Source organism: Vibrio palustris (assembly GCF_024346995.1).
Classification (GTDB): domain Bacteria; phylum Pseudomonadota; class Gammaproteobacteria; order Enterobacterales; family Vibrionaceae; genus Vibrio; species Vibrio palustris.
In genome coordinates this window covers 2,420,648-2,478,318 of sequence record NZ_AP024887.1, presented here as the reverse complement: position 1 = coordinate 2,478,318, position 57,671 = coordinate 2,420,648, and the positions used below count along the sequence as shown (strand labels likewise).

53 protein-coding genes (1 of these 53 cut by a window edge) are annotated in these 57,671 nt (G+C 45.2%); 24 read left to right on the top strand and 29 right to left on the bottom strand.

Annotated elements, in window-relative coordinates:
* From OCU30_RS11600 to hslR, 4 genes are all read right to left on the bottom strand, one after another.
* On the bottom strand, positions 1-91 hold the beginning of the coding sequence (locus OCU30_RS11600) for an AsmA family protein (protein WP_077315191.1). 1,796 nt of this gene lie to the left of the window's left edge; 91 of the gene's 1,887 nt are visible here — the first part of the coding sequence; the start codon lies at positions 89-91; its stop codon lies off the left edge, out of view.
* 114 nt (positions 92-205) lie between these two features.
* Entirely contained in the window at positions 206-1,834 is a 1,629-nt protein-coding gene (pckA, locus tag OCU30_RS11595) for a phosphoenolpyruvate carboxykinase (ATP) (protein ID WP_077315190.1), read from the bottom strand.
* Positions 1,835-2,153: 319 nt separating this feature from the next.
* Complete coding sequence (gene hslO / locus OCU30_RS11590) at positions 2,154-3,032, bottom strand: Hsp33 family molecular chaperone HslO (RefSeq protein WP_077315189.1); 879 nt, start codon at positions 3,030-3,032, stop codon at positions 2,154-2,156.
* Positions 3,033-3,049: 17 nt separating this feature from the next.
* A complete protein-coding gene (gene hslR / locus OCU30_RS11585) occupies positions 3,050-3,439 on the bottom strand; it encodes a ribosome-associated heat shock protein Hsp15 (protein WP_077315188.1) in 390 nt (129 codons plus the stop codon).
* A 207-nt stretch (positions 3,440-3,646) separates the two neighbouring features.
* Between hslR and gspC the strand changes: the two genes are divergently transcribed.
* Genes gspC through OCU30_RS11525 form a run of 12 tightly spaced genes read left to right on the top strand, consistent with a single transcriptional unit; the run spans position 3,647 to position 15,022 of the window.
* Entirely contained in the window at positions 3,647-4,552 is a 906-nt protein-coding gene (gene gspC / locus OCU30_RS11580) for a type II secretion system protein GspC (RefSeq protein ID WP_077315187.1), read from the top strand.
* 29 nt (positions 4,553-4,581) lie between these two features.
* Positions 4,582-6,603, top strand: a complete 2,022-nt coding sequence (gene gspD, locus OCU30_RS11575) for a type II secretion system secretin GspD (protein WP_077315186.1) — start codon at positions 4,582-4,584, stop codon at positions 6,601-6,603.
* On the top strand, positions 6,603-8,114 hold the full coding sequence (gene gspE, locus OCU30_RS11570; protein WP_077315185.1) for a type II secretion system ATPase GspE: 1,512 nt from the start codon (positions 6,603-6,605) through the stop codon (positions 8,112-8,114). Before gspD ends, gspE begins: the two co-directional genes overlap by 1 nt.
* Positions 8,114-9,343 carry a type II secretion system inner membrane protein GspF gene (gene gspF / locus OCU30_RS11565; RefSeq protein ID WP_077315184.1) on the top strand — a complete coding sequence of 410 codons (1,230 nt, stop codon included), beginning with the start codon at positions 8,114-8,116 and terminating at the stop codon, positions 9,341-9,343. The genes gspE and gspF overlap by 1 nt, the downstream gene beginning before the upstream one ends.
* A 42-nt stretch (positions 9,344-9,385) precedes the next feature.
* Positions 9,386-9,832, top strand: a complete 447-nt coding sequence (gene gspG, locus OCU30_RS11560; protein WP_077315183.1) for a type II secretion system major pseudopilin GspG — start codon at positions 9,386-9,388, stop codon at positions 9,830-9,832.
* 37 nt (positions 9,833-9,869) lie between these two features.
* Entirely contained in the window at positions 9,870-10,460 is a 591-nt protein-coding gene (locus tag OCU30_RS11555; RefSeq protein ID WP_077315182.1) for a prepilin-type N-terminal cleavage/methylation domain-containing protein, read from the top strand.
* Positions 10,453-10,812 (top strand): type II secretion system minor pseudopilin GspI, encoded by a 360-nt coding sequence (gene gspI / locus OCU30_RS11550; RefSeq protein WP_077315181.1) that lies wholly within the window; start codon positions 10,453-10,455, stop codon positions 10,810-10,812. The genes OCU30_RS11555 and gspI overlap by 8 nt, the downstream gene beginning before the upstream one ends.
* Before the next feature lie 40 nt (positions 10,813-10,852).
* On the top strand, positions 10,853-11,515 hold the full coding sequence (gspJ, locus tag OCU30_RS11545; protein ID WP_077315180.1) for a type II secretion system minor pseudopilin GspJ: 663 nt from the start codon (positions 10,853-10,855) through the stop codon (positions 11,513-11,515).
* Complete coding sequence (gene gspK, locus OCU30_RS11540; protein ID WP_077315179.1) at positions 11,505-12,560, top strand: type II secretion system minor pseudopilin GspK; 1,056 nt, start codon at positions 11,505-11,507, stop codon at positions 12,558-12,560. Before gspJ ends, gspK begins: the two co-directional genes overlap by 11 nt.
* Complete coding sequence (gene gspL / locus OCU30_RS11535) at positions 12,529-13,743, top strand: type II secretion system protein GspL (protein ID WP_077315178.1); 1,215 nt, start codon at positions 12,529-12,531, stop codon at positions 13,741-13,743. The genes gspK and gspL overlap by 32 nt, the downstream gene beginning before the upstream one ends.
* A 9-nt stretch (positions 13,744-13,752) precedes the next feature.
* The gene (locus tag OCU30_RS11530; RefSeq protein WP_077315177.1) at positions 13,753-14,262 is read left to right on the top strand and encodes a type II secretion system protein M; all 510 of its coding nucleotides are present in this window, start codon (positions 13,753-13,755) and stop codon (positions 14,260-14,262) included.
* 1 nt (position 14,263) lies between these two features.
* Positions 14,264-15,022, top strand: a complete 759-nt coding sequence (locus tag OCU30_RS11525; RefSeq protein WP_077315176.1) for a type II secretion system protein N — start codon at positions 14,264-14,266, stop codon at positions 15,020-15,022.
* A 65-nt stretch (positions 15,023-15,087) separates the two neighbouring features.
* Here OCU30_RS11525 and cysQ read toward each other — a convergent pair whose 3' ends face one another.
* The 4 genes from cysQ to OCU30_RS11505 form a co-directional block, all read right to left on the bottom strand.
* Positions 15,088-15,915, bottom strand: coding sequence for a 3'(2'),5'-bisphosphate nucleotidase CysQ (gene cysQ / locus OCU30_RS11520; protein WP_077315175.1), 828 nt, complete (start codon positions 15,913-15,915; stop codon positions 15,088-15,090).
* Between the two features lie 27 nt (positions 15,916-15,942).
* Positions 15,943-16,500 (bottom strand): ADP compounds hydrolase NudE, encoded by a 558-nt coding sequence (gene nudE / locus OCU30_RS11515; protein WP_077315174.1) that lies wholly within the window; start codon positions 16,498-16,500, stop codon positions 15,943-15,945.
* An 82-nt stretch (positions 16,501-16,582) separates the two neighbouring features.
* Positions 16,583-17,170 carry a Fe-S biogenesis protein NfuA gene (nfuA, locus tag OCU30_RS11510; RefSeq protein ID WP_095532938.1) on the bottom strand — a complete coding sequence of 196 codons (588 nt, stop codon included), beginning with the start codon at positions 17,168-17,170 and terminating at the stop codon, positions 16,583-16,585.
* Positions 17,171-17,264: 94 nt separating this feature from the next.
* Positions 17,265-17,975, bottom strand: a complete 711-nt coding sequence (locus tag OCU30_RS11505) for a ComF family protein (protein ID WP_095532937.1) — start codon at positions 17,973-17,975, stop codon at positions 17,265-17,267.
* A gap of 84 nt (positions 17,976-18,059) precedes the next feature.
* Between OCU30_RS11505 and bioH the strand changes: the two genes are divergently transcribed.
* The gene (bioH, locus tag OCU30_RS11500) at positions 18,060-18,863 is read left to right on the top strand and encodes a pimeloyl-ACP methyl ester esterase BioH (RefSeq protein ID WP_077315172.1); all 804 of its coding nucleotides are present in this window, start codon (positions 18,060-18,062) and stop codon (positions 18,861-18,863) included.
* A gap of 117 nt (positions 18,864-18,980) precedes the next feature.
* Positions 18,981-19,454, top strand: coding sequence for an ATP-dependent Lon protease (locus tag OCU30_RS11495; RefSeq protein ID WP_077315171.1), 474 nt, complete (start codon positions 18,981-18,983; stop codon positions 19,452-19,454).
* Positions 19,455-19,535: 81 nt separating this feature from the next.
* Here OCU30_RS11495 and OCU30_RS11490 read toward each other — a convergent pair whose 3' ends face one another.
* Positions 19,536-21,857 (bottom strand): Tex family protein, encoded by a 2,322-nt coding sequence (locus OCU30_RS11490; RefSeq protein ID WP_077315170.1) that lies wholly within the window; start codon positions 21,855-21,857, stop codon positions 19,536-19,538.
* Positions 21,858-22,253: 396 nt separating this feature from the next.
* On the opposite strand from OCU30_RS11490, the gene greB reads away from it, so the two are divergent.
* The 3 genes from greB (at position 22,254) to envZ (ending at position 25,014) form a co-directional block, all read left to right on the top strand.
* Positions 22,254-22,739 carry a transcription elongation factor GreB gene (gene greB / locus OCU30_RS11485; protein WP_077315169.1) on the top strand — a complete coding sequence of 162 codons (486 nt, stop codon included), beginning with the start codon at positions 22,254-22,256 and terminating at the stop codon, positions 22,737-22,739.
* Between the two features lie 163 nt (positions 22,740-22,902).
* On the top strand, positions 22,903-23,622 hold the full coding sequence (gene ompR, locus OCU30_RS11480) for an osmolarity response regulator transcription factor OmpR (RefSeq protein ID WP_077315168.1): 720 nt from the start codon (positions 22,903-22,905) through the stop codon (positions 23,620-23,622).
* Positions 23,623-23,688: 66 nt separating this feature from the next.
* Positions 23,689-25,014, top strand: a complete 1,326-nt coding sequence (envZ, locus tag OCU30_RS11475) for a two-component system sensor histidine kinase EnvZ (RefSeq protein WP_420856668.1) — start codon at positions 23,689-23,691, stop codon at positions 25,012-25,014.
* A 74-nt stretch (positions 25,015-25,088) separates the two neighbouring features.
* Here envZ and OCU30_RS11470 read toward each other — a convergent pair whose 3' ends face one another.
* The 7 genes from OCU30_RS11470 to gmk all read right to left on the bottom strand — a co-directional run bounded on the left by OCU30_RS11470 (position 25,089) and on the right by gmk (position 33,524).
* Positions 25,089-26,459: a uracil-xanthine permease family protein gene (locus OCU30_RS11470; protein WP_077315167.1), complete on the bottom strand. Its 1,371-nt coding sequence runs from the start codon at positions 26,457-26,459 to the stop codon at positions 25,089-25,091.
* A gap of 276 nt (positions 26,460-26,735) precedes the next feature.
* Positions 26,736-27,302: a hypothetical protein gene (locus OCU30_RS11465; protein WP_077315166.1), complete on the bottom strand. Its 567-nt coding sequence runs from the start codon at positions 27,300-27,302 to the stop codon at positions 26,736-26,738.
* Positions 27,303-27,392: 90 nt separating this feature from the next.
* On the bottom strand, positions 27,393-29,471 hold the full coding sequence (gene recG / locus OCU30_RS11460; RefSeq protein ID WP_077315165.1) for an ATP-dependent DNA helicase RecG: 2,079 nt from the start codon (positions 29,469-29,471) through the stop codon (positions 27,393-27,395).
* A gap of 130 nt (positions 29,472-29,601) precedes the next feature.
* A complete protein-coding gene (gene trmH / locus OCU30_RS11455) occupies positions 29,602-30,288 on the bottom strand; it encodes a tRNA (guanosine(18)-2'-O)-methyltransferase TrmH (RefSeq protein WP_077315164.1) in 687 nt (228 codons plus the stop codon).
* Between the two features lie 58 nt (positions 30,289-30,346).
* Entirely contained in the window at positions 30,347-32,473 is a 2,127-nt protein-coding gene (gene spoT, locus OCU30_RS11450; RefSeq protein WP_077315163.1) for a bifunctional GTP diphosphokinase/guanosine-3',5'-bis pyrophosphate 3'-pyrophosphohydrolase, read from the bottom strand.
* A gap of 37 nt (positions 32,474-32,510) precedes the next feature.
* On the bottom strand, positions 32,511-32,783 hold the full coding sequence (rpoZ, locus tag OCU30_RS11445) for a DNA-directed RNA polymerase subunit omega (RefSeq protein WP_077315162.1): 273 nt from the start codon (positions 32,781-32,783) through the stop codon (positions 32,511-32,513).
* A gap of 117 nt (positions 32,784-32,900) precedes the next feature.
* Entirely contained in the window at positions 32,901-33,524 is a 624-nt protein-coding gene (gene gmk, locus OCU30_RS11440; RefSeq protein ID WP_077315200.1) for a guanylate kinase, read from the bottom strand.
* A 379-nt stretch (positions 33,525-33,903) separates the two neighbouring features.
* On the opposite strand from gmk, the gene OCU30_RS11435 reads away from it, so the two are divergent.
* Positions 33,904-34,575, top strand: a complete 672-nt coding sequence (locus tag OCU30_RS11435; protein WP_077315160.1) for a 7-cyano-7-deazaguanine/7-aminomethyl-7-deazaguanine transporter — start codon at positions 33,904-33,906, stop codon at positions 34,573-34,575.
* 18 nt (positions 34,576-34,593) lie between these two features.
* On the opposite strand, the gene OCU30_RS11430 is transcribed toward OCU30_RS11435, so the two are convergent.
* The 4 genes from OCU30_RS11430 to OCU30_RS11415 form a co-directional block, all read right to left on the bottom strand.
* A complete protein-coding gene (locus tag OCU30_RS11430) occupies positions 34,594-35,223 on the bottom strand; it encodes a response regulator transcription factor (RefSeq protein ID WP_077315159.1) in 630 nt (209 codons plus the stop codon).
* Positions 35,224-35,366: 143 nt separating this feature from the next.
* Entirely contained in the window at positions 35,367-37,139 is a 1,773-nt protein-coding gene (locus OCU30_RS11425; protein WP_077315158.1) for a protein-disulfide reductase DsbD, read from the bottom strand.
* 191 nt (positions 37,140-37,330) lie between these two features.
* Positions 37,331-38,782, bottom strand: coding sequence for an aspartate ammonia-lyase (gene aspA / locus OCU30_RS11420; RefSeq protein ID WP_077315157.1), 1,452 nt, complete (start codon positions 38,780-38,782; stop codon positions 37,331-37,333).
* A 188-nt stretch (positions 38,783-38,970) separates the two neighbouring features.
* Complete coding sequence (locus tag OCU30_RS11415) at positions 38,971-40,872, bottom strand: diguanylate cyclase (RefSeq protein WP_077315156.1); 1,902 nt, start codon at positions 40,870-40,872, stop codon at positions 38,971-38,973.
* A gap of 200 nt (positions 40,873-41,072) precedes the next feature.
* Between OCU30_RS11415 and OCU30_RS11410 the strand changes: the two genes are divergently transcribed.
* Positions 41,073-41,561, top strand: a complete 489-nt coding sequence (locus OCU30_RS11410; RefSeq protein WP_077315155.1) for an FxsA family protein — start codon at positions 41,073-41,075, stop codon at positions 41,559-41,561.
* A 33-nt stretch (positions 41,562-41,594) separates the two neighbouring features.
* Here OCU30_RS11410 and trmL read toward each other — a convergent pair whose 3' ends face one another.
* From trmL to OCU30_RS11390, 4 genes are all read right to left on the bottom strand, one after another.
* Entirely contained in the window at positions 41,595-42,071 is a 477-nt protein-coding gene (trmL, locus tag OCU30_RS11405) for a tRNA (uridine(34)/cytosine(34)/5-carboxymethylaminomethyluridine(34)-2'-O)-methyltransferase TrmL (RefSeq protein WP_077315154.1), read from the bottom strand.
* A gap of 108 nt (positions 42,072-42,179) precedes the next feature.
* A complete protein-coding gene (locus OCU30_RS11400; protein WP_077315153.1) occupies positions 42,180-42,785 on the bottom strand; it encodes a superoxide dismutase in 606 nt (201 codons plus the stop codon).
* A gap of 77 nt (positions 42,786-42,862) precedes the next feature.
* Complete coding sequence (cpxA, locus tag OCU30_RS11395) at positions 42,863-44,248, bottom strand: envelope stress sensor histidine kinase CpxA (RefSeq protein WP_077315152.1); 1,386 nt, start codon at positions 44,246-44,248, stop codon at positions 42,863-42,865.
* Positions 44,248-44,937 (bottom strand): response regulator, encoded by a 690-nt coding sequence (locus OCU30_RS11390; protein WP_077315151.1) that lies wholly within the window; start codon positions 44,935-44,937, stop codon positions 44,248-44,250. The genes cpxA and OCU30_RS11390 overlap by 1 nt, the downstream gene beginning before the upstream one ends.
* A gap of 178 nt (positions 44,938-45,115) precedes the next feature.
* On the opposite strand from OCU30_RS11390, the gene fieF reads away from it, so the two are divergent.
* On the top strand, positions 45,116-46,051 hold the full coding sequence (fieF, locus tag OCU30_RS11385; protein ID WP_077315150.1) for a CDF family cation-efflux transporter FieF: 936 nt from the start codon (positions 45,116-45,118) through the stop codon (positions 46,049-46,051).
* A 206-nt stretch (positions 46,052-46,257) separates the two neighbouring features.
* Positions 46,258-47,220 carry a 6-phosphofructokinase gene (pfkA, locus tag OCU30_RS11380; RefSeq protein WP_077315149.1) on the top strand — a complete coding sequence of 321 codons (963 nt, stop codon included), beginning with the start codon at positions 46,258-46,260 and terminating at the stop codon, positions 47,218-47,220.
* Between the two features lie 54 nt (positions 47,221-47,274).
* On the opposite strand, the gene glpX is transcribed toward pfkA, so the two are convergent.
* Positions 47,275-48,282, bottom strand: coding sequence for a class II fructose-bisphosphatase (glpX, locus tag OCU30_RS11375; protein ID WP_077315148.1), 1,008 nt, complete (start codon positions 48,280-48,282; stop codon positions 47,275-47,277).
* Between the two features lie 316 nt (positions 48,283-48,598).
* Here glpX and zapB point away from each other — a divergent pair, with 316 nt between their 5' ends.
* Positions 48,599-48,841, top strand: a complete 243-nt coding sequence (gene zapB, locus OCU30_RS11370; RefSeq protein WP_077315147.1) for a cell division protein ZapB — start codon at positions 48,599-48,601, stop codon at positions 48,839-48,841.
* Positions 48,842-48,936: 95 nt separating this feature from the next.
* Here zapB and OCU30_RS11365 read toward each other — a convergent pair whose 3' ends face one another.
* Both OCU30_RS11365 and OCU30_RS11360 read right to left on the bottom strand, forming a co-directional pair.
* Complete coding sequence (locus OCU30_RS11365) at positions 48,937-51,348, bottom strand: bifunctional aspartate kinase/homoserine dehydrogenase II (RefSeq protein ID WP_077315146.1); 2,412 nt, start codon at positions 51,346-51,348, stop codon at positions 48,937-48,939.
* Complete coding sequence (locus tag OCU30_RS11360; RefSeq protein WP_077315145.1) at positions 51,349-52,515, bottom strand: O-succinylhomoserine (thiol)-lyase; 1,167 nt, start codon at positions 52,513-52,515, stop codon at positions 51,349-51,351.
* Between the two features lie 199 nt (positions 52,516-52,714).
* Between OCU30_RS11360 and metJ the strand changes: the two genes are divergently transcribed.
* Complete coding sequence (metJ, locus tag OCU30_RS11355) at positions 52,715-53,032, top strand: met regulon transcriptional regulator MetJ (RefSeq protein WP_077315144.1); 318 nt, start codon at positions 52,715-52,717, stop codon at positions 53,030-53,032.
* Between the two features lie 98 nt (positions 53,033-53,130).
* Here the strand turns inward: metJ and OCU30_RS11350 are convergent, their stop codons facing one another.
* Both OCU30_RS11350 and rpmE read right to left on the bottom strand, forming a co-directional pair.
* Positions 53,131-54,399, bottom strand: coding sequence for a malic enzyme-like NAD(P)-binding protein (locus OCU30_RS11350; RefSeq protein ID WP_077315143.1), 1,269 nt, complete (start codon positions 54,397-54,399; stop codon positions 53,131-53,133).
* Between the two features lie 285 nt (positions 54,400-54,684).
* Positions 54,685-54,900, bottom strand: coding sequence for a 50S ribosomal protein L31 (rpmE, locus tag OCU30_RS11345; protein WP_077315142.1), 216 nt, complete (start codon positions 54,898-54,900; stop codon positions 54,685-54,687).
* Positions 54,901-55,203: 303 nt separating this feature from the next.
* On the opposite strand from rpmE, the gene priA reads away from it, so the two are divergent.
* Complete coding sequence (priA, locus tag OCU30_RS11340) at positions 55,204-57,408, top strand: primosomal protein N' (RefSeq protein ID WP_077315141.1); 2,205 nt, start codon at positions 55,204-55,206, stop codon at positions 57,406-57,408.
* Positions 57,409-57,671: the final 263 nt, after the last annotated feature.

The following is a 57,671-nucleotide window of genomic DNA, read 5'->3' as shown; positions in this document are numbered from 1 at the left end:
CGTAGGATGTATTTAATAAACCAAATAGAGTCGCGATGATGATTACCAGCAGTAACAACAACGAGATAATAACAGTAAGTAGCTTTTTCATAGGGAATTAAGAACCGTAGTCAACCTGATAACAGATTGTAGTAAATCTGAGTTCTATTCAACCTAAATACAAGAAAAAGCCCCTAAAATTAGAGGCTTTTTGAATCTGCTTTGATTATTTAAGTTGTGGGCCAGCGCTCAGGAGTGATTGACCTTCTGCGGTATCCGTATACTTGGCAAAATTATCAATAAATCGTGCCGCGAGATCGTGCGCTTTGCTTTCCCATTGTAGTGGGTCGACATAGGTATCACGAGGATCCAAGATCTCACTATCGACATCGTGTAGGTGAGTCGGAATTTCAAAGTTAAATATCGGCACGGTTTTGGTTGGGGCTTGTTCAATTGAGCCATCTAAGATCGCGTCGATAATCGCGCGAGTATCCTGAATCGAAATTCTTTTACCAGTTCCGTTCCACCCGGTATTCACAAGGTAGGCTTGCGCTCCAGCTGCCTCCATGCGTTTGACTAAAACTTCAGCATATTGTGTTGGGTGCAGCGTTAAAAAAGCGGCGCCAAAACACGCGGAGAAGGTGGGAGTCGGCTCGGTAATACCACGTTCAGTTCCCGCTAATTTGGCGGTAAAACCGGATAAGAAATGGTATTTGGTTTGCTCTGGCGTTAATTTTGAGACAGGAGGTAATACGCCAAACGCATCCGCAGAGAGAAAAATAACTTTTTGTGCATGGCCACCCTTAGAGATTGGTTTGACGATATTATCGATATGATGAATTGGATAAGAGACACGGGTGTTTTCTGTTTTGGAACTGTCATCGAAATCAATTACGCCATGGGCATTGACGACCACGTTCTCGAGTAGTGCATCCCGACGAATCGCGTGATAAATATCCGGCTCGGCCTCTTTCGATAACTTGATGGTTTTGGCATAGCAGCCACCTTCAAAGTTAAACACCCCTTCGTTGTCCCAACCATGCTCATCGTCACCAATTAACGCACGTTTAGGATCGGTTGATAACGTCGTTTTCCCTGTGCCGGATAAACCGAAGAACACCGCCACATCGCCATTTTTTCCTTGATTGGCCGAGCAATGCATTGCCGCAATACCCTGCAAAGGCAAGAAATAATTCATCATGGCGAAAATGCCTTTTTTCATTTCACCGCCGTACCATGTTCCACCAATGAGCTGCATTTTTTCAGTAAGGTGAAATGCAGTGAAATTTTCAGAATTTAGCCCATGTTGCTGCCACTGAGAATTGGTGCATTTGGCGGCATTCATTACGACAAAGTCAGGGGTGAATTGCTGTAATTCTTCAGCCGATGGACGAATGAACATATTTTTTACAAAGTGGGCTTGCCAAGCGACTTCGGTAATAAAGCGGACGCACAGACGAGTATCAGGATTCGCTCCACAATACCCATCGATGACAAATAAGCGTTTATGGGATAACTGCTTGGCAACCGTGGCTTTGAGATCATCCCAAACGGATTGGGACATGGGTTTATTGTCGTTTTTAGCCTGAGAAGATGTCCACCACAGCGTGTCTCGAGTTGTATCATCTTCAACTATGTATTTATCTTTTGGGGAGCGACCTGTAAAAATTCCTGTATCGACCGCTACGGCACCAAGGTTGGTGACAATCCCTTTTTCACACCCCGCTAAATTTGGCGCGGTTTCTTCGATAAAGAGCTGTTCGTAGCTGGGGTTATGAAGAATTTCAGCAACGTCAGAAATGCCGTATTCAGTCAGATCTAGGTTTGCAACCTTGGCATGGTTTTCAGTGGTCATAGGTGCTCCTTGTAGAATATTGTAGGGTTTTTTATCAAGATGTTAGTTATTTTTATAATATTCATGGTAGCAACGTAATAAAAATAAAACAGAGTGCTTCTTCAAAAAACCAGAAAGAAATTAAGGACAATAGACATATGTCATCATTTCTGTTCAGCCCTAGTCGAATCGGTAGGATGCTTAATGTGGTGCGTTAGTCGGAGTCGTTGCGGTATGGCCATCGGCAAAGGTTACGACAGCGTGTTTGAGTTTTTGATGAGACAATAAAAAAGCCAGCATACTATATTATGCTGGCTTTGCGATTTATAACACACTGAGATTAATGTGTGTGTTGACTGCCTTGTTGAGAAGATTCAACGAACATTTCCGCTACTTGCATTGGATCAAAGGTGTAGTTTGAGCCGCAATAATCGCAATGTAGAGATATATGTCCTTCTTCTGCCAAGATGTTGTCTACTTCTTGGCGATCAACCGTCATGATGGCCGCTGCGCTGCGTTCCCGAGAGCAGCTACAGAAAAACGTAACAGGCTTTGGTTCGTACAGGTTGACGGTTTCTTGATTGTATAAACGGTAGAGCAATTCATTGGCTTCTAGCGTGAATAGTTCTTCGTCTTTAATGGTATCGGTGAGTTGTTCTAAGCGTTCAAAATCTTCTGGTGTGCCAGTCCCATCCGGCATGACCTGAATCAGCATACCTGCGGCATGAGGATGACCGTCTTGCTCACCCACACGTAACCACATGCGTGTTTTCAGTTGTTCAGAACGATCGAAGTAGTTTTCAATGATTTCTGCGAGATCTTTACCTTCCAGTCCGACCACACCCTGATAGCGTTCGCCATCTTTTGGCTCGACGGTAATCACAATATGCCCTTTGCCTAGCATGTCATGAATAGTGGCATCGTCGGCTATATCATCGCTACAACGAGCAACCCCACGAACATTATGGTGATTATCACCATTAATCACCGCAAGAGTCAGTGGGCCATCCCCTTGCAGTTGCACGGTGATAGAGCCTTCAAACTTCAATGTGGCTGTTAACAATGTAGTGGCAACAACCAATTCGCCAAGTAGGCGTTGTACGGCAGCTGGGTATTCCTTACTGGTAATAATTTTCTGGTACGTTTCATCCAGTTGTACCAGCTCGCCACGCACTGATAAGTTCTCGAATAGGTAGCGATTAAGCATGTTATTTGCCATGGAGGACATTCCGCCTTTTAATTTTGGTTTTTGAATCTAATGATATCTCGTCGCTGCTTTTTATCGGGGCGACGATCTGGGCTAGGGTTGTGCGCATTTAACTTACGCTCTAGCGCGCGCCGCTCACGTTTTGCAATGCTCTCGGACGTTTCATTGTATAGTGCTTGAGCTTCAGGCGCGCCACGTCGTTGTGAAGTAATGCTTTCAATCACAACCGTTTTTTCTTCGTGCCCTTGGCGAAGTGTAATATGTGCGCCCAGTTCTACCACTTTACTGGGTTTACTGCGCTGGCCATTATAATGGACTTTGCCCCCGTCGACCATATTCCTAGCAACGGAACGGGTTTTATAAAACCTCGCGGCCCACAGCCATTTATCGAGCCTTATAGCCTCAGAATTGGAACTCATGTCGGCAAATTTCCTCTAACATTTGTTTTGTTACGTATATTAATGTTAACAATGGAGTCTGACACACATGTTTTCAAGCAGTGTTGATGAATTAATCACCTTACATGAATATGTCATGAGGCTATGTTATATTATTGCGCCTTGTAACATTTCAAGTTGCTTTGGTTTCCTTTTTATTAACCTTCCCTCATAAGGATATTTTTGTTCGTGGAGCGGATAGATTTGAATTTAGCATCATCGACTCGTCTAACCTCGGCGATCACATACCTCAAAGGACAGCGTTGGCATCGGCCTGCGAGTTTAGGATGTAGTGTGGCGTTTATTGCCAGCTGTGCATGGCTATTAGGGGAAACTGTATGGTTAATTCCAGAGCAAGAGCATAGTATTCCAGCGTGGACGGCAGCGCATGTCACCGTCAGCAGTAAGCCGTCTAACTTAGATATTACCGATCTGAAAAAAGCCGATTTATTTGGTCATTACACCGCACAACCGGTGAAGGAGCCTTCTCGTTCGGTGGCGGTTGATGCACCTAAAACTCGCTTAAACTTACTCTTAGTTGGTGTGGTGTCTAGTTCTAACTCTCATTCAAGTCTTGCTGTAATTTCACATCAAGGTTCTCAAGATACGTATGGTATTGACGAAACCATCGATGGGACTTCCGTCAAGCTGAAAGCTGTTCTGCCAGATAGAGTAATTATCAATAATGGCGGGCGTGATGAAACTGTGATGCTAAATGGTTTAGATTATACTAAGCCAACAATCAATAAGACGAGCAATACGTTGACACAGTCAACCCAAGCAACTCAGCAACAATTACGCGCGATTCGTAACGAGATTCAGAAAAGCCCGAGTGCGATTCTGAAATATGTTCATATGTCGCAATTGAAGCAGGGCCCCGTCATTATGGGGTATCGGCTTAAACCAGGGGCAAACAAAGCCTTATTTGAATCGGTAGGCCTGCAGGCTGGAGACGTCGCCACGAAAATTAATGGCATAGACTTAACGGCACAGGATGCACTGACGAAAGTCATGAGTGCATTATCGAATACCAAAGAAATTAACCTTACCGTCGAACGTGATAATCAAGTACGTACTATTGAGTTCGCATTATAAATCTGATGCATCAAGTTTAGGAGTATTCAGTGAAGCATTGGCTTAAGAAAAGCACGTGGCTACTAGTCGCGGCCACTTTGTTTGCACCTGCCGTTTCGGCAAGTGAATTTAGTGCCAGTTTTAAAGGAACAGACATTCAAGAGTTCATCAATATTGTCGGCCGTAACTTGGACAAAACGATCATTGTTGATCCATCGGTGCGTGGCAAGATCGATGTACGTAGTTACGATACGTTAGACGATAAGCAATATTACAGCTTCTTTCTCAATGTCTTACAGGTATACGGCTTTGCTGTCGTACCTATGGATAACGGAGTGCTCAAAGTTATTAAGTCTAAGGATGCGAAAACTGCCGCGATTCCTGTTCTTGGTGATGGCCAGCATGCCACTGGAGACAACGTGATTACTCAAGTGGTCTCGGTGAAAAATGTCTCAGTACGTGAACTGTCTCCACTGCTACGCCAACTGATTGATAATGCTGGAGCTGGTAACGTGGTGCACTACGACCCAGCCAATATCATCCTACTGACTGGGCGTGCGGCGGTTGTTAACCGTTTAGCCGAGATTGTCCATCGTGTTGATCAAGTCGGTGATAAAGACGTCGATGTGGTTGAACTGAAGAACGCGTCTGCGTCTGAAATGGTTCGTATTGTTCAGTCATTGAGTAAAAACAATGATCGTAAAAATACCCCAGAATACTTACAGCCTAAGTTTGTAGCCGATGAACGTACCAACTCCATTTTGATCTCCGGTGACCCTAAAGTGCGTCAACGCATGAAAAAGCTGATCACTAAGCTTGATGTCGAAATGGCCGTAAAAGGTAATAGCCGCGTCGTCTACTTAAAGTACGCTAAAGCTAAAGACTTAGTCGATGTGCTTAAAGGCGTGTCTGATAGCATGATGAAGAGCAAAGGCGATGGTAAAAACTCGTCAAGCTCTCGCAATGATGTCGTGATTGCGGCACATAAAGAGACCAACTCGCTCGTCATCAGTGCGCCGAAAGACATCATGAAATCGTTATTGAATATTATCGATCAGCTAGATATTCGCCGAGCACAGGTACTTATTGAAGCGTTAATCGTCGAAATGTCGGAAAGTGATGGTATTAAACTCGGTGTTCAGTGGGGCTCGCTAGAAAGTGGTTCAGCGATTCAATATAACAATACCGGTGCATCCATTGGTAATGTGATGGTTGGCCTAGAAGAAGCCAAAGATAAAGAAAATACCACGTATTATAACGATGCCAACGGCGTACGCCGTGCACAAACCAATAAAGAATCGGGAGATTATGGCACGCTTGCCAACGCGCTTTCTGGTATTAATGGCGCCGCTGTCAGTATCATGAAAGGCGATTGGACTGCATTAATCAATGCGGTCGCCAGTGACTCGAGTACGAATATTCTATCTTCACCGAGTATTACGGTGATGGATAACGGTGAAGCCTCATTCATTGTGGGTGAAGAAGTGCCGGTAATTACAGGCTCTACTGCGGGCTCAAATAACGACAACCCGTTCCAAACGGTTGATCGTAAAGAAGTGGGTATCAAACTTAAAGTCGTGCCACAAATCAATGAAGGCGACTCTGTTCAACTGCATATTGAACAAGAAGTGTCGAATGTGCTCGGTGCAGATGGCGCGGTTGATGTGCGTTTTGCGAAACGTCAGCTTAATACCTCAGTCATGGTAAAAGATGGGCAAATGCTTGTGCTCGGTGGTTTGATTGATAACCGTACTGCGGAAAGTGAATCGAAAGTGCCACTGCTGGGCGATATTCCTATTCTTGGACAGCTTTTCCGTTCAACCAGCTCTCAGTCTGAAAAGAAAAACTTGATGGTGTTCATCAAGCCTACGATTTTACGTGAGGGAATGACCGCCGATGGTGTGACGCAACGTAAGTACAACTATATTCGTGCTGAGCAATTGTATAAGTCACAGAAAGGCATGAAGTTAATGGATGATGCCAACATCCCTGTATTGCCTAAATTTGGTGATGATCGCCAGCATGCTGCGGAGCTACAAGCCTTTATTGATCAAATGGAAGAGAACAAATAATGAGTGAGATTGTGTCGGACGACGTCGCTCAACCGACGCTGCGTCGTTTACCATTCAGTTTTGCCAATCGCTTTAACGTGGTTTTAGAGTGGAACGAAGACTTCTCGCAATGCCATTTATATTATGTGCCGCCTATTCCGATAGCGGCACTGATGGAAGTCAAGCGAGTGGCGAAAACCGAGTTTGTATTGCATGCGCTGTCGAGTGAGGAGTTTGAGAGCAAACTCACCGTGGTGTATCAGCGAGATTCGTCAGAAGCCCGCCAGTTAATGGAAACCATTGGTATCGAGAGTGATGATTTCTTCTCTTTAGCGGAAGAGTTACCACAAAACGAAGATTTGCTTGAATCCGAAGATGATGCTCCGATCATTAAATTGATTAATGCGATGTTAGGCGAAGCCATTAAAGAAGGGGCGTCTGATATTCATATTGAGACCTTCGAAAAAGTGTTATCAATTCGTTTTCGGGTCGATGGTGTGTTACGTGAGGTACTGGAGCCAAGCCGTAAGCTTGCGCCGCTGCTGGTTTCTCGGGTGAAAGTCATGTCGAAAATGGATATTGCTGAAAAACGTGTGCCGCAAGATGGACGAATCTCCTTGCGTATTGGTGGTCGTGCGGTGGACGTACGTGTGTCGACGATGCCGTCATCTCATGGCGAACGAGTCGTGATGCGTTTGTTGGATAAAAACGCGACCCAGCTCGATTTATTTAGCTTGGGAATGAATGAGGTTGTGCATAAACGCTTCCAAAGGCTGATTGAACGTCCACATGGCGTATTGCTCGTTACCGGTCCGACAGGGTCTGGTAAATCAACGACGTTATACGCTGGCCTACAAGAGCTGAATAGTTCAGAGCGTAATATTCTGACGGTTGAAGACCCGATTGAATTTGATATTGCGGGGATCGGCCAAACTCAAGTTAATCCGAAAGTAGATATGACGTTTGCTCGCGGTTTGCGGGCCATTTTGCGTCAAGATCCCGATGTGGTCATGGTCGGTGAGATTCGTGATTTAGAAACGGCGCAAATTGCAGTGCAGGCTTCTTTAACGGGTCACTTAGTCATGTCGACGCTCCATACCAACACGGCGGTCGGTGCAGTAACACGGATGCGTGACATGGGGATAGAACCTTTCTTGATTTCCTCTTCATTGCTTGGTGTTTTAGCGCAGCGTTTGGTGCGTACTTTATGCGCTCACTGCCGAGAGCCTTATGAAGCGAATGTAGAACAGAAAAAATTCTTTGGCCTTGCCGCACACGAACCTTGTACGTTGTATCGCCCATCTGGTTGTGAACACTGTAGCCATAAAGGCTACCAAGGCCGAACAGGGATTCATGAACTGCTTATTGTCGATGAAAGCGTTCAGGCCTTGATTCACCGAGAAGCTGGCGAACAAGAGATTGAAGATGCCATTCGAGCTCATACGCCCAGCATTCGTCAAGATGGTCTCGACAAAGTGCAGCAAGGTATCACCTCGTTAGAAGAAGTCATGCGAGTGACCAAGGAGTCCTAATGGCGGCATTTGATTATAAAGCACTGGATAAATCAGGTCGCCAAAAGAAAGGGGTGATAGAAGGAGACAATGCTCGCCAAGTACGCCAGCGCTTGAAAGAACAAGATTTGATACCGATTGATGTGATTGAGAATCGAGGCAAGCAGAAAGGCAAGCCGGGCACGACACAACCGGCGTTTACGTTACAGCGCGGTATTAGCACACCGGATTTAGCATTAATAACGCGTCAGCTCTCGACACTCGTGCAATCGGGAATGCCATTGGAAGAATGTTTGCGAGCTGTTTCTGAACAATCAGAGAAGCCGCGTATTCGCTCGATGATGGCGGCGGTCCGCTCGAAAGTGACCGAAGGCTATACCTTATCGGATAGCTTTGGAGATTACCCTCATATTTTCGATGAACTGTTTCGCTCTATGGTGGCGGCAGGAGAAAAATCCGGTCATCTTGATGCTGTATTAGAACGTTTGGCTGATTATGCGGAAAACCGCCAAAAAATGCGCTCGAAATTACTGCAAGCTATGATTTATCCAATTGTTCTCGTGGTATTCGCAGTCGCTATCGTGTCATTTTTGTTGGCCGCCGTTGTCCCGAAAATTGTTGGGCAATTTGTGCAGATGGGGCAAAAGCTACCGCAATCAACCGAAATTCTTTTGGCGGCAAGCGCCTTTATCCAGCAATGGGGGTTAGTCATTCTCGTTTGTCTGGTGGTGAGTATATTTGTGGTGCAACGTTTACTGAGTAACCCGAATTTACGGATGAAGTGGGATGAGAAAGTCATTTATATGCCGGTCGTGGGCAAAATTGCTCGCGGTTTAAATACCTCACGTTTTGCACGAACATTAGCAATCTGTACCTCAAGTGCTATCCCTATTTTAGATGGTATGCATGTCGCGGTGGATGTAATGAGCAACCGATTTGTAAAACAAAAAGTACGGGAAGCCGCTGAGAATATTCGTGAAGGGGCAAGCCTGCGCAAATCTCTTGATCAAACTAAACTATTCCCACCGATGATGCTGCATATGATCGCCAGTGGTGAACAAAGTGGTGAGTTAGAAGCAATGTTAACGCGGGCGGCGGATAATCAAGATGCTAACTTTGAGTCGGCAATCAATATTGCATTGGGGATTTTCACCCCCGTACTCATTGCTTTAATGGCAGGTTTGGTGTTGTTTATTGTGATGGCAACGTTAATGCCAATTTTAGAAATGAATAATTTAGTAAGTCAGTAAGTGCGCTTGAATCGTTCAAGAACCAAATAAAATGGAGTAAGTATGAAACAGAGAACAGCAGCGAAACAATCCGGTTTTACCCTTTTAGAAGTTATGGTTGTTGTCGTTATTTTGGGGATTTTGGCGAGTGTCGTTGTTCCTAACTTGCTAGGGAATAAAGAGAAAGCTGACCAACAAAAAGCGATTACTGATATTGTGGCCTTAGAGAATGCGTTGGATATGTACAAACTTGATAACAGCGTGTACCCAACCACGGATCAAGGCTTAGATGCGCTGGTAAAAAAACCAAGCAGTCCTGAGCCACGTAACTACCGTAACGGCGGTTATATCAAACGTCTACCGCAAGACCCTTGGGGTAACGATTACCAGTACTTAAGCCCTGGCGATAAAGGCACCATTGACGTCTTTACACTGGGTGCGGATGGCCAAGAAGGTGGCGACGGTATTAATGCCGACATCGGTAACTGGAATATTCAAGATTATCAATAAACAGCAAGGGCGAGACTCTCTCGCCCGATTGGTTCCTATGCAGTCAGCGCGCGGTTTTACTCTTATCGAAATCATGCTAGTTCTTGTGCTTTTAGCGCTTGGCTCGGTCGCTGTGATTTCGACGTTACCGAGTAGTAAAAATGATTTGGCGGAAAAAACTGCGCGTAGTTTCTATCAGCGCGTGCAACTGATGGATGAAGAGTCGGTACTCTCTGGTGTTGACTATGGATTGCGAGTGGATGCGAAAGCATCACCTCCAACGTTAACCTTTTTGCAGTTAACCGCCGAAGGCTGGCAAGAAGTTAAGCGTGCGCAGTTTAAATCGAAACTAAAAATAGATGAACGTTTAAGTGTTGATTTTCAAATTGGTAGTAGTGTTTGGCATCAAGATGATGATCGGCTGTTTGATGAAAAACCGCTGTTTGATAAAAACATGTTCGCGAAAAAAGAACAAAAGAAAAAACAAACGTTACCTCCACAAGTCGATATTCTCTCCAGTGGTGAAACCACACCGTTTACCGTGAATTTTTATTTAAGCGATCAAAATGCCGAGCAAGCTTGGAGTGTGACAGCGAAAGAGAATGGGCAGATCGTATTGCATCAACCGGGAGAGGAAGAGAATGACTAAACGACGCTCTTGCGGATTTACTTTATTAGAGGTCTTAGTCGCACTCGCTATTTTTGCCATTGCCGCGATCAGTGTGATGCGCTCGGTCACACAGCACATTAATACGCTTAATTACCTAGAAGAAAAAATGTTTGCCTCGATGGTGGCAGACAATCAAATGGCGAGCACCATGTTGCTTGACCAACCATTAACGGCTCGTACTGGCACGACAAAAATGGCACATCAAGAGTGGTATTGGCAAGTGAAGCCAGTAAAAACCAGCAATGATACGTTGCAAGCATTTGATGTGATGGTTGCGAAAGATAAAAAAGCCAGCCCAATAGTGACGGTGCGTAGTTATGTTGCCAACTAAACCGAGGGACTCAAATCGAGTGATGTCTTATCGCAGGCCGATGCAGAGAAATGTCTGTCGTCAACTAGGCTTCACATTGATTGAAGTGTTGGTAGCTATGGCCATTTTTGCCAGCATGAGTATTGCCGCTTACCAAGTTTTAAATCAAGTGCAGCGCAGTAATGAGGCGTCGCAAGAGCGTACCGCGCGGATCAGTGAGCTACAACGTGCGCTGGTCATTATGGACTCGGATTTTCGCCAAATGGCGACGCGACGTTTTCGTACTAATGGTCAAGCGCCACAGCGCGGTTCATTGATCTATAAAAATTACCTGCTAGATTCCGACGGCTTTGGCGTGATGTTCACTCGGCTGGGCTGGGCCAATCCACAAGAGCGCTTTCCGCGTGGGAATGTGGCAAAAATTGGCTATCGTATTAAAGATAAGGTGCTTGAGCGAGTATGGTGGCGCTATCCTGATACTACTCGTGCTGATTCGGGGGTGTCTCAACCATTACTCACTGATGTTACTGATTGGTCGTTACGTTTTTATACCAATAAAAAGTGGACAGATGAATGGGAAAAACAGGCCGGTTTACCACAAGCCGTTAAAGTGATGGTGACGCTAAAGGACTACGGCAAGATCTCTCGGACCTATCTCATTGCCCACGAAACATCCAAAAAAGATCCTGAAATGGTCGTGCCGGGAGTAAAAAATGAAAACTAAACGCTCTCAGCAAGGTGTTGCTTTAATTGTGATTTTGCTGATTGTTGCTGTCATGGTTTCATTAGCTGCCGCAATGTCTGAACGAATGTTTACGCAATTCCAGCGCGCTACACACCAAATCAATTATCAGCAAGCGTATTGGTATAGTGTTGGTGTGGAAGGGTTAGCCACATCGTTATTAAAACAGACTCGCCAAGAAGACAGTAAAACGATTAATTTAAGTCAAGTTTGGGCCGCTAAGAAGCGTACCTTTCCGTTAGATTATGGCAGTGTGTCAGGGCAGATAAATGACAAACAAGCGTGTTTTAATTTGAATGTTTTTGCAGGCCTTGTTAGTGCGCCAGGTGTTTCGATATCGCCTTATTCAGCGCAAGTGTTAACGGATTTATTGCAGTATTTGAATGTCGATAGCAATAAGGCGAATGTGATAAGAGATTCGCTGTGGGAGTATGTCGATACTAACAATACAGTGAATACCAATTATGGCGTCGAAGACAGTTACTATGACTCTTTATCTCCTGCCTATTTACCCCCCAACGGTATGATGGCGGATGCGAGCGAACTACGCGCCGTACAAGGGGTGAGTGGTAAAGTTATGCAGCAACTTAAACCCTATGTGTGCGCACTTCCAACCGCGGAGTGGAAGCTGAATATTAATACGATTACACAGCAACAAGCCTTGCTGCTGGTGGCGATGTTTAGCCCTAATTTGAGTGAAGATGGAGCCAAAGCTCTGATCAAAAATCGTCCTAAACAAGGGTGGAGCAGTGTGGCTGATTTTATGAGTGAGCCACAAATGGCACAAAGCCGCCAAGCTCAGCAGCAAGCTGGAACGCAATCAGCATCGGTTGGTACGGCGAACAATGCCCGCCAGCATTTAACGGTCAATAGTCACTACTTTGAATTAGATGCGCAAGTGCTCGTGGATAAATCGCGAATAAGAGTGCGCAGTTTGATCCACAACGAAGATAAAAGTAATGCTGCGGTCATTCGCCGCCGCTATGGAGGAATCAGTGAACGAATTTCTGACCGTTCGACTGAGTAGTCAATTAGATGCACCGATCGAATGGTTGGTGTGGTCTACGGAACAACACGATATTATTGCCAGTGGTGAATTGGCGTCTCGCAGTGAATTAAGTGAGCTGGCTGCTTATGCCGATCAGCGCACCACGATCGTTTTATTATCGGCGAGTGATTTAGTGCTGACTCAAGTAGAGATCCCCGCTGGTGGGTCTCGCCAGTTTGAATCAATGCTGCCTTATTTATTGGAAGATGAAATCGCCCAAGATGTGGATGATCTGCATTTTACGGTACTGAATAAACGTGATGGTATTGCCCATGTTGCCGGTATTGACCGTCAATGGTTTAGACAATGCTTAGCGGATTTTCACGATGCAGGCATTGAGATTAAACGTGTTATGCCTGATGTGCTTGCACTACCCACGAGTGACACCCCATTGGTTGCTGCGCAACTGGGCGCGCGTTGGTTAGTTCGTAAAGGTACGTGGAGCGGTATGGTGATGGAAGCTGACTGGCTGCCATTATTAGTCGAGTCAGATTGGGTGCGTGATGATCAAGAATTTTTAGCATTAACCTCTTATACGCCTCTACCTGCTTTAAGCTTGCATGACAACCAGCCATGGCATGTGCAGCCATCTGATATGATAATGCAGTTACTCGCTCAAGGGGCGATAGCGTCACGTTTGAATTTATTAACAGGGGCCTTTAAACCGAGCTCGTCTTGGCATAAATATTGGCAAGTATGGCGTTTACCTGTTTACTCGGCCGTGGCTCTGCTCGTACTTTCCTTGGCCTATAGCGCCATACAAGCCAATAAGTATGAGGAACAAGCACAGGCTTATCGCCAAGAGAGTAAACATATTTTTAGAACTGTTTTCCCTGCTAAGCACCGAGTGCCGACCGTGAGTTATCTCAAGCGCCAATTTACCAGTGAGATAAATGTTCTCTCTGGATCGAGTACTCAAGAAGGGGTGCTTGAATGGATACGCCAACTGCCAACAACCATTGGTTCTGTCGAGGATATGACGGTAATCAGCCTTAAATATGATGCTGATAAAGGACAGCTAAGAGTGGATGCAACCAGCAAAGATTTCCAAAGCTTTGAGAAAGCACGGGTTAAATTAGAGCAGGCATTTAGCGTCGAGCAAGGTCAATTGAATAAAGACGGAGATACGGTTCTCGGCTCTTTTGTACTGAAGGCGAAGTAGGAGCAAATGATGGCAAACATAACCGGGCCGTTACAGGTACAACTTAAGCAGTGGTGGAGTAGCATCACGCAACGCGAACAGCGACTCGTGATTATCGCCGCTGTATGTTTGGTCGTAGGTATCGTGTATTGGGGATTCTATCAACCGCTGAACCAAAGAATTAGCATGGCGAAAACACGCGTACATTCAGAAAAACAGCTGTTAAATTGGGTCTCTGATAAAGCTGATCATATTGTTGCTCTGCGCAAACAAGGCGGGCAAACAGCTGCGTTAGAACCGTTAAACCGCGTTATTGCGAACTCATCGAACGATTTTAATATTGGCTTAATACGTGTACAGCCGCGAGGCGATAACAAAATGCAAGTGTGGGTACAGCCATTGCCGTTTTCTCATTTACTAGATTGGATTGCGTTCTTAAAAGAAAAGCAAGGTATTGACGTTGAGTATCTCGATATTGATAAAGGCGCAAAACCAGGTTTGGTCGACGTTAAACGCCTGCAATTAAAGCGAGGCGCTTAGTATGAAATTGAAGATAAGCTTCATCGCCTTATTTGTCAGTGTGTTCCTAGTTAGCGCCATTGTGCATTTACCTGCCGCATTGGTGTTGAAGTTTGTATCCATACCACCCCAACTGCAAATCGCAGGGGTTAGTGGTAGTGTATGGAATGGCCACGCCTCACAAGTTCATTGGCAAAACCAAGGCTTAGGTGCGCTCGATTGGGATATAAGCCTAGCGGCCTTGTTTGCTGGCAACATTGAGGCGACGACACGATTTGGTCGTGGTAGTGCAGTGCAACTGCATGGTCGTGGGGTTGTTGGTTATGGTTTCAACGGCGCTTATGCCAAAAATTTGATTGTGTCATTGCCAGCGCGCCATGTCCTACAATACAGCCCGCAACCCCTCCCAGTATCTGTGAAAGGTCAACTGGAATTATCTCTAAAAGAGTTTTATTACGCTAAGCCGTGGTGTAAAAGTGCCACTGGTAGCCTAGTCTGGTCGGGGGCTTCAATGACGACGCCAGTGAGTCCGCTTAAGCTTGGACAAGTGGTAGCGAAGCTAAGCTGTGAGGAGAATCGCGTTGCGGTACAAGGGACTCAAAAGACGGCGCAAGTTAGCAGCTCATTTTCGGTAACCCTTAATCAGCCATCCAACTATAAAGTGACGTCATGGTTTAAGCCAGAAGCTGAATTTCCAGCCGAGTTAGCGAAATGGCTCAAGCGCCTACCCGATCCCGATGGGCAAGGGCGTTACCACTTTAATCGGTCAGGACAGTTCTAGTCAGTCAATGCCTGATACATAAAAAAAGGAAAGCATCATGGCTTTCCTTTTTTATTACACCAAGCTTAACAAGCGCGATCTAATATTTGATTCCACGGCAAGGAGTGATCGCCAAGGACAATGAAATTAGGATTTTCAAGCGTGTCACGTTCGTTGTAAGACAATGGGTCGAGTCGCGTATTTAAAATTCGACCGCCAGCTTCTTCTACAATGCATTGTGTGGCTGCAGTATCCCATTCACCCGTAGGCCCTAGGCGTAGATAACAATCGACAGCTCCCTCGGCGACTAAGCACGCTTTGAGAGCCGCTGAGCCAAGTGGCACCAAATCGTAATTCCAATTAATACTGAGCTTATCGGTAATACGGTTAATGTTTTGACGACGGCTAATCGCAATCGCAATCGACTGGTTGGGGGTTTCATGCTGGTGGGTTTGAATGCGGATATTATCTGACATATCCGGAATTTTCCAAGCGCCTTTACCTGAGTAAGCATAATAAGTGACACCAGACACCGGGCCATAAACTACGCCCATTACGGGATGATTATATTCAACCAAGGCAATGACAGTAGCAAAATCACCACTGCGTGCAATAAATTCTTGTGTACCATCAAGCGGATCGACGAGCCAATAGCGATCCCATTGTTCACGCGTTGCTAAATCGATATTCGCGGCTTCTTCTGACAAAATAGGAATATCAGGCGTCAGTTCTTGAAGTTTCTCGACAATGAGCTTATGAGCGGCATAATCGGCGCTCGTTACTGGGGTGTCGTCGCTTTTAATAAACGCTTCATAGTCGTGATTTTCATAAATATCGAGAATGATCTGCCCCGCACTGCGCGCTATCGCGATAATATCAGGAAGCAAATGAGAAAGATCTTTTGCTGTCGGCATAGACGATATTCCTATTTTTATTAGAAATTAAGCCTGAGAAGTATTTAACACTTTCAAGGCAAGCAGTAAGGCCGTGATACAGCGAGCTTCACTAAAATCAAGGTGAGTGAGCAGCTCTTCCGCTTGGCTTATGGGCCAGCGCACAATGTCTAAAGGCTCTGGTTCATCGCCTTCTAGCTTTTCTGAGTATAGATCTTCTGCAATAAAAAGTGTCATACGGCTGGAAAAATACGACGGCGCAAGAATCACTTCTTTAAGTGTTGTCAGCTTATTCGCGCCAAAGCCAATTTCTTCTTTTAGCTCACGCACGGCCGCCACTTCAGGGGTTTCGCCTGGATCTATCAACCCTTTAGGAAAGCCGAGTTCATAGTTTTCTGTGCCAGCCCCGTATTCACGAATCAATAATAAATCGCCGTCTTTAGTCACTGGTACCATCATCACAGCGTTACGACCCGTCGGTTTCATACGCTCATAAGTGCGTTCAACACCATTAGAAAACCGTAAATCGAGTGATTCAATGGCGAATAGCTTTGAGCGTGCGACGGTGTCTTTTGCGAGAATTTGAGGAGGTTGTTTCACGGCCATAGCGGGATCCTAATCGAATGAATATTTGAAAGCAGCGATGAAGAAAAAAGCTGATGACAAGTCATCAGCTTTTTTAGCGATCTTAGAAGTAAGAGTGATCGCCACGCGCATGTTCTGTTGAGTCTTTAATGCCGTTAAGTTCACCAGAGAACTGTTCTAACAGTTGTTTTTCGATACCATCTTTTAGTGTGATATCCACCTGAGAGCAACCATTACAACCGCCACCGAATTGAATGATAGCAATGCCATCTTCAGTGATTTCAAGCAAACTAATGTGTCCACCATGGCTTGCCAACTGAGGATTCACTTGCGTTTGGATGGCATATTCTAAACGCTCTAATAGCGGAGCATCATCTGACACTTTGCGCATTTTTGCATTAGGCGCTTTCAGTGTAAGCTGCGATCCTAGCTTATCGGTAACGAAGTCAATGACGGCTTCATCAAGGAATGGCAAGCTAAGCTCATCAACATAGGCAGAGAACTGTTCGAGCGGGATCTCTGTGTCAGAGGCTTCGACAGCTTCTGGTGGACAGTAAGAGACACCGCACTCAGCATTTTGTGTTCCTGGGTTAACCACAAACACACGAATGTTCGTTCCTTCTGGCTGTTGTCCCAGTAGTTTTCCAAAGTGTTTTTGGGCTTCTTCTGTAATAGTAATAATTTCTGACACGACGAATACCTGAGTAAATTTGTAGGCTATTTGTCGATATTGTACTCTTGTCTTACGCATGATCCAGTCCTTTTTATCGCACTTTTGTACGTGATCAAGGTTCGCTGGGTTCTGGCGTTCTGCATAGGCAATAGACATCAATCTGAGTCACTCCAACCTTGGTAAGTAGCTGGCAAAGTGGCTTTAGAGTGCTGCCAGTCGTGACAACATCATCAATAATTGCAACATGAGACCCTAAGGCATAAATCGGTGTGGTAAAGCCAAACGCGCCATACAAATTGTGTCGCCTTTGCTTTCGATGTAAGCCTTTTTGCGGTGCGGTAGCCCGCTGGCGATGAAATAAATGCGGCCAATATTGTACTTGTAAATGTTGCGCTAATTGCTTGGCGAGTTGATCGCTTTGATTAAATCCGCGCCAAAGGTAACGCCGCCAATGCATAGGAACGGCGCATAAAACAGGAGCGGGTTCAGTAATCACAGTGGAGAGTTGCTGAGCGAGCGGCTTGGCTAACCAAAATTGCCGCTGATATTTGAGTTGATGAATGTACTGAGTGAGCGGGTAGCGGTAGTCACCGATGCAATACAGCGCCTGCCACCATGGTGGCTCTTTTAGGCAGCGTCCGCATTGTTTAGTTGGTATGGCGGTCGTTAAGCCGCAGCGTTGACAGCGGGGAGTGGGCTGTAAGGCTAATCGACACGCAGAGCACAGTGATAGCGCGTGAGGACTGTCGAGAGATAAACCGCATAAATGACAGCATTGCGGTATCTGTCTTTTAATGTTTTTTTGTAACCAATTCGCTAACATAAGCATCACGTTTATCATCGCATCGCCAAAGTATGGATGCATATCTCTTGTAAAAGGGATGAAAAAAGTCGTAGAGGTAGTGATATGTCTTCACCATTATATTGGCAAACCAGCGGAAGTGGGCCCGATGTTGTATTACTGCATGGCTGGGGAATGAATGGCGCTATTTGGCAGCAAACGGTAGAGCAATTGAGTCAGTATTGCTGTGTCCACGTGGTCGATTTACCCGGTTATGGACATAGCCGGGATACTCACGCTGACGATTTAGCGGCAATGGCAGAATTGTTGATGGCTCAAGCTCCGCAGACAGCGGTGTGGATTGGCTGGTCTATGGGAGGCTTGATTGCTTCGCATTTAGCGCTTTATTATCCGCAACGTGTGAGCCAATTAATCACGGTAGCTTCATCGCCTAAATTTTCTGCGGAGAACATGGTCGGCGGCCGCCCGTGGCGCGGTATTCAGTCTAAGGTGCTTGCGGAGTTTACCCAGCAGCTAAAAAAGGATTTCAATAACACTATCGAGCAATTTATGGCGCTTCAGGTTATGGGGAGTCCCTCCGCTCGCGAGGATGTTCAGGCATTAAAGCAGGCGGTATTATCGCGTCCTACGCCCAATTCAGATGCGCTGCACTATGGGCTGAACTTATTAGCGCAGTGCGATTTAAGACAAGATTTAATCGCTATAGAACAACCTTTTCTGCGCATTTATGGTCGCTTAGATGGTCTGGTGCCGGTGAAAGTTGCCGCAGATCTTGATCGCCACTTGCCTCATAGCTCTAGCGTTATTATGACGCACTCCTCTCACGCTCCTTTCATTACCGAGCCTCAGTTATTTGTTAAAGAAGTGATTGAGTTCATTGAGCATAACCGGCATGCCCGCACGGTTTGACGAACTAATTTATCGTAATCACTTATATTTTTAACGATTTGGCCGATACAAATACTGTCCCAATAAACGCTTAATTTAGGCATCTATTGGGTTGGGCGAAACGGGGAGGATATTGCCATGGTTGTGTCACCGACCAATGTCAGTGTACCACTGATCGCCCCATCGGTGAATGTGCATACAGAGCAAGTTACACGAGATAATCGTGTTAAGGAGCCTGTGGCTGCCACTGAGCAAATGGCAAAAGCAGCAGCAGATCGTAAGCTAAAAGAAGATGATAAACGGCGTCAACAATCAGCTTGGGATCCGGCTGAGCATCCGAGTTACGAGGATCCTCATGAGGAACTTGCGCATGAGGAGCGTAATGAAGAAGCTCCGCTGAGTGACTTAGAAAAGTTGTTCGAGTTGTTATCTTTGGCGTCTTACAGTGAAAGTCAGGGGAAAGGGTATGCTATGCGTTATCGTCTCCCTCGGCGCATTATTGATGCGGTGATCTCAGAAGGGCAAATGGCGCAAAGAAGGACTGTGATTAAATTTCATTATGGTCAATCTATTGCTCCTAACACCCCCTCTGAAGTGATAGCCATCTTGTAGCAGTCTTAAGAGGTGCAAGCTTCCCTAGATAAAGACGGCGATATAAAAATCCCCACAGCGATGTGGGGATTTTTTTATCGTTTAACGTTTTGCTTTAGCAAACGCGGCGGCGAACGCACCACCCATGGCTCCATTGGAATCATCGGTTTTTTTCGGTGAGTTTTTCGCTTTTGGTTTAACGCTCGCTTTACTTGGCGCGTTATGGCGGCTAGTGCGATTATCTTGGCCCGGCTCATCAGTCAAACGCATCGACAAAGCAATACGTTTACGCTGCACATCCACTTCCATAACTTTAATCTTCACAATATCACCCGCTTTAACGACTTCTCGTGGGTCAGAGACAAAGCTATCAGATAGGGCAGAAATATGAACTAACCCATCTTGGTGTACGCCGATATCGACGAAGGCACCAAAGTTGGCGACGTTAGAGACCACCCCTTCTAGTACCATGCCCGGCTCAAGATCTGACACCTCGGTAATGCCGTCGGCAAACGTCGCTGTTTTAAACTCAGGACGGGGATCGCGCCCCGGTTTATCCAGCTCTTTGATGATGTCAGTTACCGTTGGGACACCAAAGTTGTCATCTGTATATTCAGAAGCTTTCAAGCCACGCAAAAATTCGGTGTTGCCAATTAGGTGTTGAATATTTTGTTGGTTTTTCTCGGCAATCGTTTTCACTACCGGATAAGCCTCAGGGTGAACGGCAGAAGCATCTAATGGATTTTTCCCTTCCATGATGCGTAGGAAACCCGCACATTGCTCAAATGCCTTCGGACCTAATCGCGCTACTTTTTTGAGTTCAGTACGTGCATTAAAACGGCCATTCTCATCGCGGTATTTGACGATGTTATCGGCGAGCGTGGTCGATAAACCGGCGACTCGCGTCAACAGCGCTGCTGATGCCATATTTAAATCAACGCCGACGGCGTTTACACAGTCTTCGACCACTGCATCAAGACGTTTAGAGAGCAATGATTGACTGACGTCGTGCTGGTATTGGCCCACTCCAATCGACTTAGGGTCAATTTTGACTAATTCAGCCAGTGGATCTTGTAGGCGTCGAGCAATAGAGACTGCGCCGCGCAAAGATACATCCATGTTTGGGAATTCATTCGCCGCCAATTCAGATGCAGAGTACACCGACGCACCTGCTTCACTGACGGTGATTTTTTGTACTTTAAGATTGGCACGCTTTAATAAATCAGCAGCGAACGCATCGGTTTCTCGTGAAGCCGTGCCGTTACCAATGGCAATTAAATCCACATTATGACGTTGGATTAATTGCGTGACAGAATGCATCGCTTTATCGTATTGCTTTTGCGGTTGGTGTGGATAAATGGTATCTGTGGCAAGTACTTTGCCCGTTGCGTCGACAACCGCGACTTTACAGCCCGTACGCAAGCCTGGGTCCAAACCTAACGTGGCTTTTGGACCTGCTGGGGCCGCCATAAGCAAATCTTTGAGGTTGGTAGCAAAGACATCAATCGCGTCGATCTCAGCACGCTCTTTCATCGCGCCCATCAACTCGGTTTCCATGTGCATCGCAATCTTAATACGCCATGCCCAGCTAATCACTTGCTTACGCCACGCATCGGCTGGCGCATTATTGAGGTGAATAGCGTAGTGTTCGGTAATCAGGTTTTCACAATGAGATTGGCGTACGGAGTCCTCTTGCCCAGGATCGGCATTCATGCTCAAGGACAAGAAACCTTCATTGCGGCCACGTAACATCGCCAGTGCACGGTGTGAAGGCACCTTGGCAATTGCTTCATTATGCTCGAAGTAGTCTTTAAATTTTTCACCAGCGACTTCTTTACCACCAATCACGCGTGACACTATTTCGGCATGACGATTGAGGTAATGGCGAATTTTCTCCAGTAAATCGGCATCTTCTGCAATGCGTTCCATCATGATAGAACGGGCACCATCCAACGCTGCTTTGGTATCGTCAATTTTATGGTCAGGATTAAGATAGCGGTGCGCTTCGTTTTCAGGATCGGTTTCTGGATGATTCCATAGCGTCACGGCTAACGGCTCTAAGCCAGCTTCGATAGCAATCTGCCCTTTAGTTCGACGCTTAGGTTTATAGGGTAAGTAAAGATCTTCGAGGCGCGTTTTGCTATCTGCTTTTTGAATGGCTTCAGTTAATTCTGGCGTCAATTTTCCTTGGTCATCAATCGATTTGACAATGGTTTGACGACGTTCTTCCAGTTCCCGTAAATAGGTGAGTCGACTATCCAAGGTACGCAGTTGCGTATCGTCGAGTCCTCCGGTTACTTCTTTACGGTAACGTGCGATAAAAGGAACGGTATTTCCGTCATCAATTAAGGTTACGGCTGCATTGACTTGCTCTGTACGAACATTCAGTTCTTGGGCAATCAATTGACAGATAGCTTTGCTCATCCGTGTCACTCTTTGTTTTTTAAATTCAGCTCTATTTATGGGGGGTATAAGTGCAATTTTCTAGAGCAGAGCTCATACTTTCTGTGATTTTGTGTTGTTAAACCCAAATTTTCATGGTTTTGCCGCACGTTAACCAAAAGGCGGCAGTAATATGGTGAAAAAGCACGGTACAAGATGGCACATGATAGGCTTTTTATAACGCCGACAGTCACAGGATGGTGAGCGCATGGTTGGAGCAAAGTGTCTGGTAGGTGGTTTTAATAACACTCTGATAAGCTACAATAAACTGCCGCTCGGTCTGAGTACGTATTTGGTTTTATTATGGACTAGAAAATACGCTGGAAAAACGCTATTTTCGCCACTGAATAATAGGGTAAACAAGCGTGGGGTATTGCAGTGAAAACGAAGCTGATTACGCGAGAAGGCTATCAACAGCTCAAAGAAGAACATGATTATCTTTGGCATGAACGTCGCCCAGAAGTCACTAAAATTGTCACTTGGGCGGCGAGTCTTGGTGACCGTTCAGAAAATGCAGATTACACATTTAATAAACGCCTGTTGAGACAAATCGATCGCCGCGTGCGGTTTTTACGTAAGTTACTGCCAGACTTAACCATTGTGGATTATTCCCCTCAACAAGATGGTAAAGTTTTCTTTGGGGCGTGGGTTGAAATTGAAAATGAAGAAGGGGAAATCAAACGATTTCGCATTGTTGGCCCGGAAGAAATTTACGGCGATAAAAAAGACTACATTTCGATTGATTCACCAATGGCGAGGGCGCTACTCAAACGTGAGGTGGATGATGATGTTGAAGTCGTCACGCCACAAGGCAAAAAAACGTGGTTCATTAATCGCATTGACTATACGCCAAGTAAGCTTTAAATCGGCATATATGACCGGTGTTGAGTAGGGTATACCTGAGACTATCACCGAGGTTTTAATGTAAAGACACAAACGTTAACAATTGTTTATTACCCTGCATGGCGCTTGGTGATACATTGATAACAATAGAAAAATAAATTGGCGTGAGTCAATGAGGGATCCCATGCAAGAAAGTTATAAAGTTCTGGTTGTTGATGATGACGCCCGTCTACGCTCTTTGCTCGAGCGTTATCTCTCCGAGCAAGGTTTTCAAGTCCGTAGTGTCGCTAATAGTGAGCAAATGGATCGATTGCTTACGCGTGAAACTTTCCATCTTATGGTCTTGGATTTGATGTTACCGGGAGAAGATGGGCTATCGATTTGTCGCCGCTTACGCAATGCCAATAATATGTTGCCAATATTGATGCTGACCGCCAAAGGCGATGAAATTGATCGCATTGTTGGGCTTGAAGTCGGAGCGGATGACTATTTGCCTAAGCCATTTAATCCTCGTGAACTACTGGCACGAATTAAAGCGGTATTGCGTCGTCAAGTGATTGAGGCGCCGGGCGCGCCGAGTGCAGAAGAGTCGATGGTCGAATTTGGTGAGTTTCGCCTCAACTTAGGTACCCGTGAAATGTACCGTAATGATGAGCCGATGCCGCTTACCTCTGGCGAGTTCGCGGTGTTGAAGGCGTTAGTCTTAAATGCGCGTGAGCCACTGTCTCGTGACAAGTTAATGAACATGGCACGCGGTCGTGAGTATTCAGCAATGGAACGTTCGATTGATGTGCAAATCTCGCGTTTACGCCGCATGTTAGAAGAAGATCCAAGCAAACCTCGGTACATTCAAACCGTTTGGGGTTTGGGTTATGTATTTGTCCCTGATGGCCAATTAAAATAATGTGTTACGACGAGCAGTGCTCTGCCACTGCTCGTGTTCTTCCTTATCTGCAACTAAAGAGTGCTTATGCGCATTAAAATTCGCAGTTCCTTCACTCAGTCTATCCTGTTATTTCTCTCGTTATTGATTGCCAGCCAACTGTACTCGTTTTACGCGGTGTTTAATTACGCTTTAATGCCGAGCTTACAGCAGTTTAATAAAATTCTTGGTCATGAAATTAACCTGATGTTGGATGACTCGATCCGCAATAATCATATTGCATTAGATGCCCCGCAGCGCCAAAGAGTGCTAGAGCAGTTGGGAGTGACGATTCATTCTCAGCATAGCCCAGCAGCACAAGAGTTTAAGCGCGGTGTGAGTATTGATCTAATGAGTGACGAAATGACCCAAGATTTGGGTTCACCAACCGAAGTACGCATGGCTCTGGGCAAAGAAAGCTATGTATTGTGGATTCGTATTGAAGAGCTTCCTGGGCAGCTCATTCGTATTCCGTTATCAGAGCTACGTGAGAAAGATTTTGCTCCGCTCTTTCGTAACAGCATCATCATGGCTTTTTTGATTGTGGCTGGTGGTTGGTTATTCATTCGATTGCAAAATAGGCCATTACTGGCGTTAGAGAAAGCGGCTAAGCAAGTCGGTAAGGGTGAGTTTCCTGAGGCTCTTCCTGAGAAGGGAGCGACTGAAATTCGGTCAGTCACTCGCTCCTTTAACCAAATGTCGAAAGGTATTCAGGCTTTGGAAGAAGATCGCGCGCTGTTGATGGCAGGGATTAGTCATGATTTGCGCACGCCGTTAACACGGATTCGTTTAGCGACGGAAATGATGTCTCCACAAGACAGTTATTTAGCTGAAGGCATTATCAGCGATACTGAAGAGTGTAATGAGATCATTAGCCAGTTCATGGACTACTTGAAACCGATTAATGTGGACTCTTTTGAAGCGGTGAATTTGAACGATATTGCGAATGAAATTGCCACTGCTGAGACATTCGCAGGAGAAAACACCGTAGGGTGGGAGCTGAATGACTCGATATTAAATGCGCGGGGTAACCCTATTGGTATTAAGCGCGCCGTGACCAATTTAGTTGTCAATGCCTACCGCTATGGCAATGGTTGGGTACGTTTGTCATCCGGTATGACTGCTGATCGTAAAATGGTATGGCTGACGGTTGAAGATGATGGGCCAGGGATCCCTGAAGAGCAAGTGGCGACGCTATTTGAACCTTTTACCCGTGGTGACCGCGCGCGCGGCAGTGAAGGTACGGGGCTAGGCTTAGCGATCGTTAAACGCATTGTTGGTCAGCATCAGGGGCGTGTACTGATGAGTAATCGTTCCTCAGGCGGATTAAAAGTGCAGATTAGCTTTCCTGCCGATACAAAAACGGGAAGCTAAGCTTCCCGTTAGTGACATGTTTACTGACGTTTATCTATGCTGTGACGTGATTAACGTCAGTAAGGCGTATAAGCTTAAGCCTCTTCGTCATCATTATGAGCAGGTAAAATAAGGTTCATAATGATGGCGGTAATGCCACCTGCCGCAATTCCCGTGGAGAATAGGTTTTTCACAAATTCAGGCATAAATTGCAGAATTTCAGGTTTTTGTGCAATGCCTAATCCCATTGAAAAGGACAGTGCCATAATGAGTACGGCACGGCGATCCAAGTCTACGCGAGAAATAATACGTACTCCCGCTGCGGCGATCGTACCGAACATAACAATAGTTGCGCCGCCCAAAACAGGCTCTGGAATCATTTGTACAAAATTGGCGACGCCTGGAAATAAGCCAAGTAAAACCAGCATACCAGCAATAAAATAACCGACGTAGCGGCTTGCCACACCGGTGAGCAAGATTATGCCGTTGTTTTGGCTGAATGTTGAGTTTGGAAAGCTATTAAGTACCGCGGCTAATGCTGAATTAATACCATCGGCTAAAACACCGCCTTTAATACGTTTCATGTACACCGGCCCTTTGACTGGCTCACCAGACACTTCAGATGTAGCCGTAATATCACCAATGGCTTCTAGTGCAGTAATGAAGAAAATCAGAACCAGTGGGATAAAGAGCGACCAATCAAAACTTAAACCAAATTGCATTGGAATCGGCAAGGCAACCCAGTCACTGTTCGATGTTGCTGATGTATCTACCATGCCCATCATGTACGCCATTACGTACCCGACTAGCATAGCAATGACAATGGAAGAGACACGGATGTATGGGTTACGTGAGCGGTTTAGTAAGACAATGAGCCCAAGTACGACGCCGGCGAGCGCCAAGTTTGAGAGGCTACCAAAGGTATGATTATCCATCGCTGCGTATCCGCCGCCCATTGAAATCAACCCGACTTGGATAAGCGTGAGACCAATCAGTGTCACCACAATACCAGAAACGAGTGGCGTAATGACTTTCTGTGCATATTGCAGCACGCGAGATAATAAAATTTCCGCCGATGACGCGACTAAAATGGTTCCAAAGATTGCTGCCATCATGGTTGGTACATCAGCCCCGCCTGCTTTTAACGACATACCAGCCCCAATAATCGGACCTAAAAAGTTAAAGCTAGTGCCTTGAATCGATAGCAGACCTGAGCCAATTGGGCCGATTGTCCGAATTTGAATAAAAGAAGACACTCCGGAAGCAAACAAAGACATACTGATGATGGTGTTGGTTTCTGCAGCGGGAACTCCCAAAGACTGACAGATGATTAATGCTGGTGTGATAACGGCGACAAACATTGCCAATAAATGCTGGATAGCAGCAAAGATGGTTTGTGGAATCGGCGGCTTATCATTCAATTGATACACCAACTCAGTTTTGCGTGGGGTGGTTTTGGTCGTCATAATCTTCTGTTGTGTCCTGCTAGTTATCATAATTCCTTTGCTTACGCTGAATGGGTAAACAAAGTCGAACAGACACAGTCTCTGTGATTGCTGTTAGTCAGAGTCTGTTCGAGATTGGTATGGGTGGACGTGCCACCAAATTAAGGGCGAAATTATAGAGTCTTTAGCAACAAAAGCAAACGTTTGCTAATTGAGTTAAAAATAACTTTCTCAAAAAAAGGAAAAGAAGAGATGAAAAATATTAATAAATTCAATTATTAATATTTTTCATAATGGTTAATCGAAGCGATATTTGCCGTTGACTGATTTTTTGACAGAACCAGTTAAAGATACGCTAGGGTAAAGGAGTGAACGTACATAGACACAGTAAGTCAGTAATGCGATGGCGGCGAGAAGACCAGCGACAATCCCCAGCGACAGTGAGATAGCATGCTGTTGCATCGTGATCACTGTCATGACAATGAACAAGAAACCAAAAGTTAAAAAGTTGGTGAAGGCGTGCAAGCGTAATCGCCACATACCAAAACCATTAATGACAGGAAATAATAAGCCAATACAGGCGGTGAAAAACCATTCTAGTGGGCCACCTTGTTGTTGAATTTCCGTCACAAAGTAATGGGCTAGCCACATCATCGGTAAAGTTAGCAAGAATACCAAGCTGACTAAAGTTAGATGGGATTTACGATGTTCTGCAACGCGCTCAGGAGAGGCAACGGAAGCAATCAGAAACGCTAATCGGCTTTCTTTATCTACGTTCGAGCGATACTTTGAAAAAATTTTCTCTTTGCTCTCGCCCTCAGCGATACGTTGTTTGATCTCATTAATCAGTGTGGCGGTATTCATAGCATCCTCAAATAATGTATTTCATGTTCATTGTACGCATTTCACCGTCCAGCCCCATCAGAATTTCGCTAAGATTATTCAATATGCATACTAAGCATGTGAATAATGTTCTCGGCTTCCTAACCAACGCTCGATAATTGCATGAGCATTTTGAGGGTATTGATCGTGAATATAGCGAGCTATGCGTTGAACCTCGGGAATTAGTGGTTGATCTCGTAACAAATCGGCAATCTTAAAGTCGGCGATGCCGGTTTGTTTAGTCCCGAGTAATTCGCCCGGACCACGAATGTCTAAATCACGCTGCGCAATCACGAAACCATCGTTACTTTCACGTAATACCGCTAAGCGTTTTTGCGCCGTCTTGGACAATGGGGCGTGATAGAGCAGAACACAGTGGCTAGCCACGGAACCACGACCGACACGACCACGCAACTGATGTAACTGCGCAAGACCTAAGCGCTCAGGGTTTTCGATTATCATTAAACTGGCATTAGGAACATCTACCCCAACTTCAATGACCGTTGTGGCGACCAATAAGTTGAGTTCGTTATTTTTAAAGGCTTGCATGACGGCTTGTTTTTCAGCGGCTTTCATGCGGCCGTGAACTAAACCTATTTTGACATCAGGCAGGGCTGTTTGTAGTTCCTCGGCAATATCAGCGGCGGCTTGGGCTTCTAAAACTTCAGATTCATCAATTAAAGTGCAAACCCAGTAGGCTTGCTTCCCTTCCGTAAGGCAGGCGTGGCGAACTCGCTCAATAATCGTATCCCGCTTGGTATCAGGAATAGCCACGGTTTGTATGGGTGTTCGCCCTGGTGGCAGTTCATCGATGATGGAGGTTTCGAGATCTGCATACGCTGTCATGGCTAATGTCCGTGGAATCGGGGTGGCAGTCATGATCAACTGGTGGGGAAAAGCACCTTGCTGAATGCCTTTTTCACGTAGTTCTAAGCGCTGGTGGACGCCAAAGCGGTGTTGCTCATCAATAATCACTAATGCGAGATTATTAAATGTCACATGCTCTTGAAACAGAGCGTGAGTACCAACGACCATTTGCGCTTCACCACTGGCAATGCGCGCTAATTCAGTGTCTCTCGCTTTGCCTTTTAACTTACCGGCAAGCCACCCCACTTGGATGTTCATGGAAGCAAACCAGCCAGAAAAATTCAGCGCATGTTGCTCGGCCAGTAATTCGGTTGGGGCCATAAGGGCAACTTGATAGCCACTCGCGATCGCATGTACGGCCGCCAATGCAGCAACTAAGGTTTTACCTGATCCGACATCGCCTTGTACTAAGCGCATCATAGGGTAAGGCTGGACTAAATCGGCTTCAATTTCTTTCACCACGCGATCTTGCGCGTTAGTGGGGGTAAAAGGTAACTGATTTAATAGTGCTGCTTTCCACTCCAAAGACGTGGGAATAGGTAATGCTTTATCTTGTTGCCCTTGGCTACGTACTGCGAGCATGGAAAGGTTTTGCGCTAACAATTCTTCCATGATTAAGCGTAGTTGCGCTGGATGTCGACCATCATCAAAGAGCGAAATATCAATATCAGTCGCGGGACGATGGATAATATGCAGAGCTTGTCCCAAGGTCATTTGATGATCATATAACCCTGAGGGCAGTAATTCTTGTACTGCTGCTTTGTCTAGTAGAGCTAGAGCTTGGTCTGTTAAATTACGCAGTGTGGCTTGGCGTAAACCATCAGTGGTAGGGTAAACAGGTGTGAGGTTTGGTTCGACATCGGGCTGCGTTGCCGGAGTGAAAAACTTATAGTCAGGATGCACCATTTCGAGGCCATACTGCCCGCGTTTGATCTCTCCATAGGCATACACCATTCGCTCATCAGTAAAGGTGTTTTTCATGCCAGCGTTGAAGTTAAAAAAGCGCAGCGTGATCGAGCCGTTACCATCGCTCAGTTTGACCGTTAACATTTTGCGGCGACCAAAAGTGGTATCGACACTCGTTACTTTCCCCTGCACAGCCACCCAGATACCAGGGTGCAACTTTGCGACCGGATAGATACGGGTTCTATCTTCGTAACGCAGTGGTAAGTGAAAAAGTAAATCTTGCACGGTCACTAAGCCGACTTTTTCTAGCTTTTCAGCGACTTTAGCGCCAACACCAGATAAAGAGGTTAGGGGAACAGCAGAAAGTAATTGAGACATATTATCGAGCTCTTTACGCACTATACTGCTATTTATTCAAACACCAGACTGTGTTTTTGTACAGCAAAAAACCGCGCTATTCGCGATAAATAGTGCGGTTTAGACGCTTTTCTCGAATTTTGCGTAACGATTAAGCACGTTGCATCTCTTGCCACCATGCTGGATCCGCGAGAATTTGCCCTTCATCATCTAAAGGTGGGTAAGGCAATCCTTTACGTTTGGCGACTTTGGCAAGTACCGGATGGCCGCGTTCAAATAGAATACGCTGAATGGTTTCTGGTGACAGTCGGCTTTCACTTCTGTCATACATTCCAGCAATTTGACGTTGACGTTGTGCTTCATACAAAATGAGCGCACTCGCAACCGACACATTGAGCGACTGTACCATGCCAACCATAGGAATAACGATGTCCTGATCGGCAAGCGCAAGTGCTTCTGGAGTGATCCCCGTTTTTTCACTACCGAGGATAATCGCAGTGGGCTGAGTGTAATCAACATCGCGAAAATCGACAGCGGTATCGGAAAGGTTGGTAATTAACACTTGCATGCCTTGGTTCTTTAGCTCACTCACGGCGGCTTGAATGGTATCGTGAGTATCGACTTCCACCCAGTTGCGTGCGCCTGCCGAAGTGTGGGCGAGGGTTTTCATCTGCTGATTTGGCCATACAGCATGAATACGATGTAAGCCTGTGGCATCGGCACTGCGGATGATCGCCGAGACATTGTTGGGCTTATGCACTTCTTCTAAGCACAGAGTGAGATCAGTTTGACGTGCGCGCAGTACATCTTGAATTCGGGCATAACGTTCTGGATTCATAACACGGATGTTCCTGAGAAAGGGTGTTCCCTGCTATGAGCAGGGAACCAGACACAGATTAATGCTTTTTACGTCTTACTTTGAGGGCATTAGGCATTAAACGAATACGACGCATAATATTCGCTAAATGTACGCGATGCTGCGTCGTAAGAAGAATGGTGACAGTATAAAGTCTACCGTCGCGCTCTTCGGTCGATAAGCCTTGAATGTTAGAGCCGGTCTGAGAAATGACGTTAGTCAACTCAGCCAATACCCCTTGACGATTAAGAATATCGACGGTTAATTCGGCAATAAACTCCTGCTCATAATCATCACTCCATTCCACCGCCATGTATTTTTCAGGCTCACGTTGATAGCCACGAATATTTGGACAGGTTTCCCGGTGTACCACAAGACCACGCCCTGGTGACACGTGAGCAATGATGGAATCATCGGGGATAGGGTGACAACATTTCGCAAAGGTGAGCAAAATACCTTCCGCGCCGCGGATTGGCATTTTATGTTTTGACGTCGCCACCATTTTTTCGGTGCCGTTATGCGCCAATTCTTCGACATCACCCAGTAAGCGACGAGCAATCACAATGCTCATTAACTCACCGAGTCCTATCGATGCCAGCATTTCATCAATCGAATGAACTTTTAATCCAGTCAGTACTTGTTGAATACTGTCTTCGCTGATGTCACTTAACGTGTATTCACCCAAAGCATGATTTAAGAGGCGACGACCCAGCATGACTGAATCTTCACGACGCATGGTTTTTAGTACTTGACGAATTTTGGTGCGCGCACGTGACGTCACGACATAGTTAAGCCATGCCGCATTCGGACGAGCGCCCGGTGCGTTGATGACTTCAACCGCTTGGCCACTTTTCAGCGGCTTGCTCAGTGGATACGGCAGGCGATCAACACGCGCGCCAACACAAGAGTTACCAATATCGGTGTGTACTGCGTACGCAAAATCGACGGCAGTGGCACCCGCGGGGAGCTCAACAATACGACCTTTTGGTGTGAAGACAAAAATTTCGTCAGGGAATAAATCCGATTTAACATTTTCGATGAATTCAAACGAGTTGCCAGCACTTTGTTGTAACTCAAGTAAGCTTTGCATCCAGCGCTGTGCTTTGATTTGTGCTGTCGTTCCGCCACGCTCACCATCGGACTTATAAGCCCAGTGAGCGGCGACACCTTTGTCGGCCATTTGATCCATGTCTTCAGTACGAATTTGTACTTCAACTGGCACGCCATGCGGCCCCACCATAGAGGTATGAATCGATTGGTAGCCGTTCGCTTTTGGCACGGCGATGTAATCTTTCATACGGCCAGGACGTGGCTTATATAGACTATGAACTTGACCGAGCGCGCGATAGCAAGTATCGGCGGTATCCACTATAACTCGGAAAGCGTAGATATCCATGATGGTATGGAAGCGCTGCTCTTTCGTCTTCATCTTGTTATAGATGGAGTACAAATTCTTTTCACGACCCACGACACGTGCTGGTAAGCCTGCTTCTTCGATGCGACCTTCAATTTCGTCATGGATGCGTTGAATCATTTCCTTGCGGTTACCGCGAGCGGTTTTTACCACGCGTTTAAGAACGCGATAACGATTAGGGTATAAGGCTTCGAAACCAAGCTCTTCGAGTTCGGTTTTAATGTTGTGAATACCTAAGCGGTGAGCAAGGGGAGCGTAAATTTCCAGCGTTTCTCGGGCAATACGACGACGTTTATCTGGGCGTAAAGCGCCTAAAGTACGCATGTTATGGGTACGATCGGACAGTTTGATAAGAATGACGCGGATATCTTGAACCATCGCGAGGATCATTTTACGAAAGTTTTCTGCCTGCGCCTCTTTGCGATCGCGAAACTTCAACTTATCGAGTTTTGATACTCCATCGACGAGTTCAGCCACAGCATGTCCAAACTCACCTTCGAGTTCTTCTTTACTGACGTCAGTATCTTCGATGACATCATGCAACAACGCCGCTTGCAATGTTTCTAAATCCAAACGCATTTCCGCGAGGATCCTAGCAACAGCAACAGGGTGGATGATGTACGGTTCTCCGCTTGAGCGGTTTTGCCCTTCATGGGCATCTCTTGCTACCTGATAAGAGCGACGTAGAGCCTCAACTTGAGGCTCTGTCAGGTACTCTTGGGCAACGTCCTTGAGACTATCAAATAGATACAAATTTCAGGCCCGAGTGTTAATTGATGCCAGTGCAGAATTAACGGTTGTGAACGATGCTGCTTACAGCGGCCAATTCTGCTGCTTCTTGTTCTTGCTGCTCTTGGCGTGCACGTGCATCAAGTACGTCTTTTGTGATCAGACCTTCTTCAATCTCACGTAGAGCAATAACGGTTTGCTTATCATTCTCTTCCGGCACTAATGCATCTTTGCCGCCAGTTTGAATTTGACGTGCGCGGCGAGCCGCAATAAGAACTAAGTCGAAACGGTTACCAACTTTTTCAACAGCGTCTTGAACAGTTACGCGTGCCATGGGAACTCCAAATATATAGTTAACTAAAATATTGAATGACGAGAAAGTATACAGTCTAAACTACCGATATACTAGCATCACACAGTGTGTATTTTTAATGGTGACCAAACAATGGGTTTAGTCGGCCAATAGAGCAGCAAACATAGCACCATATTTAGCAGCTTGTTTATCTTGCTTCAATCTTTCCGCGCGAAGAATGGCTTTAAAATCCATAATTGCGAGGTCAAAGTCATCATTTACAATGACATAGTCGTATTCATCATAGTGTGAAATTTCCGCTTGAGCTTTGCTCATACGCGCACTAATGATGTCTTGGCTGTCTTGACCACGAGTGGTTAGACGCCGTTGTAATTCTTCTCGCGATGGAGGCAGAATAAACAAACTTTGTGCCTGCGGCATTTGCTGACGAATTTGGCGGGCACCCTGCCAGTCAATATCTAAAAAGATATCGACGCCTTGATTGAGGTTGTCTTCAATCCAAACCCGTGATGTACCGTAATAATTACCAAATACTTCGGCATATTCTAAGAATTCGCCTTTGGCAATTAACGTTTCAAAATGTGCTTTGTCTACAAAGTGATAATGTTTGCCATCTTGCTCGCCAGGTCGCATATCACGAGTGGTATGTGATACAGAAACTTTCATTGCATAAGTTGGGTTACGCTCCAACAAAGCGGCAATTAAACTCGATTTACCAGCACCACTTGGCGCTGAAACGATATAAAGCGTGCCTTTGCTCATCTGCTCGGTTCCACGTTGGTTGTGATTGCGTGTCATAAGGTGATTTACTACACCTTAAAGATAGCACTGACTGTATAAAAACGTCGTAGAGAACGCCCTGTCAGTCAGAAAAATGGACGCGAAGATTACCACGATCCTAGCGATCTTCTCAAGAAAAAGCGTCATCCATGTCGGGGAAATAACGTAAGAGAGCTGATTAACAAACCAGCAAAAAAGTTTGCAAGGGAACCGTTTGCTATTTTTTAGCATCTTGAACCTTGCGAATAGACGCGTATAATTCGCGACCCTATACTCTATGCTGATATTTGCAAAAATTAGCATAAAAACCATTTTTCTATTTGGGTTCCCTCACCCCCAAATCAAACTAAAAAGGCTCATAATGACTTCTTTTTCTGCTGCACAACAGCGCAAAGCGCTGACATACCTAGTTTTTTTTCACCTACTGGTGATTGCCTCAAGTAACTATTTGGTGCAAATTCCGTTTACGCTGTTCTCCTTGCATACCACTTGGGGCGCATTTACCTTTCCTTTTATCTTTTTAGCGACTGATCTGACGGTTCGGATTTACGGGGCGCTTTTGGCTCGCCGTATTATCTTGTTTGTGATGTTACCTGCTTTGATGATCTCATACTTACTGTCGATCGTATTTGCTCATGGTAGTTATCAAGGCTTTGAGGGTATTGGTACGTTTGATGTCTTTGTAGCGCGCATTGCTGCCGCGAGTTTTATGGCATATCTATTGGGGCAAATCATGGATATTCATGTCTTTAACCGCCTACGCCAAATGAAACAGTGGTGGATAGCGCCAACAGCATCCACATTGTTTGGTAATGCGCTTGATACTATCGCTTTTTTCGCTATTGCTTTTTATCAAAGCCCTAATGCGTTTATGGCCGAGCATTGGACGGAAATCGCGTTAGTTGATTATAGCGTTAAGCTTATCATTAGCCTTGGCCTGTTTGTGCCTATGTATGGGGTATTGCTGAATTTCTTAATTCGTAAAATCACCACAGTGAGCCAGCCAGGTTTGGTCACGGCGCCGAGCAAATAAAAGGCAATGCTTGCTACTTTAACTGTGATGTTCTTGTAGAAGAATGACAGCTTGAGTCCGGTTTTTTACGTCTAACTTACGAAATATTGCGGTTAAATGCGCTTTAATAGTGGCTTCAGAGACATGTAGCTCGTAGGCGATCTGCTTATTCAATAAGCCATCAGAAAGCATGCTGAGAACCTTGTATTGCTGTGGGGTGAGAGAGGCAATACGCTCGGCAACATCATCAAATGATGGCGTATCGATTAACGCACTTTCCGGAAAGTAAGGCGAACCTTCAAGAACTTGTTTCAAGGCGGCGATGAGTGTTTTCATATCGCTCGACTTAGGAATAAATCCAAATGCGCCATAGTGTTTGACTTGCGACACTATGGCGATTTCCTCACTGGCGGAAATGACCACAATGGGGAGGTCTGGGTACTCAGAACGTAATTGAATTAATCCAGACATTCCATTTGTCCCCGGCATTTTTAAATCCAACAGCAATAAATCAATCTCTTCGTCTTGGTTTAATAAGCGCAATAACGTATCGAGTGAGTCTGCTTCGAGTAATTGGGTATGATTGAACGCCATTTGAATGGATTGCAATAACGCCGTGCGAAACAGCGGATGATCGTCGGCAATGAGAATAGAGTAGGTCGCGTTCATGATGTGATGTACTGATGACTAATCCTAGGTGTTCCAGTATGTTGCGCTTTGTCACTGGGAACAATATGTAAGGCTGAAAAGTCTGCTCTAGCTCTGATTTTGTCGTCGGCGACCTAGCAAGTTGAGAGGTCGCACGACGAATTTTATAAAGCGTTATCGGTTAAGTGCTCGAGAAAACGCCCTGCATTTTTATAACCAGTGATTCTTGCCGTGGGGACTAAGTCACCTTGTGCATTCCAAAAATCGATCGTGGGTAAACCGAGTACGTTTAAGTGTTTAAGTAAGGCGATATCGGTTGGTGTATTTTGGGTAACATCCGCCTGCAATACCACAAAGTCACTAAGATGTTTCACGACCGCTGGGTTGTGAAAGGTGTATTTTTCATATTCCTTACAGGCGACACACCAGTCTGCATATAAATCCAACATCACAGGTTTCTGTTGTGCTTTGGCTTTAGTGAGCTGAGCTTTGAGTTCAGTAATATTACGAACCGGTATCTTAGTGAGCGTCGCTGATGGCTTGGTGTGCGTTGAATTGTGCAAAGTTAACTGACTGCTAAGCATTGGCATTACGCAGGCACTCAGACCTAAAATAGCAATAATCCCAAGGACGCTGTTTTTCCACGTTTTTATTGGCGCGCTATGGTGTATGTGATAAAGCCAGCCAAAACTGACAAGACCGAGTGTCAGCCATAGCCATTCGCTCCAAGCCGCTGGAATAATACGCTCAAGGAGTAAAAGCGGCGCCGCGAGCAGAATAAAGCCAAAGAGTGTTTTAACGTGCGTCATCCACTGTCCAGCTTGTGGCAGTAATTTTTGTCCGAATACGGCGACGATAATGAGCGGGATTCCCATGCCAATTGATAAAGCATACAGAGTGACGGCGCCCGTTAATAAATCTCCCGTTTGTGAAACGTATAGCAGCGCGCCAGATAAAGGCGCTGTCGTACAGGGGGAACAGACTAACCCAGAAATAGCGCCCATCATAAATACCCCGACACCATGGCCACCGCGTTGTTCGTCACTGAGTTGATTTAAGCGCGTTTGCAAAGCACTCGGTAACTGAAGAGTGAACAGCCCAAACATAGAGGCCGCGAGCAACACAAAGATAAGACTGATGGTAATAAGAACGGCCGGTTGTTGTAAGGCTGCTTGAAACTGCATGCCAGCAGAAGCGACGAGTAAACCTAATAAGGTGTACGTTAAAGCCATACCTTGTACATATAAAAGGCTCAACATTAAAGTACGCTTAGTACTTTGCTGGCGATTGCCCAGTACAATACTGCTTAAAATAGGGTACATGGGCAGCACACAAGGTGTGAATGCCAAGCCAATACCTAACAGCAAGAAAATCAGTGGTGTCCACCAGTGATCGGCAAGTTGTTGAGTAAGAGACGATGAACCGTGGTTTGGCTGACTCGGTTCAGAGTGCTGTTCGACAGTGGATTTGGCTTGCTCAGAGGTTATCTTCGTCGGGGGAGCAACCTTGATAACGCGAGTTTCCGGCGGATAACAAAAGCCCGCCTTGGCGCAACCTTGATAGCGAATAGTAATACTGGCTTGCTGACCGACATTGTTAACAGGAATACGCAGTGATGTTGGGTGTGAGTATATGTGGACATCGCCCATAAACTCATCATGATGTGGCATCGCTTTTGGGAGAGAATAGTCGCCCAATATCAACTGTTCACCTTGTATTTGAATACGTTCTTGATAAAGGTAATAGCCTGGCTTTACTTGCCAATCTATATAGATTTGATCCGCTTGTTGATAAGAGCTAAATGGAAAAGCTTGGTTGACTGGAACAAATTGCTGATCTTGCGAAGAAAGGGAAAACGAACTTTTGGATAGCGCCGCATGTGCTGAGGTCAGGTGTAAGAGTGCCCAGAAAAGAATCGCGAAACAACGTATGATCATGGTGGTTGGCTAGCCTTGATAGAAATAGAGTCGGGTTCATGATTTATCGCCACAGTACAAGCCAATGTTCATGAATGGCGCTTGAATTTAGTTAAGCATAGTTGAAAAAGCACCGTCAATAAAAAGCTCCCTGACGGAAGCTTTTCTTATCGGTGTTTGGTGCGCTATCTCATTGCTTTAGCGGGTAACACTTAGTTGTAGCGTTTTCCTTTGTAAGATGGATTCATTAAATTACCTGATGAGAATATCTCGTCCAACTGTTCACTGGTTAGTAAGCCACGTTCAAGCACGACTTCACGTACACTCTTACCTGTTTCGGCACAGATTTTACCGACAATGTCACCTTCATGGTGGCCAATGTATGGGTTTAAATAGGTGACGATACCAATAGAATTAAAGACATAATTCTCACACACATCTTTATTTGCTGTGATGCCGTGAATGCATTTATCACTTAGATTAATGCACGCATTTGAAAGTAGAGAAATAGACTCAAACATACATTGCGCAATGACAGGTTCCATCACGTTCAATTGTAATTGTCCGCCTTCGGCTGCAATTGAAATCGTGTTGTCGTTCCCCATTACTTTAAAACACACTTGGTTAACCACTTCAGGAACGACAGGGTTCACTTTCGCAGGCATGATGGATGAACCCGCTTGTAACTCTGGCAAGTTTAATTCATTGAATCCCGCTCGAGGGCCTGATGATAGTAAGCGTAAGTCATTACAGATCTTAGACATTTTTACTGCTAGGCGTTTGAGCGCGCCATGTGCCATGACATAGGCACCACAGTCAGATGTGGCTTCAATCAAATCTTCGGCAGGAACCACAGGGAGGTCGGTGACCTCAGCAAGGTGTCGGACGGCCATTTGCTGATAACCCGGAGCAGCATTAAGACCGGTACCGATTGCAGTTGCTCCTAAGTTGACTTCGAGAAGGAGTTTAGAGGTATATTCTAATGCACGAATTTCTTCATTGAGCGTCACAGACCAAGCGTGAAACTCTTGGCCAACTGTCATAGGAACCGCATCTTGTAACTGGGTGCGGCCCATTTTTAAAATATGGTCAAACTCAGCACTTTTTGCAGCAAACTCGGCTTTTAAATAATTAATGGATTGAATTAGCTGCTTAATGCTGTTGTAGACTGCAATTCGAAAGCCAGTAGGGTAAGCACAATTAGTTGATTGGCTGCGGTTTACATGATCATTAGGGTTTATGATGTCGTAACGGCCTTTCTCATGGCCCATGATTTCGAGGGCTAGGTTAGCAATCACTTCATTGGTGTTCATGTTTACTGAGGTACCGGCGCCACCCTGAAAAACATCAGAAGGAAACTGATCCATGCATTTGCCTGTGGTTAAAATGGTATCACACGCTTGAATGATCGCTGCCGCGACATCTTTTGGGATAACGCCTAGTTCATGGTTAGCTAGTGCCGCTGCTTTTTTGGTCATGACCATGCCACGAATAAATTCTGGAACATCAGAAATGGTCATACTAGAAATTTGAAAGTTTTCCATGGCACGGAGTGTATGGATGCCGTAATAGGCGCTGGCAGGAACTTCTCTTTGACCCAGCAAGTCTTCTTCTAGCCGCGTGGGAGTTAGATGCATTGGTGCGGTCATTATTTCGGTAGTCATTGAAGATCCTCTGGTAGTCTACTGCTAAATTCAGAACGCAGACTAGACCTCAATGAGCAAGATTTTTGGGTATTAGAGGTTTAGCACGCCCTGAATGTTCAGTATTGGATGATACTGAACATCGCTTAGAAAAATAAGTAGGATGATCAATTTTTTACATTTCTTAACGGCGCGATAATCTAACACTTTTAGGTCGGTGAAATGTTGTCATTGTGGGTTGATATACAGTTTCTACCTTTCCGTTTCGCTCGATAAAGTGCTTGATCAGCATGAGTGAAACTGATGATTGGATCCTCCGAGATAGTGGCGATACCGATACTTATACTGGCGTTATATTCTGGCCAACTAGCAATCGAGACACGTACACGGTTCATCATATGGCATACAGTATCGATACTCTCGCTTTGGATAATGACTGCGAACTCATCACCGCCAATCCGAGCAATAAAATCTGATTGCCTGAGCAATGAGGTCAGTTGCAGAGCAATATACATGATGACTTCATCACCAACACGGTGTCCATGAGTATCATTGAGTGTTTTGAATGAATCAATATCGATGATCGCCAAATAGTTGCTAATAATGTCATTGTCTACTTGAGTCGGCTGATGGCGCGCCATGATTTCAAGAATGTCCTCAAATTTTGCTTTATTCCATAACGACGTCATTGGATCTCTATGGTTTTTATCCGTTAATGATTCGATCACTTGATGATGGTTGGAAACATCGGCAAAGGAGTAAATATAGTTTTCCACCCGTTTTTGACGCTTATCCATATGGGCTTGAATGGACGTTTGACAGACAAGTTGTTCGCCGTTAGGCGAAAGTAAAGCTAGGTCGCCTGACCATTCGTTATTCGTGTCTAGGGCAAATATGACCTGCTCTAAATCTTGAGACTCGGTGATAAAATGCAGCAGGTTTTTACCCATTAAATGTTTGGGGTCGATAAGGAAAAGTTTACTGAATTTGTGATTACATTGGATAATGTCATGATTTTTATTGGTAATGACTGCCGCCATTCCATTTTCCATAATGAACTTTGCAAACATTTTACTTTGCTTACTGACTTGCAGGTGATTCCAGACTAATGACCCCAAAATACTGATGAGCCCTAAGACCAGCCAAATAATCACACTCTGCGATAAAATCATGCTATCTCGGGAACTTAAAATTTGCTTCAAGCGTGCGGCTGGAAAGTGCGAAATCATGATGAGCGGCCCAGAATTGGCGAAGACTGTATTCACAAAAGGTTGATAGAAAAATAAACCTTTACTTGTAAGCACGACATTTTTTTTATTAGGGTGCTGAGAAATTGTTTTCCACAACATTGGGTACTCAGTTGGGATATTAAACTGAGAGCGTTCAGAAATAAGATCGCCAAATAACTTATTAGGATTACTACTTATGATATAAAAACCATTACGATCAACAAAATCCACCGTCAATTCTTGATTGTTATCGGTCATTTTTTTAATGATGGGTAAAACATTTAAGTTAGCAACAAAATACCCGAAGCGTTGGGTGTCGGAGTTAATGGGGACAATGATACGTAGGCCAGGCTTGTAGGGAATGACGGGTTTATGATTTTCATATTCTATATCAATCCCAAATTCTCCCTGCTCATTAGGCTTGAGAGTTGTCGCATAACGAAAATAATCCCGCGTGCTTTTATTTTGTAGTTCACTATCCGGTACGATCTCAGGGAAAGGTTTTTCGAGATCGTAATTGACTCGAATACGCTCGTTACCATGAATATCAATATAACGCAGTTGATAAAATAGTTGTGACGTAAAAGATGTTATATACCATTGATTTTCAATGTACTCTTTCAGTGTCGATTGTTCATTTTTCGCGTATTGATTCAGTAAAGAAGAATGGCTTAGCTGGTCGACACTTTGTTGAAGACGCGCAGCTGTGTTATGTGCCTGAGTTTCGACAAACGATAAAAATTGAAACCCTTGAGATTCCAATTGTTCTACGATGAATTGTGACACTTTATTCGTTTGATATAAGTAGTAGCCTATCGGGATAAGTGAACAAATAATCCAGATGAGAACGCCTTTGGATAAGGTTTGGCTTAAGCGCTTCATAAGCAATGTAATCCCTAGATGATAGACTATATAAAAAGTAGTGTAGAAGCCCTAATTTTGCCACTTGATTTATAAAGGATGTGAAGGAGTTGCGGTAAGATCGTAATAGCTTGCAACATTTATGCATATCTCATTGAGACGGGATATCTTGCACCTATTTAGGTGAGGCGCTATGGTGGTGTTCTGACTGAGGAGGGCGTGTGTTCCCAATTATCTTACTATTATTTATTGCTGTTCCGATTATTGAAATTGGTTTGTTTATTCAGGTTGGTGGATTTATCGGCTTATGGCCAACTATTGGTTTAGTGTTAGTGACGGCTTTTGTTGGGGCGTCTTTAGTACGTAGCCAAGGTATTCAAACTTTAATGACGGTACAACAGCGCGTTCAGCAGGGAGAAATTCCGGCACAACAAATCTTGGAAGGCGTCCTACTAGCCGTTGCTGGTGTGTTGTTACTGACGCCTGGGTTTATGACCGATATTCTAGGTATGGCGGTCCTATTACCGATACCACGCCAAAAACTGGCGGCTTATTTGTTGACTAAAGTCGTAGTGAAGTCGAATGGTCAGTCTTTTCAAGGTGGATTTTATCGTGACAGCTCTGAACAAGGCCGTACTTTCGATGGGGAGTTTGAGACCAAAGATACTGATGATGACCAGCACAAAGATGATCATCATCGCTTAAAGTAATCTCTGCATTCATCGTTTCATCTCAAGGTGGGATTATTGCCCACCTTGAAAATCAAATTGACGCCATGCTTCATAAGCAATGATCGCCACCGAATTAGATAGGTTTAAGCTGCGCGCATCGGCCATCATAGGAATGCGAATGCGTTGTGACATTGGTAGTGCGTCGATTAAATCTGCAGGTAGCCCGCGGGTCTCTGGCCCAAAGAGTAAAACATCGCCCCGTTGATAGCGGGCATCGACATGGTGGCCTGTGGTTTTGGTTGTGCAGGCAAAAATGCGATAGTGTTCACGCTCACTTTCTAGGTATTCAATAAATGCTGGGTAATCCTTGTGGCGTGTCACTCGAGCAAGATCATGATAGTCCAGCCCCGCGCGACGAACTTTTTTCTCTTCTAAATCAAATCCTAATGGTTCAATTAAGTGTAGGTTCGCACCGCAGTTTGCACATAGGCGAATAATATTACCTGTATTCGGTGCGATTTCTGGTTCGTATAGAGCGATATCAAACATAACTTTTGAGTGTCCTTAAAAAGATAGGGCTCAAAGTATAACGCGATAGGCTTCAGTGTACAGAGGGAGAAAAGCAAGGCATTACGTTTACCGCAATGCCTTCAGGGGTTATTTGGCGTTTTGGTAGTATTGAGCAATCGTCGGCCAATGCACGACATTCCACCATGCTTCAATATAGTCAGGACGACGGTTACGGTAACTCAAGTAATAAGCATGCTCCCACACATCTAATGCGAGAATTGGCGTGCCATTGATAGGACACACATCCATTAATGGATTGTCTTGATTACTCGTCGACACAATTTCTAGTTCACCATCCACGACGACCAACCAAGCAAAACCCGAACCGAACGTATTGATTGCGGCTTGTGTAAATGCTTCTTGGAACTGTGCAAAACTGCCAAATTTTTGGTTAATGGCATCCGCTAGCTCACCGTGTGGCTCGCCGCCACCATTGGGACTCATACATTCCCAATAGAGCATATGGTTGTAATAGCCACCCCCGTTGTTGCGTATCGCGGCAGGTAATGTCGATATTTTGGAAAAAATTGTCTCTAATGACGAATTTGCATCCTCAGTATCAGCAATCGCAGCGATAAATTTATCAAAGTAAGTACGATGATGTTTACTGTAATGAACTTCCATCGTTTGTGCATCGATGTAGGGTTCTAACGCATTATAGGCATACGGTAACTCTGGAAATGAATGTGACATAATATAACCCTCCTTGAGAAGAAATTAAATATTATTGAAAATCATTCTCATTATCAACTGTACTCTTTGTGTGGTTTTTAAGCACCAATCGGTAAAGTAAAGGTTATCAACAGTCCGCCAAGCGAGCTTTCATGAGCCACAATTTGTCCGTTATGCTGGCGAATGGCACTTTCAGTAATGGCTAGCCCTAATCCTGTTCCACCACTGTCTCGATCTCGAGCTTCTGAGACCCGATAAAATGGTCTGAAGATATCTTGTCGTTGTAATGGTGGAACGCCTGGGCCGTCATCCTCTACGGCGACAGTCAATGTGTGGTTATCCAACTGAAATTGAACCTGTACGTGTGAGTGACCATATTTAATCGCATTCCGAACAATATTTTCGAGTGCGCTCATAAGTAGCTTTGGGCTTCCCGTAATGACAACATCGGGGATGGCGTTGAAAGACAGCACCTTATTGAGTTGTTCGGCTTCGAACTGTGCATCATCGAGTAATTCTTCCCACAAGCTAGTCAGCGGCTGCGTTTCTCGTTGTAGGTGGCTATCGGTTTGTACTCGCGATAATTCCAGTAGTTCACTGATCATGTGTTCTAAGCGCTGTGCTTCGGTATCAATACGTTCGAGCTCTGAGCTTGATCCTTGTTTACGTACCGCCAACCCTGTTGCCATTCTTAAGCGGGTGAGAGGTGAACGCAACTCATGGGAGATGTCAGAGAGTAAACGCTGTTGTCCTGAAATCATGGTATTCACCGCTTGCACCATTTGATTAAAGCTTTTGCCTGCTGTCTGAAACTCATCGGTGCCTTTTTCGAGTTCGGGTTCGGGAATAAAGTTACCGCGTGCGACACGATTAGCAGCTTGTGCCAAATATTGTGCTGGTTTACTCAGAGCCCATGCTAGCCATAGAAGAAGAGGGGTACTAATTAGCATAATCACGAGCAATAATTGAATAGGGTGGTCGAGCATATGAATCACAAAAGGGGGCGGTCCATTCCAATCAAAACCCACAAATAGCAGTAAAGGTTGTTGTGCGAGGACAATAGGGATGGGGCCAGAAATACGATATTTACCATAAGCTCTTTGTGTCGCTGCATCAGAGTAATCAATACTTGAAGTAAAGTTTTTTAAGGCTCTAAAGGTGTCAACGGAGGAAATATGGCTGGAAAGAATTTTGCCACTTTGCGTTGTAATGAAAAAGTCGGGTCGGCTGCTATCGCGATGTGGCTGCATACGGTGACGATCAAGATCTTGTAGTATAAAAGTGAGGTTACGATCGTACGAGTACCGATTTTCAATCATGTCACGAGCATCGAGCATGCTTTGATACATGTCTGACGGGATCTCTTTGGATTTTCGTGGATCAAGATTGGGGATCGCCAGTACTCCCACCACAATAATCGCAATTGTCAGCCAGAAAATGGCAAAAATACGACCATAGAGGCTATTGAATTTGGGCACGGTAATTAATTCTCCAGTAGAAACATGTAGCCACGGCCACGCAGAGTTTTTATTCTAGGCTTATCGTCTTGGCGTGCTGGCAGTTTTTTTCTTAAATTTGATACATGCATATCAATCGCTCGATCAAATGCCGACAAATGTTTACCAAGTACATCCATGCTTAACGCTTCTTTTGATAACGTACTGCCGGGGTTTTCGATAAAGAGAGTGAGCAGTGCAAACTCTGTTGTGGTGAGCTCGAGTAATTCGTTTTGACAATAAGCTTCTTGCTTACCGATATTAATTTTAATGTCATCGTACTCTAGAAAACTTTGAGCTTTGGGTTGTTCGGTATGTCCTTGAGTACGGCGTAAAATTGCACGAATACGTGCTAATAACTCTCGATCACTAAACGGTTTAGGTAGGTAGTCGTCAGCCCCTAGCTCTAAGCCGATAACGCGGTCGACTTCTTCGCCTTTCGCCGTCAGCATAAGGACGGGTGTTTCCCATTGCTCACGCAGTTTTTTGAGTGTTTCTGTACCATTGAGGTTTGGCATCATGACGTCTAATAAAATGAGGTCGATGCTATCATCAATGAGCGATAGACCAGTTTCGCCATCATGGGCTTCTGAGACGGTGAACCCTTCATAACTGAGCACCTCTTGGAGTAACGCGGTTAGTTCATTATCATCATCGATTAATAAAATATGGGGCATACTGTTCTCACTTTTATTCATTTCCTGTCGGTATTTTATCCTGATTGTGCTGATGTCCTTAGTCCTAATATCAGTATTTACGTTCATTTACGCAGCACTGTGATTGGCTTGTGGAAGTGCGTAACGGCTGCAATAATGCAATAAGATAAACAACTCTATATTTTATCAGGGAAAGAAGATGAAACATGACTATGCACGTTTAGTCACCGCTGCCGCATGGCTAGCAACGTTTGTCGCCAGTGTGTTGCTTATTATTAAAGTGATCGCGTGGTGGATGACAGGGTCCGTTAGTCTATTAGCGTCTTTGATAGATTCCATGATTGATATAGCCGCTTCGGTTGTCAATCTCATTGTTTTAAAATACGCCTTACAGCCAGCAGATAAAGAACACAAGTTTGGTCATGGCAAAGCCGAATCGTTAGCCGCTTTGGCACAAGCGATGTTTATATCGGGGTCTGCGATTTTTTTGATTCTTAATGGTGTTCAACGGTTTTTTCATCCACAAGCGCTTGTCTCGCCGCAGTGGGGGGTATACGTCAGTATTATAGCGATTATTGCCACCTCAGGGTTGGTGCAATTTCAAAAGTATGTGGTTAAGAAAACCGGTAGCCAAGCGATCGCGGCGGATTCCTTGCACTATCAAACCGATTTATACATGAATATCGCGATAGCGTTTGCATTGGGGTTAAGTTGGTTTGGGATGCAGCAGGCGGATGCGATCTTTGCGATAGTGATTGGAATCTACATTTCTTACTGCGCTATAAAAATGGCGAACACGGCGATACAAACGTTATTAGACCGCTCATTACCTGAAGAAGATAATCACCGTATTATCGAGATTGTGCTGTCAGTTGAGGGAGTATTGGGCATGCATCAATTACGCACTCGTATGTCTGGGCCTATTCGTTTCATTCAATTACATATTGAGTTGCAAGATGAGATGCCATTGCTTGAAGCCCATGAGCTTTCTGATATGGTGGAGTCGAAATTAAGGGCGGCCTTTCCGGACTCGGATATATTAATCCATCAAGATCCATTATCTGTGGTTTTGAATGCGCAAGGAGAGGTGAAGCCGCAAGATTGGTATGGAACATCCGCAATCCGTTCAGAATAAGTGGACCGATTCTGATATGTATCAACAATCGCAGGTCGCATGAATGAGATACTTGCGTTTCATCATACCATCATGAAAATGGTTTTATAGTAGTATTCTCGTTGGAGAAAGGTAACATATACCAACAATAAGAATTTTGTTACTTAGCGTAAAGTTTGAGTAACGTAAAAATAATTGGATGAGTTTCCAACATGTAGAGGGTGAGCATGATTAAAAAAATCGGGGTTTTGACCAGTGGCGGTGATGCACCTGGCATGAATGCAGCGATTCGCGGTGTGGTACGAACAGCATTAGGCGCAGATCTAGAAGTTTACGGTGTATTTGACGGTTATTTAGGCCTATATGAAGACCGTATCGAAAAATTAGATCGTTCCAGTGTGTCTGATGTGATTAACCGTGGCGGTACTTTTTTAGGTTCAGCTCGTTTTCCTGAGTTTAAAGAAGAGGCTGTACGTCAAGTTGCGATCGAAAATCTACAAAAGCACGGTATTGATGCTTTAGTTGTTATTGGTGGTGATGGCTCCTACATGGGGGCGAAAAAGCTAACTGAAATGGGTTACCCATGTATTGGTTTGCCTGGCACGATTGATAATGATATTGCAGGGACAGATTACACTATTGGTTATTACACGGCTCTCAATACCGTGATTGAAGCGATTGACCGTTTACGTGATACGTCGTCTTCACACCAACGTATTTCAATTGTTGAGATCATGGGCCGCCATTGTGGTGACTTGACCTTGATGGCCGCGGTTGCGGGTGGCTGTGAGTATGTTATTTCTCCTGAAACCGGACTGAATATGGACGAACTTATCAAAAGTTTGCAAAATGATATTCGCCGAGGGAAAAAACACGCCATTATCACATTGACTGAATTGATGATGGACGCCAACGAGCTGGCGAAGAAAATTGAAGATGCGACTGAACGTGAAACTCGTGCAACCGTATTGGGGCATATTCAACGTGGCGGTTGTCCAACCGCGTTTGACCGTATCTTAGCCTCTCGTATGGGTAACTATGCTGTACACTTGCTGATTGAGGGGCACGGCGGACGTTGTGTGGGCATTCAAAAAGAAGAGTTGATTCATCACGATATCATTGACGCGATTGAAAATATGCGTCGTCCTGTGCGTAAAGACCTTTATAAAGTAGCCGACGAGTTATCCTAAGTTAGCTGCTGCTATTACTGTTAAAAAGACCGCCTGTGGCGGTCTTTTTTGTATCTAGACGATGAGATCGCGAACTGCGGCGTCTTTTCTATCTAAGTAATGCGTAGATTTAATCCGACGGATGGTACGGCAACGGCCACGAACTAATAAGGTTTCGGTGGTGGCCATGTTACCCTTACGACTGATCCCTTCAACTAAGTCACCTTTGGTGATGCCAGTTGCCGAGAAAATAACATTATCGCTGCTTGCCATGTCATTGAGAGTGAGGACAGTGTTGGCGGCAACGCCCATTTCTTGGCAGCGTTGTAGTTCTTTTGCTCCCCAAATCCGGTTGTCTTCGGTTTCGCCTTTGACTTGATGACGAGGCAGTAAGCGGCCTTGCATGTCGCCATCTAAAGCACGAATAACCGCAGCTGATATAACGCCTTCTGGCGCCCCACCGATACAATACATCATATCGACATCGCTATCAGGCATGCAGGTGAGGATAGATGCGGCAACATCGCCATCGGGGAGCGCATAGACACGCACGCCCATGGTTTGCATTTCGGTAATGATGGCATCATGACGAGGCTTGGCTAGTGTGACGACAACCAATTCAGATAGCGGTTTATTGAGCGCCTGCGCGACATTCGATAAATTAACCGCCAAAGGCTGCTCTAAGTCGATACTGCCTTTGGCTTCCGGCCCAACGACCAGCTTTTCCATGTACATGTCTGGCGCTTTTAAAAAGCTCCCCTGTTCACCTGCAGCAAGTACGGCAACGGCATTCGATTGACCCATTGCGGTCATGCGTGTGCCTTCAATGGGATCCACCGCGATATCGACACCATCACCGCCTAGGCCGACTTTTTCGCCAATGTAGAGCATTGGGGCTTCATCAATTTCGCCTTCACCAATGACAATTTCACCGGAAATATCGGTACTATTTAGTAACAGTCGCATCGCTTCCACTGCGGCACCATCAGCCGTATTTTTATCACCGCGCCCAAGCCATTTATGTCCTGCTAATGCAGCACCTTCTGTCACTCGAGAGAACGCTAAAGCCAAATCACGTTTCATGTTTACTCCAAACAAACGATTAAAAAGGACGAAAAGTCTGAGAAAATTCTAACATAATCCATTCTATGACAGGGTTTTCACATGAGTGAGATTTGTGCTTGATCAAAAGTGATTCAGAAATTAGGGTAGGGATAAGTAACATTCACACGACAACGCGCCGAAAAAGCTAACTTTTTGTCCAAGAGAGGCTTTTTTTTAACCAAATAGCGTAATTTCTCTAATATAGAGAGTGTTTATCGACGCGTGGCTGAGTAGAATAGGACGCATACAGTGACTGCTTGAGTCACGTTGAACGATTCATGAAAGGGTAAACAACATGTCTTTTGAAGTACTAGAACAACTAGAAGCAAAAATTCAGACTGCCGTAGACACCATTGCGTTGCTACAAATGGAAGTAGAAGAGCTTAAAGAGTCTAAGCAACAAGTAGAAAACGAAAACAGCGAACTGAAAGAAGAGCGTGCTGCATCAGAGCAAAAAGCGATTCAAGTTCAGCAAGAACACGATGCTTGGCAAGAGCGCATTCGCAACTTGCTTGGTAAAATGGATGACGTTGAATAATTTCAATGTATCGATTTAAAAAAACGCCAGCATAATGCTGGCGTTTTTGGTTTCTGACCGATCATCTACTGGCAGTCTTTTATTTGCATCACAACTTAGAGTAGGTGAGATAATAAGTTCAGATCCGACTGAATCGCTCCTGCAGTCACTTCGCGTCCTGCACCAGGTCCACGAATGACAAGCGGGTTATCTTTATACCAACGACTTTCAATGGCGAAAATATTATCGCATGGTAACAAGTTCGCTAATGCATGCTCTTTTTCTAAGGCTTCTACGCCAACCGAGGCTTGGCCATTTTTTTCCAGTCTCGCGACATAACGCAGCACTTTGCCTTCTTGCTGTGCTTTTTCAAGACGTTCCGCAAGTAATTCATTGAGCTCATCACTGTGGTCAAGAAACGCATCTAAAGATAAGTCAGCCAATGTTTTCGAGACTAGAGACTCGACTTTAATCGTCTCAGGCTCAATCTGGAATCCGGCTTCTCGCGCTAAGATAACCAGTTTACGCATCACATCGGAGCCATCGAGATCATGGCGAGGGTCGGGTTCAGTGAGTCCCTGTTGCCATGCCAGATCAATCAGATGACTGAATGGAACACTGCCATCATATTGCTGGAATAACCACGATAGCGTACCGGAGAAAATTCCCGAGAGAGCGGTGATGTCATCGCCACTTTCACGTAGGTCTCTGACGGTATGGTTAATCGGAAGCCCGGCGCCGACAGTCGCATTATAGAACCAGTGACGCCCAATTTTAGCAAAAGCATCTTTGACTTGATTGTAATAATCACTGGGTGCGGATCCCGCGACTTTGTTAGCGGAAATAAGGTGCATACCATGTTGAGCAAACGCGAGATATTGTGTTGCTACCTCAGGGCTTGCTGTGACATCTAAGACAATCGTATCATCATAGCGATGTAAGTTATCGACAGACGCTAACCAGTTTTGTCCATCATGATTGATGGCACTATCTTGGTAATGTTCAAAAACGTCTTGTTCGTTTAATCCGGCCTCATTAAACACATAGCGCTGGCTATCCACAACAGCAACCAACTCGAAATTCATACCACGCCGTTTTTCGAGCTCCGCTTTTTCTTGATAGAACAAACGCAGCCAACTAGCGCCAATATTGCCTTTACCGCATAACACTAAAGCAATGCGTTTTTGCGCTTGGAAAAGCTGAGTATGAATATTGTGTACTAACGGTGGTAAGTCGGTGTTGCGTAAGACTGCAACCAAACTTAAACCAGACTCAGTCGTAGAGATAAACTCGACTGGGTGGTTTTTGAGTTGCTGGTAGAAGCCGAAGTTATGGTTAGCATTTTTACTCACGCCTGCGCCGACAGCAGCAACAAGCTGGAAGCCTTCCTTGAGTTTTATTTCTGCTTCTACCGCGGCATCTTGCAAACACTCGAGTGCGCCTGAGGTAATTTCTGCTGTGTACGCTAAGCGCAGCAGCGATTGGTCTTCTAAGGCCTCATACGCGAGTGGCTCTAATTGCATACGCTTTAAGCGTTGCAACGTGTCCCGTTGAATTTGTTGGAATGAGTGGTGACGGCCGAAGGTCAGCTCGATGAGTAAAACGTCGTCGAGTGAGGTGATAATCTTTGCGCCGCGTCCAGAGGCAAGCACCCGCTCAATACGTGTCGATCCTGCTTCCGGCTGATAACTACAACGTAGATGTAAATCCATCGTACTTTGGGCAACAGGCTGCAAGGTGCGACTATGTAAAACTGGGGCAGCTAAACGTGCCAGTTCATTGGCTTCATCTAAACGTAAAAGAGGCAATAAGCACGCATCGCCAACTAAACGTGGATCGGCACTGAAAACACCAGCAACATCGCTCCAAATGGTGACGCAGCTGGCATTGGCTAATGCGCCAATAATCGTTGCTGAATAATCTGAACCATTACGACCCAATAACACAGTATGTCCGGCTTTATCTTGAGCCATAAAGCCGGTGATGACTAAGCGCTTACTTGGGTGTTGAGCCAGAATGTTATTGAGCAGAGGTTGTGAGGCGGCGCGATCTACCTCGGGTTGGATTCCGGCTTCTGCACGTAAGAAAGTACGCGCGTCCTGCATAACACAGTCTAATTGCTTATCCATAAGGACAGCGGCGAGTAGTCGCGCTGACCACATTTCACCATGGCCGAGAATATTCGCACGAGTCTCACTAGAGATTGGTGCCGTTAGCTCTCCTAGCTCACTGATTTCGCCATTAAGTTGACTTAGCAGGTGATCAGCCGCTTCACCGTCAAGCAACGACGTAATCAGTTCGCTTTGGTACTGTCTCAGTGCTAATAAAGTTTCATGGGCCAAACGGCCATCTTTGCTTAACTCTTCAATAAAGGTAATTAAGCGGTTGGTTGTTTTGCCTGCCGCCGATACGACAATGAGATCATTAGAGTGTGAATAATCACACAGGATCTGTGCAACACGCTGATAACACTCAGCGTCTGCTAGGCTGCTGCCACCAAATTTATGTAATTGGCGCGATGTTGTCATTTAACAACTCTCCTTCGCGATAGTAAATGCTTGTTCTAAATCGGCAATGAGATCTTCTGCTGCTTCTAAACCGACAGAAACACGTAACAATAGTTGAGAAATGCCGGCTTCTGCTAGGGCAGCTTCACCCATCGCGCGATGTGTCATTGTAGCTGGGTGACAAATCAGACTTTCTACTCCCCCAAGAGATTCAGCCAATGAGAACAGTTTCAGTGAGCTGACGAAAACTTTGAGTTGTTCAAAAGTGGCATTCACCTCGAAGCTTAGCATGCTGCCGAAGCCACGCTGTTGCTGTTGTGCAATTTCATGCCCAGGGTGGTCAGGCAAGCTTGGGTGATAAATCGTGCCGACCAGCTCTTGCTCATTTAAGTATTGCAGTAGACGAGTGGCACTTTCTTCGTGCTGGCGCATACGTACACTCAAGGTACGTAAGCCACGTAAAGTGAGATAGCTATCAAACGGCGTACCTGTTGCCCCAATACAATTTCCCCACCACGCTACTTTTTCGGCATGTGCTTGTGTACCGCTGATCAGCACACCGCCGATAACATCAGAATGTCCATTGATGTATTTGGTGGTCGAGTGAATAACAAAGTCAGCGCCTAGTGTAAGGGGTTGTTGATATACGGGTGTCAAAAATGTGTTATCCACGGCGACTAACGTGCCGTGTTGTTTTGCTTGATTGCATACTTTCTTGATATCAACCACACGAATCAATGGGTTAGATGGCGTTTCAATCAGCAGTAATTTAGGCTGTTGGCTCAGTGCCTCTTGGACTTGTAAGTCATTGCTTTGGTCTATGAATTTAACCTTGAAATCGCCTTTTTGCGCGCGAGTATTCAGTAAACGATAGGTTCCGCCATAGCAGTCATGTGGGGCAATAATAAGATCATTGGGGCCAAGAAAAGCAGTGATCCATAAATTGATGGCGGCGGTACCACAGTTAGTAATCGTGGCCCCTGCGCCAGCTTCTAATTCAGACAGCGCCTCTTCTAACAGACTACGGTTGGGATTCCCAGAGCGTGTATAGTCGTAAGTAGGAACTTCCCCAAATGCTGGAAAGCCGTAGTTCGTGGATAAATAAATAGGGGGAACAACGGCGTGATGTTGTGAATCAGATTCAATTCCTGTTCGAACGGCAATGGTATCGGGTTTATGTTGGTTCATAATGTATCCTTTCCTGAACGCTGAGGGCTGCTGTCACCAAACTTATCGTCAAGGCGCAGGTTTATCAACCTACTTTACTGTGTGTTTTTGTGGACGTCAACACATCTAGCCATCTATATGTCTTTGCTTATAGCAGTAAATACCGTTAAAATTACATTACTGATTATTTATTTTCTGAACGACTGAACGAAGGTGCGCAATGGCAGATTGGAGCGGCGACTATATAAGCCCTTATGCGGAACATGGTAAAAAAAGTGAACAGGTGAAAAAAATCACCGTATCCATTCCACTTAAGGTACTAAAAGTGCTGACGGATGAGCGTACTCGTCGCCAGATTAATAATTTACGACATGCCACTAACAGTGAACTATTGTGTGAAGCGTTTTTACATGCTTACACGGGTCAACCATTGCCGACCGATGAAGACTTGCGCAAGGATGGGCCGGATGATATCCCCGTTGAAGCAAAAGAAATGATGACGCGTATGGGGATTGAATTTGAGTCGTTTGACGACTAAGTCCGCGTGAGCCGTGTAGGAAGATTGGTTAGACAAAAAAGCCCAGCATTGCTGGGCTTTTTGTTTTATTGACAGGATGTTTTACACATATAGATACATTAGTCGGCCATGTAGCCTTCAGGTAAATCAATGCGAGCGACGCCCGATTCCACGGCCGCTTCAGCAACAGCACGAGCAACGCGTGGCAGTAAGCGTGCGTCCATTGGTTTTGGAATAATGTAAGCTGGACCGAATGATAAGTTATCAATCCCAGCCGCTTTCAATACATCACTCGGTACGGTTTCTTTGGCTAGTTGACGGATAGCATCAACGGCTGCCAATTTCATTTCAATGTTGATTTCGCTCGCGCGTACATCCAGCGCCCCGCGGAAGATGAATGGGAAGCACAACACATTATTCACTTGGTTAGGGTAGTCACTACGACCCGTTCCCATAATGAGATCGTTACGCGTGTTATGCGCCACTTCAGGGTTGATTTCTGGATCTGGGTTCGAGCAAGCGAACACCACAGGTTTATCTGCCATCAACGCAAGTTGCTCGCTCGTTAGTAGATCTGGCCCCGATACGCCTAAAAACAGGTCAGCGCCGGCAATCACATCATCGAGAGTACGTTTGTCTGTGTTATTGGCAAAACGCTGCTTGTATTCGTTGATGTCGTCACGGCGAGTATGGATGACGCCTTTGCGATCGAGCATGTAGATTTTTTCGCGCATTGCGCCGCATTGAATTAATAATTCCATACAGGCAATCGCGGCCGCGCCAGCACCTAAGCAGACAATCGTGCAGTCTTCGAGTTGTTTACCTTGCAGTTCAATCGCGTTCAACATGCCTGCCGCAGTGACAATGGCTGTTCCGTGCTGGTCATCATGGAAAACTGGAACGTCACAACGTTCAATCAATTGACGTTCAATTTCAAAACAATCCGGTGCTTTAATATCTTCAAGATTAATGCCACCAAACGTATCAGCGATGCTGGCAACAGTATTAATGAACTCTTCTGTAGTGCGGTGTTTTACTTCAATGTCGATAGAGTCTAAACCAGCAAAACGTTTGAACAGCAGCGCTTTACCTTCCATAACAGGTTTTGATGCTTGTGGTCCCAAGTTACCCAAACCGAGTATTGCCGTACCGTTTGAAATGACAGCAACGGTATTGCCTTTACCAGTATACTTATAAATGTTGTCAGGATTTTGTGCGATTTCACGGACAGGTTCAGCAACGCCTGGGCTATAAGCAAGCGCTAAGTCATGCGCCGAATCTGCAGGTTTAGTGAGGGCGACTGCAATTTTACCTGGAGTCGGGTAAGCGTGATATTTGAGCGCTTCTTGGCGAAAAGCTTCTTTAAGGTTTGCTTGGTTATCGGACATTGGATGATCTCTATTGTTTTTTTTAGGGGGTGTAGAAAGCGCATTATTCTAAAACAGGATGTTATCAGTGCCTAGTTGACGACAGGCAATATGGCGAAGTTTTAATGGCGTTAATTACTGATAAGACCAGCGGAGAGTAAGGCAAAGGTTTGCTTTATTTATGAGGTTTACAATGGTACGAAAACAGGGAGATTTGGACGGTGAATACAGTTTGCAGAACAGGATAGGATCGAAAAGGACGCTATACAGCGCCCTTTTACTTCAGTATTTACAAAGCAAACATGCTTATTTGCTTGTAAGGCTACCGAAACGCTTGTTGAAGCGATCAACACGACCACCGGTATCAACGATACGTTGCTTACCTGTGTAGAATGGGTGACATTTGTCACACACGTCTAGGTGTAGAGTATCTTTGCTTAGTGTTGATTTAAACGTGAAAGTGTTGCCACAAGAACAGCTTGCGTTCACGTCTGTGTATTCTGGGTGGATACCAGTCTTCATGGGATAACCTCAATATTAGGCCGTGTCGCTATCCAAATCTAAGTTGGACACCACACGTAAGTTAATGGTAAAAAACGTTTAGGCTCTTATATTAAAGGCCAGAACGTTAAGGCGCGCTATGATAAAGAATCCCCGTCTTACGATCAACTGGTTTGTTGTTATTTTGGTCGAATTCTAATGGGTATCTACGGTATAGTCTGTATAGATAGCTGAATATAACCAGTCGCCTGATATTGATTCGAATTTATATCCGCCATCCAGTAAACTGTTTACTGGCTCTTAGTTCCCCTAACGATAGTATTTATGCTCCCATCAATTGCCCGCGTGGCGTTACCAGTACCTTTAGATAAGCAGTTTGACTATGTCATTCCTAGCCACCTTTTTCCGATTATAGGTGGGCGTGTCTCTGTACCTTTTGGTCGGCAAACTTTAGTGGGGATCGTGACGGCACTAGTGAGTGAGTCGGATTTTCCTAAAGATCAGCTTAAACCTATTTATGCGGTATTAGATAGCCAGCCAGTGTGGCCTGAGTCGCTATATCAACTGTTGTTTTGGTGCAGTCAGTTTTATCATCACCCATTGGGAGATACGTTGGCGAATGCGATGCCAACCGCTATTCGGCAAGGAAAAGCGGCGAGCTTTAGTCCTTATCGAGAATGGTCTTTAACCGAAGAAGGGCGTAACCAATTTATGGTGGGGCTCTCTGCGCGCGCGGTGCAGCAAAACCGTGCGATGTATCGCTTAGAAAGTGGGCCCGTTTCTCACTCTATGTTGTTAGATGAAGATATTGCATCCACGACGTTGAAAGCGTTAGAAAAAAAGGGCTGGGTAGAAATGCATGAACGCCAGCCTTCGGTTAAGCCTTGGCCAAAACAGATAGAAGCTGATGTTGATAAGCCTAAGCTAAGTGGAGAGCAAGCGATTGCCATTGCTGCGGTCAATAGTGAGCCGACCTTTGCTTGCTATTTACTACAAGGGGTGACCGGTTCAGGAAAAACAGAAGTTTACTTGAATATGATTAAGCCTATTTTGGAGCAAGGTAAGCAAGCTTTAGTCTTAGTGCCTGAAATTGGTTTAACACCACAAACGATTAATCGATTTAAACGCCGTTTTAATGTTCCGATTGAGGTCATCCACTCAGGGCTTAACGATACTGAGCGGCTTAATGCATGGTTGAGTGCCCGGGATAAAGCGGCGGGTATTATTATAGGTACCCGTTCAGCCTTGCTTGCCCCATTTGCAGACCTCGGGATTATTATTGTTGATGAGGAGCATGACTCTTCTTATAAACAGCAAGATAGCTTACGTTATCATGCTCGTGATGTCGCCGTAATGCGCGCGGCGAAAGAAAACATTCCTATTGTATTAGGCACCGCAACGCCGGCCTTAGAAACATTACATAATGCCCTAACAGGAAAATATCATCACCTGCACCTTACGCAGCGTGCGGGGCTATCAGTACCGACAACGAATCATGTACTCGATGTGAAAGGTCTGTTCCTTGAAAGTGGTTTATCCGCGCCGTTGATCGCCCAAATGCGTCGTCACTTACAGGCCGGTAATCAAGTATTATTGTTTTTAAATCGGCGAGGTTTTTCACCGGCTTTAATGTGTCATGAATGCGGCTGGATTGCTGATTGTAAACGGTGCGATGCATACTATACCTATCATCAAAATAGCCGAGAAATGCGTTGTCACCATTGTGGATCTCAACATCCGGTATTACATCAGTGCGGCTCGTGCGGATCGACTCACTTAGTGACCGTCGGGGTGGGAACCGAGCAGTTAGAGACCCAGTTAAGTGAGTTATTCCCCGAGTACAAATCGATTCGTATTGATAGAGACAGTACGCGCCGTAAAGGCAGCTTAGAAACGGCTCTTCAAGCAATTCGCAATGGGGAATACCAAATTCTTATCGGTACCCAAATGCTCGCTAAAGGTCATCATTTTCCTGATGTGACTATGGTGGGGCTATTAGATGTTGATGGTTCATTATATAGCAGTGATTTTCGCGCCGCTGAGCGCTTTGCTCAGCTTTTTATTCAAGTTTCAGGAAGGGCTGGACGTTCGAGTAAGCCGGGAGAAGTGTTCTTGCAAACTCATCATCCAGAACATGCTTTATTACAAGCATTGCTCAATAAAGGCTATAACGAGTTTGCCCAAACGGCGCTGCAAGAACGTAAAATGGCGGCCTTGCCACCATACAGCTATCTAACGTTAGTACGAGCTGAAGCGAACGACTCTCAGCAAGTGGAAGACTTTCTGCGACAGATGAGACATACCTTTGAAAGCCATCCTCAATTTAATGATACGTGTATGGTATTGGGGCCTACGCCAGCTCCCTTAGCTAAACGCGCGGGGAAGTTTCGCTGGCAACTTTTGATTCAGGCTGAGTCTCGTACATTAATGCAAATTTTGCTGCGCAGCGCCAAGCCAGCGATTAACTTATTACCCTTAGCTAAGAAAGTGAGATGGACCTTAGATATTGAGCCACAAGATCTTTCATGAAAAATTATAAATCTTTGCTAGGCTTATAAAATGTAATGTAAGAAAGTGTGATTAATATCACTCTAGTCATGTATAATTTGTTATGTTGAGCCTTATGCAGTCAAAGTGAAATGCATAGACTGAGTAGTACTCATCGTGAAGCGCGAATCCGCGCCATGATTTCATCCATAATTATTAACGGATAGTTTAAGAGTGTGTAATAAAAGAACTCTGTGGCTGGCCTCTACTGAAAGTCTTATTGGATGATAAACAATGAAAAAGAG

Bases quoted from the DNA above. Each gene is read 5' to 3' on its own strand.
- pckA (WP_077315190.1), bottom strand. From the start codon at position 1,834: ATGACCACTGAAAACCATGCCAAGGTTGCAAACCTAGATCTGACTGAA.
- hslO (WP_077315189.1), bottom strand. From the start codon at position 3,032: ATGGCAAATAACATGCTTAATCGCTACCTATTCGAGAACTTATCAGTG.
- hslR (WP_077315188.1), bottom strand. From the start codon at position 3,439: ATGAGTTCCAATTCTGAGGCTATAAGGCTCGATAAATGGCTGTGGGCC.
- gspE (WP_077315185.1), top strand. From the start codon at position 6,603: ATGAGTGAGATTGTGTCGGACGACGTCGCTCAACCGACGCTGCGTCGT.
- gspF (WP_077315184.1), top strand. From the start codon at position 8,114: ATGGCGGCATTTGATTATAAAGCACTGGATAAATCAGGTCGCCAAAAG.
- gspG (WP_077315183.1), top strand. From the start codon at position 9,386: ATGAAACAGAGAACAGCAGCGAAACAATCCGGTTTTACCCTTTTAGAA.
- OCU30_RS11555 (WP_077315182.1), top strand. From the start codon at position 9,870: ATGCAGTCAGCGCGCGGTTTTACTCTTATCGAAATCATGCTAGTTCTT.
- gspI (WP_077315181.1), top strand. From the start codon at position 10,453: ATGACTAAACGACGCTCTTGCGGATTTACTTTATTAGAGGTCTTAGTC.
- gspJ (WP_077315180.1), top strand. From the start codon at position 10,853: ATGCAGAGAAATGTCTGTCGTCAACTAGGCTTCACATTGATTGAAGTG.
- gspK (WP_077315179.1), top strand. From the start codon at position 11,505: ATGAAAACTAAACGCTCTCAGCAAGGTGTTGCTTTAATTGTGATTTTG.
- OCU30_RS11530 (WP_077315177.1), top strand. From the start codon at position 13,753: ATGGCAAACATAACCGGGCCGTTACAGGTACAACTTAAGCAGTGGTGG.
- OCU30_RS11525 (WP_077315176.1), top strand. From the start codon at position 14,264: ATGAAATTGAAGATAAGCTTCATCGCCTTATTTGTCAGTGTGTTCCTA.
- cysQ (WP_077315175.1), bottom strand. From the start codon at position 15,915: ATGCCGACAGCAAAAGATCTTTCTCATTTGCTTCCTGATATTATCGCG.
- nudE (WP_077315174.1), bottom strand. From the start codon at position 16,500: ATGGCCGTGAAACAACCTCCTCAAATTCTCGCAAAAGACACCGTCGCA.
- OCU30_RS11505 (WP_095532937.1), bottom strand. From the start codon at position 17,975: ATGTTAGCGAATTGGTTACAAAAAAACATTAAAAGACAGATACCGCAA.
- bioH (WP_077315172.1), top strand. From the start codon at position 18,060: ATGTCTTCACCATTATATTGGCAAACCAGCGGAAGTGGGCCCGATGTT.
- OCU30_RS11495 (WP_077315171.1), top strand. From the start codon at position 18,981: ATGGTTGTGTCACCGACCAATGTCAGTGTACCACTGATCGCCCCATCG.
- OCU30_RS11490 (WP_077315170.1), bottom strand. From the start codon at position 21,857: ATGAGCAAAGCTATCTGTCAATTGATTGCCCAAGAACTGAATGTTCGT.
- ompR (WP_077315168.1), top strand. From the start codon at position 22,903: ATGCAAGAAAGTTATAAAGTTCTGGTTGTTGATGATGACGCCCGTCTA.
- envZ (WP_420856668.1), top strand. From the start codon at position 23,689: ATGCGCATTAAAATTCGCAGTTCCTTCACTCAGTCTATCCTGTTATTT.
- OCU30_RS11470 (WP_077315167.1), bottom strand. From the start codon at position 26,459: ATGACGACCAAAACCACCCCACGCAAAACTGAGTTGGTGTATCAATTG.
- OCU30_RS11465 (WP_077315166.1), bottom strand. From the start codon at position 27,302: ATGAATACCGCCACACTGATTAATGAGATCAAACAACGTATCGCTGAG.
- recG (WP_077315165.1), bottom strand. From the start codon at position 29,471: ATGTCTCAATTACTTTCTGCTGTTCCCCTAACCTCTTTATCTGGTGTT.
- trmH (WP_077315164.1), bottom strand. From the start codon at position 30,288: ATGAATCCAGAACGTTATGCCCGAATTCAAGATGTACTGCGCGCACGT.
- rpoZ (WP_077315162.1), bottom strand. From the start codon at position 32,783: ATGGCACGCGTAACTGTTCAAGACGCTGTTGAAAAAGTTGGTAACCGT.
- gmk (WP_077315200.1), bottom strand. From the start codon at position 33,524: ATGAGCAAAGGCACGCTTTATATCGTTTCAGCGCCAAGTGGTGCTGGT.
- OCU30_RS11435 (WP_077315160.1), top strand. From the start codon at position 33,904: ATGACTTCTTTTTCTGCTGCACAACAGCGCAAAGCGCTGACATACCTA.
- OCU30_RS11430 (WP_077315159.1), bottom strand. From the start codon at position 35,223: ATGAACGCGACCTACTCTATTCTCATTGCCGACGATCATCCGCTGTTT.
- OCU30_RS11425 (WP_077315158.1), bottom strand. From the start codon at position 37,139: ATGATCATACGTTGTTTCGCGATTCTTTTCTGGGCACTCTTACACCTG.
- aspA (WP_077315157.1), bottom strand. From the start codon at position 38,782: ATGACTACCGAAATAATGACCGCACCAATGCATCTAACTCCCACGCGG.
- OCU30_RS11415 (WP_077315156.1), bottom strand. From the start codon at position 40,872: ATGAAGCGCTTAAGCCAAACCTTATCCAAAGGCGTTCTCATCTGGATT.
- trmL (WP_077315154.1), bottom strand. From the start codon at position 42,071: ATGTTTGATATCGCTCTATACGAACCAGAAATCGCACCGAATACAGGT.
- OCU30_RS11400 (WP_077315153.1), bottom strand. From the start codon at position 42,785: ATGTCACATTCATTTCCAGAGTTACCGTATGCCTATAATGCGTTAGAA.
- OCU30_RS11390 (WP_077315151.1), bottom strand. From the start codon at position 44,937: ATGCCCCATATTTTATTAATCGATGATGATAATGAACTAACCGCGTTA.
- fieF (WP_077315150.1), top strand. From the start codon at position 45,116: ATGAAACATGACTATGCACGTTTAGTCACCGCTGCCGCATGGCTAGCA.
- pfkA (WP_077315149.1), top strand. From the start codon at position 46,258: ATGATTAAAAAAATCGGGGTTTTGACCAGTGGCGGTGATGCACCTGGC.
- glpX (WP_077315148.1), bottom strand. From the start codon at position 48,282: ATGAAACGTGATTTGGCTTTAGCGTTCTCTCGAGTGACAGAAGGTGCT.
- zapB (WP_077315147.1), top strand. From the start codon at position 48,599: ATGTCTTTTGAAGTACTAGAACAACTAGAAGCAAAAATTCAGACTGCC.
- OCU30_RS11365 (WP_077315146.1), bottom strand. From the start codon at position 51,348: ATGACAACATCGCGCCAATTACATAAATTTGGTGGCAGCAGCCTAGCA.
- OCU30_RS11360 (WP_077315145.1), bottom strand. From the start codon at position 52,515: ATGAACCAACATAAACCCGATACCATTGCCGTTCGAACAGGAATTGAA.
- metJ (WP_077315144.1), top strand. From the start codon at position 52,715: ATGGCAGATTGGAGCGGCGACTATATAAGCCCTTATGCGGAACATGGT.
- OCU30_RS11350 (WP_077315143.1), bottom strand. From the start codon at position 54,399: ATGTCCGATAACCAAGCAAACCTTAAAGAAGCTTTTCGCCAAGAAGCG.
- rpmE (WP_077315142.1), bottom strand. From the start codon at position 54,900: ATGAAGACTGGTATCCACCCAGAATACACAGACGTGAACGCAAGCTGT.
- priA (WP_077315141.1), top strand. From the start codon at position 55,204: ATGCTCCCATCAATTGCCCGCGTGGCGTTACCAGTACCTTTAGATAAG.